The sequence below is a fragment of the Micromonospora sp. PTRAS2 genome, from assembly GCF_054052245.1.
The window spans coordinates 1-55,628 of record NZ_JBSWBU010000013.1 but is presented as its reverse complement, the minus strand read 5'-3'; the positions used below and the strand labels follow the sequence as shown (position 1 = coordinate 55,628).

58 protein-coding genes, 3 tRNA genes and 2 pseudogenes (1 of these 63 running past the window's edge) are annotated in these 55,628 nt (G+C 70.6%); 46 read left to right on the top strand and 17 right to left on the bottom strand.

All coding sequences use genetic code 11. From position 1 onward, the window contains the following. The 7 genes from ACVMYR_RS28240 to ACVMYR_RS28210 all read left to right on the top strand — a co-directional run. On the top strand, positions 1-877 hold the 3' portion of the coding sequence (locus ACVMYR_RS28240; protein WP_457123210.1) for a DEAD/DEAH box helicase family protein. 983 nt of this gene lie to the left of the window's left edge; 877 of the gene's 1,860 nt are visible here — the last part of the coding sequence; the start codon falls outside the window, past its left edge; it ends in the stop codon at positions 875-877. 2 nt (positions 878-879) lie between these two features. After that, positions 880-1,461 (top strand): hypothetical protein, encoded by a 582-nt coding sequence (locus ACVMYR_RS28235; protein ID WP_457123209.1) that lies wholly within the window; start codon positions 880-882, stop codon positions 1,459-1,461. Positions 1,462-1,645: 184 nt separating this feature from the next. Further along, complete coding sequence (locus ACVMYR_RS28230) at positions 1,646-2,050, top strand: hypothetical protein (protein ID WP_457123208.1); 405 nt, start codon at positions 1,646-1,648, stop codon at positions 2,048-2,050. Positions 2,051-2,084: 34 nt separating this feature from the next. Further along, complete coding sequence (locus ACVMYR_RS28225; RefSeq protein WP_457123207.1) at positions 2,085-2,627, top strand: DnaB-like helicase N-terminal domain-containing protein; 543 nt, start codon at positions 2,085-2,087, stop codon at positions 2,625-2,627. Next, positions 2,624-3,238 carry a hypothetical protein gene (locus tag ACVMYR_RS28220; protein ID WP_457123206.1) on the top strand — a complete coding sequence of 205 codons (615 nt, stop codon included), beginning with the start codon at positions 2,624-2,626 and terminating at the stop codon, positions 3,236-3,238. The genes ACVMYR_RS28225 and ACVMYR_RS28220 overlap by 4 nt, the downstream gene beginning before the upstream one ends. Before the next feature lie 37 nt (positions 3,239-3,275). Continuing rightward, entirely contained in the window at positions 3,276-3,764 is a 489-nt protein-coding gene (locus ACVMYR_RS28215) for a hypothetical protein (RefSeq protein WP_457123205.1), read from the top strand. Positions 3,765-3,792: 28 nt separating this feature from the next. Then, positions 3,793-4,269: an endonuclease domain-containing protein gene (locus tag ACVMYR_RS28210; protein ID WP_457123204.1), complete on the top strand. Its 477-nt coding sequence runs from the start codon at positions 3,793-3,795 to the stop codon at positions 4,267-4,269. 51 nt (positions 4,270-4,320) lie between these two features. Here ACVMYR_RS28210 and ACVMYR_RS28205 read toward each other — a convergent pair whose 3' ends face one another. Both ACVMYR_RS28205 and ACVMYR_RS28200 read right to left on the bottom strand, forming a co-directional pair. Next, complete coding sequence (locus ACVMYR_RS28205; RefSeq protein ID WP_393288687.1) at positions 4,321-4,860, bottom strand: hypothetical protein; 540 nt, start codon at positions 4,858-4,860, stop codon at positions 4,321-4,323. A gap of 252 nt (positions 4,861-5,112) precedes the next feature. Further along, a pseudogene (locus ACVMYR_RS28200) lies at positions 5,113-5,715 on the bottom strand (transposase family protein); the annotation flags it as partial. 76 nt (positions 5,716-5,791) lie between these two features. Here ACVMYR_RS28200 and ACVMYR_RS28195 point away from each other — a divergent pair. Continuing rightward, a protein-coding gene (locus ACVMYR_RS28195; RefSeq protein WP_457123203.1) for an IS3 family transposase occupies positions 5,792-7,236 on the top strand; the annotation gives its coding sequence in 2 pieces (ribosomal slippage) (positions 5,792-6,161 and positions 6,161-7,236; 1,446 coding nt in all). A gap of 26 nt (positions 7,237-7,262) precedes the next feature. Here the strand turns inward: ACVMYR_RS28195 and ACVMYR_RS28190 are convergent. After that, positions 7,263-7,454, bottom strand: a pseudogene (locus tag ACVMYR_RS28190) (IS5/IS1182 family transposase); the annotation flags it as partial. A gap of 372 nt (positions 7,455-7,826) precedes the next feature. Here ACVMYR_RS28190 and ACVMYR_RS28185 point away from each other — a divergent pair. The 4 genes from ACVMYR_RS28185 to ACVMYR_RS28170 all read left to right on the top strand — a co-directional run bounded on the left by ACVMYR_RS28185 (position 7,827) and on the right by ACVMYR_RS28170 (position 8,852). Continuing rightward, positions 7,827-7,908 (top strand) — tRNA-Tyr (locus ACVMYR_RS28185). 56 nt (positions 7,909-7,964) lie between these two features. Continuing rightward, positions 7,965-8,037, top strand: a tRNA-Arg gene (locus ACVMYR_RS28180). A 5-nt stretch (positions 8,038-8,042) separates the two neighbouring features. Then, positions 8,043-8,116: transfer RNA gene (locus ACVMYR_RS28175), tRNA-Cys, on the top strand. 181 nt (positions 8,117-8,297) lie between these two features. Next, positions 8,298-8,852, top strand: coding sequence for an AAA family ATPase (locus ACVMYR_RS28170; protein WP_457123202.1), 555 nt, complete (start codon positions 8,298-8,300; stop codon positions 8,850-8,852). 537 nt (positions 8,853-9,389) lie between these two features. Here the strand turns inward: ACVMYR_RS28170 and ACVMYR_RS28165 are convergent. Next, positions 9,390-10,097 carry an SDR family NAD(P)-dependent oxidoreductase gene (locus tag ACVMYR_RS28165; protein WP_457123201.1) on the bottom strand — a complete coding sequence of 236 codons (708 nt, stop codon included), beginning with the start codon at positions 10,095-10,097 and terminating at the stop codon, positions 9,390-9,392. Continuing rightward, positions 10,094-11,437 carry a transcriptional regulator gene (locus tag ACVMYR_RS28160; protein ID WP_457123200.1) on the bottom strand — a complete coding sequence of 448 codons (1,344 nt, stop codon included), beginning with the start codon at positions 11,435-11,437 and terminating at the stop codon, positions 10,094-10,096. The genes ACVMYR_RS28165 and ACVMYR_RS28160 overlap by 4 nt, the downstream gene beginning before the upstream one ends. A gap of 214 nt (positions 11,438-11,651) precedes the next feature. Here ACVMYR_RS28160 and ACVMYR_RS28155 point away from each other — a divergent pair, with 214 nt between their 5' ends. From ACVMYR_RS28155 to ACVMYR_RS28095, 13 genes are all read left to right on the top strand, one after another. Next, a complete protein-coding gene (locus tag ACVMYR_RS28155) occupies positions 11,652-14,021 on the top strand; it encodes a nitrate- and nitrite sensing domain-containing protein (RefSeq protein WP_457123199.1) in 2,370 nt (789 codons plus the stop codon). Continuing rightward, positions 14,021-14,437, top strand: a complete 417-nt coding sequence (locus tag ACVMYR_RS28150) for a roadblock/LC7 domain-containing protein (protein ID WP_074472918.1) — start codon at positions 14,021-14,023, stop codon at positions 14,435-14,437. The genes ACVMYR_RS28155 and ACVMYR_RS28150 overlap by 1 nt, the downstream gene beginning before the upstream one ends. Then, positions 14,434-15,051 carry a GTP-binding protein gene (locus tag ACVMYR_RS28145; RefSeq protein WP_457123198.1) on the top strand — a complete coding sequence of 206 codons (618 nt, stop codon included), beginning with the start codon at positions 14,434-14,436 and terminating at the stop codon, positions 15,049-15,051. Before ACVMYR_RS28150 ends, ACVMYR_RS28145 begins: the two co-directional genes overlap by 4 nt. Before the next feature lie 46 nt (positions 15,052-15,097). Beyond that, entirely contained in the window at positions 15,098-16,312 is a 1,215-nt protein-coding gene (locus ACVMYR_RS28140) for an ABC transporter substrate-binding protein (RefSeq protein WP_457123197.1), read from the top strand. A 35-nt stretch (positions 16,313-16,347) separates the two neighbouring features. Beyond that, positions 16,348-17,208 carry a branched-chain amino acid ABC transporter permease gene (locus ACVMYR_RS28135; protein ID WP_457123196.1) on the top strand — a complete coding sequence of 287 codons (861 nt, stop codon included), beginning with the start codon at positions 16,348-16,350 and terminating at the stop codon, positions 17,206-17,208. Beyond that, the gene (locus tag ACVMYR_RS28130; protein WP_457123195.1) at positions 17,205-18,257 is read left to right on the top strand and encodes a branched-chain amino acid ABC transporter permease; all 1,053 of its coding nucleotides are present in this window, start codon (positions 17,205-17,207) and stop codon (positions 18,255-18,257) included. Before ACVMYR_RS28135 ends, ACVMYR_RS28130 begins: the two co-directional genes overlap by 4 nt. Beyond that, positions 18,254-19,057, top strand: coding sequence for an ABC transporter ATP-binding protein (locus ACVMYR_RS28125; RefSeq protein WP_457123194.1), 804 nt, complete (start codon positions 18,254-18,256; stop codon positions 19,055-19,057). The genes ACVMYR_RS28130 and ACVMYR_RS28125 overlap by 4 nt, the downstream gene beginning before the upstream one ends. Then, complete coding sequence (locus ACVMYR_RS28120) at positions 19,041-19,850, top strand: ABC transporter ATP-binding protein (RefSeq protein ID WP_457123193.1); 810 nt, start codon at positions 19,041-19,043, stop codon at positions 19,848-19,850. Before ACVMYR_RS28125 ends, ACVMYR_RS28120 begins: the two co-directional genes overlap by 17 nt. A gap of 119 nt (positions 19,851-19,969) precedes the next feature. Further along, positions 19,970-20,845, top strand: coding sequence for a hypothetical protein (locus tag ACVMYR_RS28115; protein WP_457123192.1), 876 nt, complete (start codon positions 19,970-19,972; stop codon positions 20,843-20,845). Beyond that, positions 20,842-21,630: a class I SAM-dependent methyltransferase gene (locus ACVMYR_RS28110; RefSeq protein ID WP_457123191.1), complete on the top strand. Its 789-nt coding sequence runs from the start codon at positions 20,842-20,844 to the stop codon at positions 21,628-21,630. The genes ACVMYR_RS28115 and ACVMYR_RS28110 overlap by 4 nt, the downstream gene beginning before the upstream one ends. Before the next feature lie 454 nt (positions 21,631-22,084). Continuing rightward, positions 22,085-23,185, top strand: coding sequence for an FAD-binding oxidoreductase (locus tag ACVMYR_RS28105; protein ID WP_457123255.1), 1,101 nt, complete (start codon positions 22,085-22,087; stop codon positions 23,183-23,185). A gap of 300 nt (positions 23,186-23,485) precedes the next feature. Then, positions 23,486-25,888, top strand: coding sequence for a Helicase associated domain protein (locus ACVMYR_RS28100; protein WP_457123190.1), 2,403 nt, complete (start codon positions 23,486-23,488; stop codon positions 25,886-25,888). Beyond that, positions 25,885-27,039, top strand: coding sequence for a hypothetical protein (locus tag ACVMYR_RS28095; RefSeq protein ID WP_457123189.1), 1,155 nt, complete (start codon positions 25,885-25,887; stop codon positions 27,037-27,039). Before ACVMYR_RS28100 ends, ACVMYR_RS28095 begins: the two co-directional genes overlap by 4 nt. Before the next feature lie 173 nt (positions 27,040-27,212). Here ACVMYR_RS28095 and ACVMYR_RS28090 read toward each other — a convergent pair whose 3' ends face one another. From ACVMYR_RS28090 to ACVMYR_RS28060, 7 genes are all read right to left on the bottom strand, one after another. Continuing rightward, positions 27,213-28,505, bottom strand: a complete 1,293-nt coding sequence (locus tag ACVMYR_RS28090; protein WP_457123188.1) for a hypothetical protein — start codon at positions 28,503-28,505, stop codon at positions 27,213-27,215. Then, positions 28,502-29,206 (bottom strand): diguanylate cyclase domain-containing protein, encoded by a 705-nt coding sequence (locus ACVMYR_RS28085; RefSeq protein ID WP_457123187.1) that lies wholly within the window; start codon positions 29,204-29,206, stop codon positions 28,502-28,504. Before ACVMYR_RS28085 ends, ACVMYR_RS28090 begins: the two co-directional genes overlap by 4 nt. 263 nt (positions 29,207-29,469) lie before the next feature. Beyond that, positions 29,470-29,814, bottom strand: coding sequence for a hypothetical protein (locus ACVMYR_RS28080; protein WP_457123186.1), 345 nt, complete (start codon positions 29,812-29,814; stop codon positions 29,470-29,472). A gap of 313 nt (positions 29,815-30,127) precedes the next feature. After that, entirely contained in the window at positions 30,128-30,547 is a 420-nt protein-coding gene (locus tag ACVMYR_RS28075; RefSeq protein ID WP_457123185.1) for a hypothetical protein, read from the bottom strand. Further along, positions 30,544-31,158 (bottom strand): hypothetical protein, encoded by a 615-nt coding sequence (locus tag ACVMYR_RS28070; RefSeq protein ID WP_457123184.1) that lies wholly within the window; start codon positions 31,156-31,158, stop codon positions 30,544-30,546. Before ACVMYR_RS28070 ends, ACVMYR_RS28075 begins: the two co-directional genes overlap by 4 nt. Beyond that, positions 31,155-31,352, bottom strand: a complete 198-nt coding sequence (locus tag ACVMYR_RS28065; RefSeq protein WP_457123183.1) for a hypothetical protein — start codon at positions 31,350-31,352, stop codon at positions 31,155-31,157. Before ACVMYR_RS28065 ends, ACVMYR_RS28070 begins: the two co-directional genes overlap by 4 nt. A gap of 160 nt (positions 31,353-31,512) precedes the next feature. After that, entirely contained in the window at positions 31,513-31,989 is a 477-nt protein-coding gene (locus ACVMYR_RS28060; protein WP_457123182.1) for a hypothetical protein, read from the bottom strand. A gap of 350 nt (positions 31,990-32,339) precedes the next feature. Here ACVMYR_RS28060 and ACVMYR_RS28055 point away from each other — a divergent pair, with 350 nt between their 5' ends. Next, positions 32,340-32,792: a hypothetical protein gene (locus tag ACVMYR_RS28055; protein ID WP_457123181.1), complete on the top strand. Its 453-nt coding sequence runs from the start codon at positions 32,340-32,342 to the stop codon at positions 32,790-32,792. Between the two features lie 60 nt (positions 32,793-32,852). Next, entirely contained in the window at positions 32,853-33,203 is a 351-nt protein-coding gene (locus ACVMYR_RS28050) for a hypothetical protein (RefSeq protein WP_457123180.1), read from the top strand. Positions 33,204-33,337: 134 nt separating this feature from the next. On the opposite strand, the gene ACVMYR_RS28045 is transcribed toward ACVMYR_RS28050, so the two are convergent. Both ACVMYR_RS28045 and ACVMYR_RS28040 read right to left on the bottom strand, forming a co-directional pair. Beyond that, entirely contained in the window at positions 33,338-34,168 is an 831-nt protein-coding gene (locus ACVMYR_RS28045) for a TRM11 family SAM-dependent methyltransferase (RefSeq protein WP_457123179.1), read from the bottom strand. Positions 34,169-34,172: 4 nt separating this feature from the next. Further along, positions 34,173-34,748: a hypothetical protein gene (locus ACVMYR_RS28040; RefSeq protein WP_457123178.1), complete on the bottom strand. Its 576-nt coding sequence runs from the start codon at positions 34,746-34,748 to the stop codon at positions 34,173-34,175. Between the two features lie 283 nt (positions 34,749-35,031). Here ACVMYR_RS28040 and ACVMYR_RS28035 point away from each other — a divergent pair, with 283 nt between their 5' ends. The 5 genes from ACVMYR_RS28035 to ACVMYR_RS28015 all read left to right on the top strand — a co-directional run bounded on the left by ACVMYR_RS28035 (position 35,032) and on the right by ACVMYR_RS28015 (position 37,964). Continuing rightward, the gene (locus ACVMYR_RS28035; protein ID WP_457123177.1) at positions 35,032-35,808 is read left to right on the top strand and encodes a hypothetical protein; all 777 of its coding nucleotides are present in this window, start codon (positions 35,032-35,034) and stop codon (positions 35,806-35,808) included. 116 nt (positions 35,809-35,924) lie between these two features. Beyond that, complete coding sequence (locus tag ACVMYR_RS28030; protein ID WP_457123176.1) at positions 35,925-36,452, top strand: DUF6244 family protein; 528 nt, start codon at positions 35,925-35,927, stop codon at positions 36,450-36,452. 230 nt (positions 36,453-36,682) lie between these two features. After that, positions 36,683-37,039, top strand: a complete 357-nt coding sequence (locus tag ACVMYR_RS28025; RefSeq protein WP_457123254.1) for a CdiA C-terminal domain-containing protein — start codon at positions 36,683-36,685, stop codon at positions 37,037-37,039. Between the two features lie 17 nt (positions 37,040-37,056). After that, positions 37,057-37,512 (top strand): SitI3 family protein, encoded by a 456-nt coding sequence (locus ACVMYR_RS28020; protein WP_457123175.1) that lies wholly within the window; start codon positions 37,057-37,059, stop codon positions 37,510-37,512. A 125-nt stretch (positions 37,513-37,637) separates the two neighbouring features. After that, complete coding sequence (locus tag ACVMYR_RS28015) at positions 37,638-37,964, top strand: hypothetical protein (RefSeq protein WP_457123174.1); 327 nt, start codon at positions 37,638-37,640, stop codon at positions 37,962-37,964. On the opposite strand, the gene ACVMYR_RS28010 is transcribed toward ACVMYR_RS28015, so the two are convergent. Continuing rightward, entirely contained in the window at positions 37,961-38,929 is a 969-nt protein-coding gene (locus ACVMYR_RS28010) for a hypothetical protein (protein ID WP_457123173.1), read from the bottom strand. The two genes, ACVMYR_RS28015 and ACVMYR_RS28010, sit on opposite strands and share 4 nt — an antisense overlap. A gap of 134 nt (positions 38,930-39,063) precedes the next feature. After that, positions 39,064-40,236 (bottom strand): AlbA family DNA-binding domain-containing protein, encoded by a 1,173-nt coding sequence (locus ACVMYR_RS28005; protein ID WP_457123172.1) that lies wholly within the window; start codon positions 40,234-40,236, stop codon positions 39,064-39,066. Positions 40,237-40,702: 466 nt separating this feature from the next. On the opposite strand from ACVMYR_RS28005, the gene ACVMYR_RS28000 reads away from it, so the two are divergent. From ACVMYR_RS28000 to ACVMYR_RS27935, 14 genes are all read left to right on the top strand, one after another. After that, positions 40,703-40,993 carry a pilin gene (locus ACVMYR_RS28000; RefSeq protein ID WP_077939476.1) on the top strand — a complete coding sequence of 97 codons (291 nt, stop codon included), beginning with the start codon at positions 40,703-40,705 and terminating at the stop codon, positions 40,991-40,993. A 14-nt stretch (positions 40,994-41,007) separates the two neighbouring features. Next, on the top strand, positions 41,008-41,919 hold the full coding sequence (locus ACVMYR_RS27995; RefSeq protein ID WP_457123253.1) for a conjugal transfer protein TrbL family protein: 912 nt from the start codon (positions 41,008-41,010) through the stop codon (positions 41,917-41,919). Next, positions 41,916-42,809 carry a PrgI family protein gene (locus ACVMYR_RS27990; protein WP_457123171.1) on the top strand — a complete coding sequence of 298 codons (894 nt, stop codon included), beginning with the start codon at positions 41,916-41,918 and terminating at the stop codon, positions 42,807-42,809. Before ACVMYR_RS27995 ends, ACVMYR_RS27990 begins: the two co-directional genes overlap by 4 nt. 47 nt (positions 42,810-42,856) lie before the next feature. Next, positions 42,857-44,560 (top strand): VirB4 family type IV secretion system protein, encoded by a 1,704-nt coding sequence (locus ACVMYR_RS27985; protein ID WP_457123252.1) that lies wholly within the window; start codon positions 42,857-42,859, stop codon positions 44,558-44,560. Continuing rightward, positions 44,557-47,022, top strand: a complete 2,466-nt coding sequence (locus ACVMYR_RS27980; protein WP_457123170.1) for a type IV secretory system conjugative DNA transfer family protein — start codon at positions 44,557-44,559, stop codon at positions 47,020-47,022. The genes ACVMYR_RS27985 and ACVMYR_RS27980 overlap by 4 nt, the downstream gene beginning before the upstream one ends. A gap of 206 nt (positions 47,023-47,228) precedes the next feature. Beyond that, positions 47,229-48,074, top strand: a complete 846-nt coding sequence (locus ACVMYR_RS27975; RefSeq protein WP_457123169.1) for a replication-relaxation family protein — start codon at positions 47,229-47,231, stop codon at positions 48,072-48,074. A 320-nt stretch (positions 48,075-48,394) separates the two neighbouring features. Then, a complete protein-coding gene (locus tag ACVMYR_RS27970) occupies positions 48,395-49,084 on the top strand; it encodes a hypothetical protein (RefSeq protein WP_457123168.1) in 690 nt (229 codons plus the stop codon). Between the two features lie 99 nt (positions 49,085-49,183). Continuing rightward, positions 49,184-49,918, top strand: coding sequence for a hypothetical protein (locus tag ACVMYR_RS27965; protein ID WP_457123167.1), 735 nt, complete (start codon positions 49,184-49,186; stop codon positions 49,916-49,918). A gap of 13 nt (positions 49,919-49,931) precedes the next feature. Beyond that, positions 49,932-50,522 carry a hypothetical protein gene (locus tag ACVMYR_RS27960; protein ID WP_457123166.1) on the top strand — a complete coding sequence of 197 codons (591 nt, stop codon included), beginning with the start codon at positions 49,932-49,934 and terminating at the stop codon, positions 50,520-50,522. Positions 50,523-50,697: 175 nt separating this feature from the next. After that, positions 50,698-51,981, top strand: a complete 1,284-nt coding sequence (locus tag ACVMYR_RS27955; RefSeq protein WP_457123165.1) for a MarR family transcriptional regulator — start codon at positions 50,698-50,700, stop codon at positions 51,979-51,981. A gap of 79 nt (positions 51,982-52,060) precedes the next feature. Then, complete coding sequence (locus ACVMYR_RS27950; RefSeq protein WP_457123164.1) at positions 52,061-53,050, top strand: DUF932 domain-containing protein; 990 nt, start codon at positions 52,061-52,063, stop codon at positions 53,048-53,050. 122 nt (positions 53,051-53,172) lie between these two features. Then, the gene (locus ACVMYR_RS27945) at positions 53,173-53,574 is read left to right on the top strand and encodes a hypothetical protein (protein ID WP_457123163.1); all 402 of its coding nucleotides are present in this window, start codon (positions 53,173-53,175) and stop codon (positions 53,572-53,574) included. Between the two features lie 377 nt (positions 53,575-53,951). Continuing rightward, a complete protein-coding gene (locus ACVMYR_RS27940) occupies positions 53,952-54,083 on the top strand; it encodes a hypothetical protein (RefSeq protein WP_282326906.1) in 132 nt (43 codons plus the stop codon). Between the two features lie 232 nt (positions 54,084-54,315). After that, positions 54,316-54,948: a hypothetical protein gene (locus tag ACVMYR_RS27935; protein WP_457123162.1), complete on the top strand. Its 633-nt coding sequence runs from the start codon at positions 54,316-54,318 to the stop codon at positions 54,946-54,948. A gap of 447 nt (positions 54,949-55,395) precedes the next feature. Here the strand turns inward: ACVMYR_RS27935 and ACVMYR_RS27930 are convergent. Then, on the bottom strand, positions 55,396-55,628 hold a 233-nt coding region (locus ACVMYR_RS27930), incomplete at its 5' end, for a tetratricopeptide repeat protein (RefSeq protein WP_457123161.1).

Genomic DNA, 55,628 nt, shown 5'->3' with positions numbered 1-55,628 from the left:
TCAGGAGATTCCCGACGCCGCCGGTCTGATCGTGGCGGACCGCAAGTGGCACGCACGCGCCTACGCGAAGCTCCTGGAGGACATCACCGGCCGCAAGCCGGTGGTTGTGGTCTCCGACGACCCGGAGGCAAAGGCCGAGATCGACCGCTTCCGAACGAGCCGCGACACGTGGATCATCGCGGTGCGCATGGTGTCCGAAGGCGTCGACATCCCCCGCCTGGCCGTCGGCGTCTACGCCGCGAAGATCCGCACCCCACTGTTCTTCCGGCAGGTCGTGGGGCGGTTCGTTCGCGTGCGGCCGGACGAGGAGTTCAACGCGCGTCTGTTCATCCCGGCCATCACCGTGCTGATGAACCACGCCCGAGAAATCGAGCAGGAGTTGCGCCACCAGCTCGAAGCCGACCGGGCCAAGGAGGCGAAGGCCCGAGCTGAAGCCGGCGAGGGTGCCGGGCAGGGCATGCTCGACTTTCGGGAGCCGCTGTCAGCGTCGGAGGCCATCTTCGACCGCGCGATCCTCGGCGGGCAGGAGGCCGAAGCGGCTAAGGTCGAAGCCGCTCAGGCGGAGTGCCGGAGGCTCGGCATCCCCCCTCAGTACGCAATGAACCTCGTGCCGTTGCTCGACCGGATGCAGGAGGCGGCGTCGGCGGGAGTTGCCGCAGCCGCCGGGAACCCCCGGATCGAGGAACCGCGGCACCGGCGCGAGCGTGTGTTGCGGGGCGAGATCGACAGCCTCGTCGGCAAGGTGTCGTACCGCACGGGCAAGGACAAGCGCGAGGTCAACACGGAGTTGCTTCGCCGTGGATACCCGGCTCGGAAGCACGCCAGCGTCGAGCAGTTGGAGGAGATCCGCAACGAGTTGGCTCGGTGGCTGGGATAGGGATGGCCAACGTTCTAAAGCGCAACGCAAACGTCGTCGAAGCGTTGGGGTCGGCGCTTCGGCAGGGCGAGCACGCGATCGGGACGGTGCCCGCTCTGGTGAAACGGGTGCTGGAGGAAGAGTCGTGGCGCGAGTTCGTCACGCAGCGGGGTGAGCATGTCCAGCACGAACGGTTCACGGACTTCGTGGTGGCGCCGCCGTTGGCGGGCATCGGGGCGACGGTGGAGTTGCTGCGTCGAGTAGTCGCCGACGACGTGGAGGCAGTCGATCTGCTGGACCGCGCGCTACAAGCAGACGGCAGGCCGGGGCAGCGAACAGACCTGGTTGATAATAGAAACGAGGTTGCATCGGTTCCTAGAGGCACCAGCAAGGACTATGCTCTGCGACGGCTACGCAAGGACGCGCCCGATCTGCACGCCGAGGTACTGGCGGGGAACCTGTCCGCCCATGCCGCGATGGTCAAGGCCGGCTTTACGCCGCCCAGGTTCACGGTGCAAGCCAAGTCAGCCGAGCAGGTGGTCGACGCCCTGCGACGGCACCTAACGCCAGAGCTCCTAGCCGAGGTCGTCGCCAAGCTCAGGTGACAATGCCATCCCGAACCTGACGGATCTCGTCGCTGGAGTGAACAACCGCACCTGTCCTGGTGCACAGGCAGCTCGAACCAGATGGCAATCAACGGCTCGGACGCCAGTATCGAAGCGGAGTCTGAACAGCCCCGCCTCCGCTGGCCCATACGACGGGTGTCATCCCTCGGCGAGAGGAGCCGCCATGTCCACCCCCCACATCTACCGCCCCCTGCAACCCGACCGGCTGCGCCTGCGGGTCCCCTACGAGGGAGGCTCCAACCGGCGCTGGATCCACGCCACCCTCGGTGCCCGCATCCAACCCATCTACGACAAGCCGACCGGCCGGTGGCTGATCGCCCGCCCCCACTTCACGACCCTCGTCGACCACCTGCTCGACCGGTTCGGGCAGGTCGACGCGACCGTGGAGTTCTCGATGACCCGCCGCTGCGACGTCCGTTGCCAGGAAGCAACCGGGGACGACTGCGACTGCTCGTGCCTCGGCGAGCACCACGGTGGTGGGCTGTGGGGCGGTGGGTGGATTCAGGTCGGCGAGACCACGTTGATTCGACCGGAGGTGCAGGTACGGCACATGCGGATCACCAGGTAGGAAGAACCCGAGGCAGAACCAACCGGAGGAGCCGATGACCGATCCCATCCCCAGCGACGTGCTGGACGAAGAACGGGCCCTGATCGCCCAGCTCATGCTCGGCACGGAATACGCGCGCCGCATCGTCGAGTTCCTGCCCTCCCGCGACATGCAGGACCTGCGGCACCAGCTCATCTACGACACGATCTCCGCCATGTGCCGTCACGACGAACCGATGGACGTCGCGTCGGTGGAGAAGGCCCTCACCTACAAGGGTGAGATCGCTGCGACCGGCGGCAGGGACTACCTCCGCAGCATCGTCAACGGCGCCCAGCCGTGCCCGCCCGGCCGTCTGCTGGCGCTGGCCGGCGTCATCGCGGGCCGGGCCGTCGACCCGAGCATCCCCCCGCTCGGCTCTGGCCCCGTCGACCGTCCGGAGAGCCCGCTCCCCGCCGTGTACCTGACGGTCGGCGACAACGGGATCGGCTGGGCTGGACTGGACCGGCAGCGCGCCGACGAGCACGCCTCGAACGCCGGCGAGGTGTTGGTGGCCCTGCCCGTGGTCGCCGACTATCGCGTCCGCGAGGCCAGCCGATGACCGGCACCGACGCCACCCCCGCCCGCCGGCAGCCCTCGGAGGTCCTCAGCCAGCGGTCCCCCGTCGACGCTGCCTGGACGCGCCAGGTCGAACCGCAGCGGCAGCAGCTCCTCAACCGGTTCGACGACGCCAGCAGCCGGGTCGCCGCCGCAGACGAGGAATGCGACGGCCTCGACGCCGCAGCCGAACAGGACCTCGCCGAGCTGGAAGCGAAGATCCCCGACGTCGGCGAGGAACCCACCGAGGTGGAGTGGCTGACCCGGCGAGCTGCGCAAGCCGACCAACAGGTCGCGTTCGCCCGCCACGACGTCGCCCTCCGCGAGGGAACCGTGCGGCGGGAGCACTCACGCCGGGAGGCCGTCGAGGTTCAGGCCCGGATCGGGCAGATCGACGACCTGCTGGAGGGCGGCGCGTACGCGGCCGGCGCCGAAGCGCAGATGGCCATCCTCATGCTCGATGTGCAGCAGTCCGGGCTCGACCTGGCGCATGAGATCGCCTCCCTGGACTTCGCCCGGCAGCGGCTGGCCCTCGCGGAGCATGTGCAGCGGGACGTCCACGCGGCGCTGCGGGCGGCGCGGCGCACCGAGGGCCAGGCCCGGAAGCCACGATGATCGGACTGACCGCGACGCCCACGACGAGGAGACCCGCATGACACCTGGCTACCTGGCCGGCATGCTCACCGACCTGATCCCCCGCACTGCCCACGCGGGCGTTGCGAAGGTCGAGCCGTGGCATGGGCTGAAGGGCGACGCCCACGTGCGGGGTCTGCTGGTGCACTTCAGCGACGGGTCCGCGTTCGGGTTGCAGGTCGTCATGGCCGCGTCGGCGGGCGGGAAGATGACCGGACCCGCCGACTACGATCCGGCGGCCGGCCCAGGCGGCGACGTCACCGCGGTGGGCGCGGACTCCTCCCCCACCCAGGCGTCCGGGTTCGCGGACTACCTGACCGCGCTGGTGGGTGCTGCCGGGCATCCGGAGGTGGCGAAGGTGACGCCGATGCGGTCGGCGACGCAGCAGACCGTGACCGTCGAGCTGGCCGGCGGGAACCGGCTCGTGATCCTGTTCCCCCGGGCGGTCGGCCCGGGCGGGCGTTCCCTGCCGGACTGGAACGTCACCCAGTGGGGGGCGATGGCGTGACCGGCGGCAGCAGCTGGGCGTGCCCTGGATGATTCGGCTGGCCGGCGTGGGCGGGTCGCCCGTCGTGTGTTGCCTTGCCCTGCCGAAGCTGGCGCTCGGCCGGTATCGGCTGTCGGCGGACGAGTACCGGCGGTTCCGCGCCGCTCAGGACGGCGTGTGCGGCATCTGCGGGCGGGGGAACTGGCGCGGCAGCGAGGCGGTGCCGCTGTTCATCGACCATGACCATCTGTGCTGCCCGGACCATCGGCGGGCCTGCGGCCGGTGCGGGCGGGGCCTGCTGTGTTCTGGCTGCAACGGCTGGTTGGGTGAGCTGGAGCTGTGGGATCGGCTTCCCGGGCTGGACGACGGCGGCCGGTGGGAGCGGGCGGCGATGGCCTACCTGGCGCGGGCCGGATGCCGGCTCGACGCCGAGCGGCGGGCAGCGCTGGCGGTACGGCACCGGCAGCGCACCGCGAAATGGAAGAGGCCGTGCCGATGCCGGTTGTGCGCTTCTCCCGACCGGTAGGCACAGAGACGCCCCGGCCGAGGTGCTGACCGAGGCGTCCGCGTGTTGGGGTCACAGGTCGGCGACGGCCTGTTCGATCTTCTTCGCCGCCGACGGCTTCACCTTCCCGGTGACCCGCACCAGCACCGCGCCGCCGCCGGCCCGGTAGTGGTACTCGGTGCCGAGGATCGGCATGGACTTCAACGAGTCCTGGATGAACGTCGACCGCCGGTCGGCGTCTCCCTTGGTCGGGAACACCTCGATCACCAGGCCGCGGTCGATGCCGTACCGCTTCGCCTCCGGGTCACCGCCGGGCAGGTCCGCCGACGCGCGGGACGTGTACCCGCCGGGCCGACCGAGGAGGTTGTTCGGGTCGCTGTCCTCGTCCTGGACGGAGCCCTTGGTGACGCCGACGTCGGCGGCGGTCAGCTTGTCGAGGACGCCCTTCGCGTCCATGGGGGCGGCCGGCGTGGGGGCGGCGGCCGGGGCGGAGGAAGAGCCGGCGGGCGCCGGGGCGGGGGTGCTGGGGGTGTCGTCGCCGCCGCAGCCGGCGATGCTGAGGGCGACGGCGGCGAGCAGGGCGGTGACGCTGGTGCGGGTACGGGTGCGCATCCGAACGATGATGCAGGCCGCCATCGGCCGGTGCAGCACCCTGCGGCGGCCTGGCGGTGTCGCATGGGCGACAGCCGTCAGCGGGCAGCGCCGGGTAGCGAACTGCCGCAGGCCCGGCTGCCCGCCGCGCACCTCGGCGGCGAGCAGGTCGGCCGTCAGCTGCTGCGCCCACGGCCGGAGAGTACGCCGAGTGCGGCTCGGTTGAGGGTCTAGAAATTGACCACCGCGATCCGTCCAAGGAAAGAGCCCTTTTCATCCTGCGTAGCGGTTGGCTTCGACGTGGTGCAGAACGAGGATGGCCTGCACGATCGTGGTCGCTCGTCGTGGGCAGCAGCGCAGCTTGTTCAGGATCTTCCAGGTCTTGAGGGTGGCGATCGCGCGTTCGCCGCGGGCGCGGATTGTCGCGTGGGCGCGGTTGACGGTCTTCTGTCGGCGTGACAGCTTCGGCCGGAAGCGGCGTCGCTTGAACGGCGTGCGCACGCTGCCGCCAGCGCCCTGGTAGCCCTTGTCGGCGAAGGTCATCACGTTCGCGCTGCTCAGCGCGTCGATTATGCCGTGGGTTCGGGCTGCGGTCAGGTCGTGGACCGAGCCGGGCAGTGCTGGCGAGGCCCAGACGAGGCGGCCGGCGGCATCGGCGATGACCTGCACGTTCACGCCGTGGCGCTTGTGTTTCCCGGAGTAGTACGGCTTCTGGTCGGCGACCCGGTCGATCGGAATCAGGGTGCCGTCCAGGATCGCGTACGCCAGTCGGCGGATCCGGTGCATGGCGGTGGCCAGGTCATCGGCGGCCGTCGCGAGCAGGGCTATCGCTTCCTGGACATACCGCCAGGCGGTACTCACGCCGACGGCGAATCCCCTGGGTGTCAGGGTTGGGTGAGACCAGCGGTTCAGAGCAAGTAGCCCTCCCGGGGCGAGGATGGATCTTCTCTCGATGACGATTTCCAGTTCACGTTTGCTCGTGGGGCACGATGGGGCCATGACGATGGAAGGACCCCGATCAGACCGGCCGCGGCGGCGGTCGTTCGCTCCAGGGGAGAAGTTGCGGCTGCTCGCCGAGTATGAGCAGGCCGTCGCCGAGGGCGACGGGAATGGGTATCTGCGTCGTAACGGCTTGTACTCGTCGTTGATGAGTGAGTGGCGCCGCGCTCGTGACGCGGGTCTGCTGGAGGGCAAGAAGCCCGGGCAGAGTGTCGGGCGTCCGAGTGGGGAGCAGGCCGAGATCACGCGGCTGCGTCGGGAGTTGGAGTTGGCGAACCGTAAGATCGCTCGGACCGAGGCGGCGTTGGACATCATGGGAAAAGCACACGCGCTCTTGGCCGAGATCTCCGAGAGCGCGAACACCGACACCAGGCCGACCAAGCCCTGACCGATGCCCACACGGCGCTGCTGGCCGCGGCGACGTCGAGCCGTGCGGCGGCCCGGCTGACCGGGATCGCCCGTAGTACCGTCCACCGACGCGCCCGTGCCCCGCAGGCGGGTGTTCCCACGCCTCGGCCGGTGCCGGCGAACCGGCTGTCCGACGCCGAACGCGCCCGGATCCTGGCCGTGCTCGACAGCGACCGGTTCGTCGACACCACCGTCACCGAGGCGTTCGCGACGCTGCTCGACGAGGGCGTCTACCTGGCCTCGATCTCCACCCTCTACCGCATCCTGCGCGCCGACAACCAGGTCGTCGACCGGCGCCGACAGGCCCGACACCCCACCCGGGCCCGCCCGGAACTGACCGCCACCGGCCCGGGGCAGGTATTCACCTGGGACATCACCAAACTGCCCGGCCCGGCCAAGGGCGTCTACTACGACGCCTACGTCATGATCGACATTTGGTCCCGGTACGTCGTCGGGCACCACGTCGCCGCCCGCGAGAGCGCCGAGATCGCCCACGACTTCATCTCCGACATCATCGCCACCCACGGTGTCCCGCAGGTCGTGCACGCCGACCGCGGCACCTCGATGACCTCCAAACGCGTCGCGACCCTGTTGGCCGACCTCCGCGTCACCCGATCGCACTCTCGCCCACGCGTGAGCAATGACAACCCGTTCTCCGAATCCGCGTTCAAGACCGTGAAGTACCACCCCACGTTCCCCGAACGCTTCGGGTCCCTGGCAGACGCCCGCGCGTTCTGCGACACGTTCTTCCAGTGGTACAACCACGAACACCACCACGCCGGCATCGGTCTGCACACCCCCGCCGACGTCCACTACGGCCACGCCACGACCCAGCAGAAGCAACGCGCCCACGCCCTCGACGCCGCCTGGACCGCACACCCCGAACGCTTCTCCCCCCGACCCAGACCCAAGGCGCTGCACCTGCCCGGCACCGTCTGGATCAACCCCACCGAACCCGCTACCGATCAACCGATGCCACAAGCGGCGTAACACCCACTGGTCCCATCAGCCTTGACAAGTTCCGATCCGGCAGCGAGGCGGGTGTAGGTGTCACCGTTGCGCAGGTGAGCCAGGGCGAGCAGTGCCTACCGCCCCGCGTCGAGGCGCCGCCACCTGGATCGGCGCTGGTGGCGGTGGCTTCGGATGCGATCGGCCAGGTGGTTCAAGGTCCGGCTGGACAACGAGATCGTGGACGGGTAAGACAGCACAGGCGAGGCTCCCGGTCGGGGCATCGGGTTTTGGTCGATTTGCTGTCTTACCTGGAGCCTCGCCCTCATCGACCCCCAGGCTACGAACGCCATCCCTGACCTACGGGATCAGGTTGGAAAAAGCTCAAAGGTTTCCGCTGTCGGGATTCCATCGCGCATGGGTGGACATCTTGAAGGAACTGGAAGAGTGTCAGCTTCTTTGCGGAGCCTGCCACAAGGAAAAGTCTCTCGCGGAGAACGGAGCGATTTTTCGGAAAGGTTGTGGGTCTGTCGCCCAGTACACCCGGGGCTGCCGGTGCGCTGGCTGCGTCACGGAGATGAGAGAGGCCCGACGGCGCTGGAACGCGAAGTACAGAGGACGACCGTAGTCACGCACGCTGTGGGCGACTGGACGCCCGCCGGTCTGTAAAGCAGGTGCCTTGCGGCATACCTGGTTCGAGCCCAGGAGCGTGCACGCTGCACCCGGGTGCGTGCACGCTCAGGGAGTTCGAATCTCTCCGCTCCCACGTTGCCCTCGTAGCGCAGTGGATAGCGCACCAGGTTCCGAACCTGGGGGTCGCTGGTTCGAATCCAGCCGGGGGCACGCAGGATCGAGTGCCCGAGTGGTTAGGGAGCGGTCTGCAGCACCGCGTACGCCGGTTCGAATCCGGCCTCGGTCTCCAACGTCTGCCATTTGCTGTGCAGTTGCCAGCCCAGTCCACGTATGGTCGGCCGGCTGTTGGTGGCCAGTTCAGATTCCCCGCTGGCGGCCACTTAGCGGGGAGGTATCTGGCCGTAGATGACTACTCAGCGCTGATCCCTCCCGGTGCTGCGCCGCGCACCCGGCCGAGCTATAACGACGTGATGGGAACAACGCCGACCCTTGTCCTCATCAGCGGACCGTCGGGGGCTGGCAAGACGACACTCGCCCACCTGCTCGCCCGGCGAATCGGTTGCCCGGCGATCTGCCGGGACGAGATCAAGGAGGGCATGGTCCACGCGGCCGGCGACTTCATCGCCGCACCGGCCGACGAGCTGTCCCTGAGGACCCTGCCCACGTTCTTCAAGGTGCTTCAACTGCTGTTGACCGCAGGCGTCACCACGGTCGCCGAGGCGGCCTTCCAAGACCGCCTGTGGCGCCCCGGCCTGCAGCCATTGATCGGGATCGCCGACATCCGGGTTGTGCATTGCCAGGTCGACGCGCAGACGGCCTTTGACCGTGTCCAGCGACGGCAGGACGAGAACGCGACTCGGCGTGCCCATGCCGACGCCTACCTCGGCGACCATCAAACCCATGCCGTCGGCCACGACGGCTTCCAGCCCATCCGGCTCGACGTGCCCGCGATCGAGGTGGACACCAGCGACGGCTATCGCCCTGGACTCGACGAGATCGTTGCCTTTGCGAACGCAGGGCGATGAGGTACCTGTCGTTACCTTGCGTAGCTTTGGTACTGGCCGTCCACGGGGAAATTCAGCTGGCCGCCGACAGCCGGCGAGGCAAGCCAGAAGGGGTGCGGGGGCGTGGTCGTTTCGTTCGGGGTGGACATCACCATCGACGGGGTTGAGATCGAAGACGTCGGCTTGACGTGGGGATGTCCCCGCTGCGCAGGCGGCGTGGTGAACGGCGGGACCACCATCGGCCGGCGGGCATCGTCCAGCCATAAGTCGCCCCCACAACGCGCCCTCATCGTCTGCGGTGACCAGCGTGAACCCGGGCCGCATCGCCTCGCCGGGCAGGCCGTCAGCAAACCGCCGAACCTGCTCTGGCCCCTCCCTGTACGGAGGCTCCGCATACACCACCGCGTACAAGTCGACTATCTCTAGGAGCCAGGAAGCGGTGGGCAAACCAGCGAGCGCAGAGTATGTGAGTGCCATCAAACCTCGCCGATGAGACCGTCGCAGTCGCCTCCGCCAGGTTGTTGATCACAACCCGATACGAAGACGCGAATCGGGTTCTCACCAGGGCAGCATATCGTGCCCGTGGAATAGACATCCTGTGGGTCCGTCCTCAGGCAGTGTTGCAAGCCAGGCGAGAGAATCGGCAGCTTCCTGCGGCGAATGATTCGCTTTTCCATACGCTAGTCGCGTCTCGACCTTCCCAGGGCTGGCCGCGTTCACGAGAATTCCCTCGGGATGAAGTTCGGCGGCGAGGATACAGGTCAGAGCGTTGACTCCGGCCTTCGACACGCGATATGCCACGCTGCCTGGCCCCATGTGAGCAAACGTCCCCATGTGACTAGTGATGTTGACAATCCGGCCGTAGCCATTCTTCTTCATCTCTGGTACTGCTGCTGTGCAGCAGCGCCACGTCCCCATGATGTTCGCTTCCAGAGTTGCCCGGACCTTCTCCATATCGGCGGCAGCGGCGAGCTGCCCTCGATCGATTGCGATGGCGGCGTTGTTGACGAGCACGTCCAAGCGGCCATGGAGGTAGCCGACATCAGCCATCAGACGGGCCACGCTCGCGGCGTCCGTGATGTCAAGCTGGTGCCCGGAGGCTGGTAGGCCTTCACGAGCTAGGTCACCCGCCACGCGGTCGGCCGCTTCTTCGGAGCGTGCTGTCACGATCACGTGGATGCTCTGCTGCGCGAGACGGCGGGCGAGCGCCAATCCGAGGCCACGGTTCGATCCCGTCACCACGGCCACTCGCTGTTCATCGGTCATGAGACGAGGCTCCGTACCTGCTCATCGAGCTGCTGGACGGCCGGGTGCTGATGCCTTGTCAAAAGACCGTGGATGTCGATGAGTCGCCGCTGGTTGCGTACGGAGCGGGCGGCAGCGATGTCCGGTACTGCCTGGCCGACAAGAGCACAGGCATGTTCGATATCACCGAGGTTCAGCATGGCATCGGCACGCCAGACAAGGTAAGTGGCCCGGTCGCGGCTCCGCTCGTCTGGCTGGAGAGCGAGTGTCCGTGCCAACCACTGGTCAGCGGCCTGGTGGCGTTGCAGTAGCAAGTAACAGGCAGCAGTCTGAGCACAATACTCGGCTTGATCGAAGTACGCTGCCCATGCGGGCGTCGGCTCGTCGTCTGCGAGTGACATCTCGGTCTCGGCCTGACTGAGCAGGCGCTCGCACGCTGTGGCATCGCCAAGGACAGCGTGCGCGCGTGCCTCTCGTGTCGAGAGCATTGCGCGGACACGTGCCGGCGCGCCACTGGCACCAGCGCGGGCGGCGCTGGCCAGCTCAAGCGCTTCCACGGGGCGGCCGGTGTCGACGCGTTGCAGACTCATACACTTCAAGATGTTGGCACCGGCAGCCCGATCCTCCGCCGCGTGCGCTGACCTTAGAGCGGTAAACCAGTACCGTTCGGCAGCTGCGTGAAAGCCAGCGTCGAAGCTGGCCCATCCCGCGATCCGGCCCAGCTCAGCAGCGATCGTAAAGAGCCGTTGTCCGGTGGGCGTCGAGTATGAACCACCGGCGAGGAGGTCGGTTACTAGACGTAGCTCGGCGTCGACAAGGCCTCGGATGCTGCCTCCGCCCAAGCTTGCATCCATCCTGCGCAGCGTTGGTAGTCGCTGCTCAAGACAGTCGACCAGTTCACGGTCAATCCGGCCTCCTTGAAGCGCGGCTGACAGTCGGGGTGCTTCGATGCCGAGCCACTGCTCTGCGACGGTGGTGGCGAGCCCCGCCCCCATGGTCAGGAACCCACGACGGTCTAGCACGGCTGAGCCTGCTGTCTCGTCGAGAAGCGCAAGCGCACCTGTGGCCGTCCAGGGGGTTGAGACGCTGACCGAAGGGCCTGCCGGAAGCCAGTGAGGCCAGCCTCGCTGTCGCACCGTCTCTTCTGGGATCCCAAGTTCCGCTGCCAGAGCCATCTGCGTCGGGTCATCGGGTACCACGCCCCATCGTTCCCAGCGCCATGCCTTTTCACGACGAGCAGCCGTATTCAGGCGCCGAGCTATCACGTTGACTAAGTCCTGGTGAGTCCAGTTTCGCTGCTGTCGAACGTAGCTCAGCGGGTGAACCAGAAGCTGGCTCGCGGATGTCGCTGCTCGCGCCATCGCACCTCCCTCGCGTCGCGACCACTCTATCCCTCGATGCCCTGCGAAGTGACCTGTGACCTTCACAAATGGGCGGACGACAGGAGGAGACAACACCAAGACAACAGCGTAGCGGTCGACCGGTGAGGCCAGACCACGGTTATCTATCGCACAGCGGCTCTTGTTTCTAGAACGTGCGGAAGGTTCTGCTGTGCCTGTTGCTCGGAGGTTGGCGTTGTTGCTGGCCATCCCTTTGTCCGCGACGGTGTTGTTCGCGGGGTGGGGTGTGGTGTCGGCGGGCTTGCAGGGGCGTGGCGCCGACCGTTTGCAGTCCTTGGTGGCGGTGTCCGCCGCGGTGGGTGAGCTGGTTGATGAGCTCGGCCGCGAGCGAGTGACGGCGGCGGAGTTGGTATCGAGCGCGCGTGGCAGTGCCAACCCGCTGTTGGAGCAGGTTGCTCGCACGGATCGGGTGGTTGGGGAGTACCGGCAGCGCCGTGGCCGCCTCGGTGCCAGCGATCGTGACGCTGAGCGGCTGTTGGCACCGATCGATGGCCAGTTGATGCGGTTGCCCGGGTTGCGGGAGCAGGTGCGGGACCGGTCGGTTTCGCGTACGGCGGTGCTGGTGCGTTATCGGGTGGCGATCTCGCTGGGATTGGCGGTGCGCGAGACCGTTGGTCAGGTCGGTGGTGCCGATGGGCAGGTCGCGGACCGGCTGCGGGTGGCGGCGGCGTTGTCGCGGGCGTCGGAGTACGCGGGTATTCAGCAGACGGCGGTGCTCGCGGCTGGTGGTGGTGTGTTGACGCCGGCGTTGCAGCAGGAGTTGGCGGGGGCGCGTGCGGGTTACGAAGAGGCGTTGCTGACGGTGACGCAGCGGTCGTCGGGGCGGTGGCGGTCGTGGTTGGACCAGGCGCTGTCCGGTCCGGAGGTTCTCGCGGCGCAGCGTGTCGATGACGCGGTCACCCGGAACAGGGTGGGGTCCCGCCTGCGTGTTGACGTCGACGAGTGGGCGCGGGTCAGCGCGCAGCGTCGTGAGCGTCTGCACGTGGTGCAGACGCGGGTCGACGCTGACATCGCCGCTGAGGTGTCGCGGCGGCGCGCCGAGCAGTGGGCCACCACAGGCGTGTTGTCCGGCGCGGCCCTGGCGTTGGTGGCTGTGGCGGGTGTGCTGGCGCTGCGGCAGGGCCGGGCGTTGACGTCGCGGCTGCGGCGGGTCCGGGACGCGGTGACGGGCATGGCCGCCGTGGATCTGCCGGACCTGGTGCGGCGGGTGTCAGTGGCCGATCCGGCGGATCCAGCGGCGATGCCGCCCGCTCCGGCGGCACTCGCGGCAGCGGGTGGGAGCCGTGACGAGGTTGATGAGGTCACTGCCGCGTTCGACACCCTCGCGGCAGCGGTGTATCGGATCGCCATCGACTTGTCGCGGCAGCGGCGGGTCGCCGCAGGCGCGGTGGAGGCGGTCGGACGCCGGTGTCAGGGGATGGCGCACCGGTTGCTGCGGGAGCTGGACCTGGCCGAGCGCGACGAGGCGGACTCCCGGACGCTGGCGACGTTCTTCCGGCTCGACAATCTCGCCGCCCAGTTGCAGCACGCCACGCAGAGCCTGCTGGTGTTGTCGGGTCGTTCTCTGGGGGCGGTGCATCCGGAGCCGGTGGCGTTGGTGACGGTGGCGCAGGCGGCGTTGAGCCGGATCCAGGAGTACCGGCGGGTCGTGTCGGGTGCCATCGATGAGCGGGTGGCGGTGCCGCCAGCGTTGATCGACGACCTCGTGCACCTGCTGGCGTCGCTGTTGGACAACGCGACCCGTTACAGCCCCGACGAGGTGGTGGTCACGGGGCATCTGCTCGGTGACCGAGTCATCGTCCAGGTCACCGACACCGGCTCGGGGATCGAACGGGAGCTGCTGCGGCGGCTCAACAGCGAGCTGGCCGACCCGGCGCCCATGATCGAGGTGGAGCACATTCGTCGGCAGGGCGTGGCCACGGTGGCGCTGCTGGCGGCGGCACATGGCCTGCGGGTGCGGCTGCTGCCACGGCAGACGGGTGGCACGGTCGCGGAAGTCGAGATTCCGGCCAGCAAGCTCCTGGTCGCGACCACGCCGCCACCGGCGTTGCCCACGGGCCCGGTGGCGGGCCGGCGGGCACCCGGCACCAACCCTACGGCCCCTCATGTCCCCGCCGCGCAGGCCCTGCGGACCCCCGGCCAGCCGGCGGCGTCGACGAGGCGTGTCGAGTCACCCGTGCCGCATCCCGTGGACGTGACGACCCAGATACTGCCGGTCGTCCCGCCGCCACGTGCGGCGCGCGGTGTGGACCAGGTGACTCCCGTCTTCGACGAGGTGGCTCGGCGCTCGCCCTGGTTCGAGGAAGGCGCGACCGTGCACCTGCCCGCGGCGGCGCGCCTGCCCGCACCGCGTCCCCGGCACGACGAGCCGGCGACCACCCCCAACGGATTGCCGCGGCGCCAGCCGATGACCGCCTTCGTACCCCCTTCACGGCCTGGCCCGGCAGTGCTTCCCGATCCGTCTTCCCGCGGCCTGGCGGCTACGGCTGCCGCCTATCAGCGTGGCCTCAGCCACCGCCGTTTCCCCTCGAAAGGTCACCCCTGATGAATGCAACCAGCCCTAACCTCAGCTACCTGTTGACCAACAACCTCGCCGAGCGGGTGGCGGGGATCAGCCAGGCCGTCGCGGTGTCCGCCGACGGGTTGCTCCTGGCGTGGACCGACGGGCTCAACCACGACGCCGCCGAGCGGGTCGCGGCCGTAGCGGCGGGCTTGAGCAGCCTGCTCAACGGTGCCGCACTCGACCTGAACGCGGGCCCCGTGCAGGGCAACATCACCGAACTCGGGGCGGGCTTTCTGATCCTGATGGCGGTCGGCAGCGGCGCGTCGCTGCTCGCGCTGACCACCCGCGACGCCGATCTCGCCTTCGTCACGACCGAGTTGGGGCGTTTCGCCGAGCAGGTGGGCGACCAACTGACCCCCGCGTTCGCCGGGGCCCTCACCGTGGCGGGCCGGAGATGACCGTCCCGGCCCCCGCCACCAGCCCTCGGCCGACGCGTGACGCGTACCCGGGTGTGAAGCTGATGTTGACCGGCCCGTTCGGGGTCGGGAAGACGACGCTGGTCGGGGCGGTGTCGGACATCGCCCCGGTCACGACCGAGGTGCGGATGTCGACCCCTGGCGTCGACGGCACCTCCCGCAGCCCGGCGAAGACAACCACGACGGTGGCGATGGACTTCGGTCGTCTCGACGTCGACGGGGTGACCCTCTACGTCTTCGGCACGCCCGGACAGGACCGGTTCTGGTTCATGTGGGACGCGATCAGCCGCGGCGTCGCCGGCGCGGTGGTCCTGGTCGACGTGCGCCGGTTGCAGGATTCGTTCCGGCACCTGGACTACGTCGAACACGCCGGGATGCCGTTCGTGGTCGCGGTCAACCACTTCCCCGACGCCCGCGCCGTTGCGGTGTCGGACGTGCGGGAGGCCCTGACCCTCGGTACGGACGTGCCGATCGTGGATGTCGACGCCCGGGACCGCGACAGCGTCCGGCACCTTCTCATCGCTCTCGTCCAGCACGCCCTCACCCACGCCACCGCCGCCCCCGCCCCCGCTGCGGCCTGGGCCGTTCGGCGCTGAACGGCTTGCGCGTGCACCTGTCACCTAACGCGAAGGAGCCCCTTCCATGACCCATCCGCCTCGACGTGCCCAGCGTGGACTCGCTGCGGCAGCCGTCGCCGGCCTGCTGCTCACCACCACCGCCTGCACCACCACCAGCGCAGACACGACCGCGGTACGGATCGGACTGCTGGTGTCGCTGTCGGGTACCTACACCGCAGTCGGTGAGGACATGCAGCGCGGCTTCCGCCTCTACCTCGACACCCACGGCGGCAAGCTCGGCGGCCGAACGATCGACCTGGTCGTCGCCGACGAGGGCGACGGCCCGGCCACCGCCGTCCCCGCCGCCCGCAAGCTCCTGGAACGCGACCGGGTCGTCGCGCTGACCGGACTTGTCGGTGGGGCGACGGTCGACAAGGTCCAGACCCTGACCACCGAACGGAAGATCCCCCTGGTCGGCGGGAACGCCCGGCCGGCGTTCGCGGCGGTCGGCGGGAAGCCTCGGGACCTGACCTACACGTGGCACACCTCCTACAACAGCGACGAGCCCGGCATCGCCATCGCCGAGTACGTCAAGACGCAGGTGGCCGATGGGACGGTGTACGCGATCGGCCCCGACTACCAGGGCGGCTGGGACGAGCTGCGCGGCTTCACCGACACGTTCACCCGCCTCGGCGGGAAACTCGCCAACCCGGACGGCAAGGCCCTGTTCACGCCGTTCCCCGGCACGGGGAACTTCCTGCCGTACCTGAACAAGGCCGCCGAGTCGAACCCGGCGGCGGTGTACACGTTCTACGCCGGCGCCGCGTCAGTCGCGTTCGTGACGCAGTACCGCAAGTCCGACCTCGCCGACGTGCCTCTCTACGCGGCCGGGTTCCTCACCGAGGGCTCCGTCCTGCCGGCGCAGGGCACGGCGGCCACAGGAATCCGCAACGTCCTCAACTACAGTCCCACCCTCGCCAACACCGCGAACCAGGACTTCGTGGCCGCATGGTCCGCCGCCGGGCACCCCGGCCAGCCGACCACCTACGCGATGGCCTCCTACGATGCCGCCGCAGTCCTCGACCGGGCCCTGTCCACCGTCGACGGGCCGGTCACCGGGGAGAAGCTCAACGCCGCCATCGGCACGGTCGGCAGGGTCGTCTCACCGCGTGGGGACTGGCAGTTCCACCCCACGCTGCACCGGCCGGTGCAGCGCTGGTACCTGCGCGAGGTCCGGCCCGACGGGCCCGTGCTGTCCAACGTGCTGGTGCAGGACCTCACCACCCTGCCCGCCAACTGACCCCCCGCACCGCCTCACCCGCAGAAGGAGGTGCTGTGGACACCTACCTGATCCCCGCCGTCGACGCGATCACCTACGGGCTGCTGCTCGCGATCGCCGCCGCCGGCCTCACCCTGGCCCTCGGCGCTGGCGGAGTGCTGAACCTCGCCCACGGCACCCTTCTCGCCGCCGGCGGGTACGTCGCCGCCGCGACCAGCTCCGGCACCTGGACCAGCCTCGCCCTCGCCGTCGTCGCGGCAACCACGGTCGGAGCCGCAGGCGGAACCATCCTCGCGGCGGGCACCGCCGCGCTGGCCGGCCGGGGCCACCTCCACCAGGCACTGCTGACCTTCGGTGTCGCGCTGATCGGCGCCGACCTGCTGACCACCATCTTCGGACCCGACACGCGTCGCCCGCAGGTACCGGCCCCGTTGGACGCCACCCTGACGGTGGCGGGGCACCGGTACCCGGCCGACCGGCTCGCGGTCCTCGTCGTCGCCGTGATGGTCGCCGCCGTCGGATACGCGGTGCTGCACCGCACCCGCGCCGGACGACTCGTCCGCGCCACCGTCGACGACCGGGCAATGGTCGCCGGCATCGGCGTCAACCCCCGCACCGTGGACGCTACGGTCCTGATCGCCTCCGGGGCTCTCGCCGGCCTCGCGGGTGCACTCGTCACCCCGATCCTCGGCGTGGGACCGGGCACCGCCGACACCACCCTGCTGCTGTCCCTGGTCATCGTGGTCTGCGGCGGTCTCGGATCGGTGCCCGGCGCGGTCGCCGCCGCGATCGGTGCAGGCCTGGTCCAGACCATCGGGGTGATCACCGCACCGGCGTGGGCACCGTACCTGCTCGTCGCCGCGATGGCCCTCTCGCTGCTCACCCGCCGCACCCCACAACCCGGGGCACGCCGATGAGCGTCGACACCTTCACCAACCTGGCCACCGGCCGCATCCTGCGGCTACAACAGCGCGCACGGCCATGGGCCGGGCCCTCGCTGGCGGCTGTCGCGGTAGCCGCAGTGGCGGCCACGCCGGACGGCTACCTACACGCCACCGTGGCGCGGATGCTCCCTCTGGCCCTGCTCGCGGTCAGCGTCGCCGCCATCACCGGCCACGCCGGCCTGCCGACCCTCGGCCAGGTCGCCCCCTACGCCGCCGGCGCCTACACCACCGCCCACCTCGCCCTGGCCGGTGTCACCCTCGCCGCGGCGCACCTGCTCGTCGCCGCCGTCGCCGGAGCCGCCACCGCGGGACTGCTCGGGGCGCTGCTGGTCCGCTACCGCGGCACCGTGGTGCTGATGCTCAGCCTCGCGGCGGCGGAGCTGACCGCGATCACCGCTGGCCAGTGGCGCACCGTCACCGGCGGCACCGACGGCCTCGCCGGCATCCCCGCCGCCCACCTGCTCCCCGGCACACCGGCGCTGACCGCCGACCGGCCGCTGCTGCTCTACACCGCCACCATCACGATCACCGCAACCACCGCCGCGACATACCTCCTCCACCGCTGGCAGACCCTCCTCACCGCCGTACGCGACAACGAAAGCCGCGCCGCCGCCAGCGGCCACCCGACCACCGGCTACCTGTGGATCACACACACCGGCGCGGGGGCCCTGGCCGGCATCGCCGGTGCCCTGCTCATCCACACCCACCGGTGGATCACGCCCGCCGACGTCGGATTCGGCACCGCGGCCCTGGCCCTGCTCGCCGTGGTCATCGGCGGCCCCCGCTGCCTGCCCGCCGCCGCCACCGCAGCCGTGCTCGTCCTCACCGTCCGCGACGTCGCCGCCGCGCCGTGGCCCGGCCACGCCCCACTCCTACTCGGCGGCCTGTTCGTCGCCGCCGTCTACCTGCTGCCCGGCGGCCTGGCCGCCCTCCCCACACACCTCCCCACCGCCGCTGCCAGGCGGGCCCGACCGGCCACCTGCCGCACCACCCCGCCACCGGCCGACAGGAGCCCCGCATGAGCACCGGCCAGCCCGTCGACGCCAACGACTGCGTCCCGTCACGGCGCGCACACGCCGACATCGACCGCGCCCACGGCACCGGCCTGACCGCCACCGGCCTGCGCCACAGCTACGGCAAACTCACCGTGCTCGACCTCGACGCATTCGCCATCGCGCCCGGTGACCGACACGCCGTCATCGGCCCCAACGGTGCCGGCAAGTCCACCCTGCTGAACCTCCTCGCCGGCACCATCGGACCCACCACCGGCCAGATCACCCTCCACGCCCAGACCATCACCCGCCGCCGCGCACCGTGGCGTGCCCGCGCCGGCATCGGCCGCACCTTCCAACACCCCACCGTGTACCCCGGCCTGACCGTGCTGGACTGCGTACGCATCGGCGGCTGGCACCACCGCCACAACCCCCACCACACCCCACACGAGCTGCTGAACCTCGTCGGCCTCGCCGGCTACGCCGACGAACCGGCCGGCCACCTCGCACACGGGCACCGCCGGATGCTCGACCTCGCCGTCGCCCTCGCCGGCCAACCACGGATCCTGCTCCTCGACGAACCCGCCGCCGGCCTCACCGACACCGAAACCACCCAACTGCTCGACATCCTGACCAGCCTGCCCGGCTGGCTGGCCATGCTGATCGTCGAGCACGACATGACCGTCGTAACCGCCCTGGCCGACTGGACCACCGTGCTGCACCACGGCCGCCGCATCACCGACGGCCCCACCGCCGAGGTCCGCGCCGACCCCACGGTCGCTGCCCTCTACCTCGGCACCCCGGAGACGACCGATGCTGCGCATCAATGACCTGACCGTCGGCCACCACCCCGACACCCCCGTCCTCCGCCGCGCGAGCATGGTCCTGCCACCACACGGCGTACACGCTGTCATCGGCCCGAACGGCGCCGGTAAGACCACCCTGCTGCACACCATCGCCGGGCACCTGCGGCCCGCCGCCGGGCACATCGTGCTCGACGGCCACGACATCACCGGCATCCATCCGACCCGCGCAGCACGCACCGGAATCGCCCTCGCCCCGCAGGGCCGCCGACTGTGGCCCTCCCTGACCGTCCACGAGCACCTCACCATCACCCGCCCCACCACTCGGAAGCAGGACCGAGGCCAGTCATGGAACCTCGACCAGCTCCTGGACCTGTTCCCCGAACTCGCCGCCCGGCTCCGCCACCGCGCCCACCAGCTCTCCGGCGGCGAACAACAGATGCTCACCATCGCCCGAGCCCTACGCCTGGCCCCCCGGCTGCTGCTGTGCGACGAACCCACCGAAGGACTCGCCCCCACCGCAGCCACCCGCATCCGTACCGCGCTGGCCGGCCTTCCCCGATACGGCGTCACCGTCCTGATCACTTTGCCCCAGGCCCGCGTCGCCACCGCCCTCGCGCACACCGTCCACGTCCTGACCAGCGGACGGATCAGCCCAGCCCTGGACCCGGACACCGACGACGCCGACACGCTGATCCGCCGCCACCTCGGCCTCACCACCGCACAGCCGCCCTCCGGGCCCCGTTCGCCGATCGCAGTTGCCGCCGGCCACCAGCCGCCCACTCACAGCCGGTGCCCTTCCTCCAGGGATGACTCATGAGACGCCGGGCTGCTCACAGGACGGCCGCCGCCGTCACCGTCCTTCTCCTGACGGCAGCGACCGGCGGCGTACCCACGGGCAGGTTTCCCGCCGCCCCCACGTCGGTCGCGGCCTGCGTCGTGCCTCCGGCGACGCCCACCGCGAGCGGCGACCTTGCCGCCGTCGCCGACCGGCACGAGCCGACCCGCCTGCGGCACCCCACCACGGCACGCCCGGTCCTGCGGGATCTCGCGGCGCAGATGACCACGGCGCCCTGCGACCACATCCAAGGCCGGTTCAACCACGTCTGGTTCCGGCAGTGGGGATTCAGCGGTCGGGTCCAGGAGATCCTGCGGTGGTTCGACCAGGAGGGAGCTGGAGCGGCACTGGCCACCCGCTATCCACCGGAGCGGACAGCGGTGAACCGGCAGTGGTGGCGACCGGGACAGCACCTCTACGACACCTTCGGCTGGCCCCTCCCGCGCACCAACCCCTACCGGGACGCTGACCTGCTCCGCCACGCCCTGAACATCACGTCCCAGTGCGCCGACAACGATCCGGCGGAAGCAGTGCTGGGCATGATCGACCTCGCCAGCTGGCACAGCCCCTACGAAACGGGACGCCACACCACGCTGACCATCCTGGCCGACCTCCCGCACCTCACCGCCTACCCGGCCGTCGCCGACCGAGCAGGCCGCGTCGGTGTCGGCGTCGCAGCCGTCGACGCCGACGGCTACCGGTACCTACTGATCCTGCACCCGGCCACCGGAGAAGCCCTCGCCTACGAGATCTCCCACCTCCGGGCAGGCACCTGGCAAGTGGTCACATACGCGCTGTTCCTCGCGCGCACCCGCACCGACAACCGCTGGTGGGAACCAGCCACCACCGACTACGAGCGGCAATGGTGGGACCCCACCCACCCTCCACCTGCAGAAATGGTTCCGCAGCGGCGACGCAGCTGGATCGAGTACCCGCCCCCACTCTGCGTCCCATCGTCAGAAGGAGAGACGCCGTGATCAGCACGGAGAGCAGCTACCAGTTCCGCAACAACCACAGCCAACTCGGCCCGCTGCAGGCGGTCCTCGACCCGATCACCCGACGAGAACTCGCCGCGGTCGGCGTGAAACCCGGACAACGGGCCCTGGACGTCGGCGCCGGAGCAGGCTCGATCGTCGCGCACCTGGCCGGTCTCGTCGGCCCACACGGCAAGGTCACCGCCGTCGACGCCGACACCCGTCTGCTGCACCCCACCGCAGTGATCGACGTCTACCAGCGGGACCTGCGCCGCGAGCCCATCCCCGGCGAACCCCGCAGCATCGACCTCGCCACCGCCCGGTGCGTGCTCGAACACCTACCCAACCGACGCGACGTCCTGCGCCAGATGATCGACCTGCTACGACCAGGCGGATGGCTGGTCCTCGGGGAGATCGTCCACACCCCCGCCCTGGTGCACCGCGCCTCGAACAACACCGACAGCACCCTCATCACCGACGTCATCGAGAACATCCTCGCCATCCTGGCCGGCCGCGCCGTCAATCTCTCATGGGGCGACGAGGAACCCAATGTCCTACTCGCCGCCGGCCTCAACCACGTCCACACCCGGTGGCACTCCGAGACATGGACCGGCGGAGGACCCGGCTGCGCCCTCTACGCCGACAACGCGATCCAACTGCGCGACCACCTCATCCACCACGGCTTCACCCCGCAACAGCTCGACCGATTCGGTGAACTCATGACCGACCCCTACACCGTGGTGCGCTCCTACCAGTTCGCCTCCACCCGCGCCCAGAAACCCCAGTGACCTGCCGGACCCGGACCTGTTGATGCGCCCCGATCGCTCAGGCCCAAGGTCACCCACACTGCTCAGTCACTGGACGTAGCTCACCCATGCCTCACTCCGTCGCCCACCCGACCCCGGCTCGCACACCGGCTCTGGGAGGGCGGCAGCGGCAGCCAACCCGAATGGCTGCCCGGCCAGCCCGCCCCCGCTGTTCCTCCAGCCCGAGCGGCGGGAACCGGCCAGCGGCCGGCGGCGGAGCATCCCCAGCCCGCCGCCGGCCGTACCCACACCACCCAGGAGACGCCTCATGCATACCCACCTGGCCAGCGCCCACGGGCAGCCGCCTCCCACAAACGCCGAGGGCGGCGCCGCTACGCGGCTGCAGCCAAACGGCCTCCACGCCTCCTGGACAACTCTCACCCCACGCATCCACCACGCCAGCAACTACTTCTCGTCGCTCCTGGCCGACCAACGGATGAGGCTGGTGCCCGAACGTGATGCACAAACGTTCCTGGCCACCGTCGGTCACCTGATCGCCGGAGGTGACAACCACGCCGGCCGCACCGCCCTGCTCGCCGCCCTCGCCCCCACCTACCGGCACCTGGGCCTGCAGCCCTACCACCACCAGACGCTCGTCGACGCCCTCACCGCCACGGTCGCCCGCTACGCGCCCACTACCTGGACGTCCACGATCGCCGAGCAGTGGCGCCGTCACGGCCACCACGTCCTCAATCTCATCCACCGCGCCGCCCACCGCCTCACCACCACACTCCCGTGGACCCCCGCGCAGATCATCGGCCGTGACGCGGCAACCGACACCACCACCGTGCTCACCCTGCGCCCCCGCCGCCGCCTGCACTACGAACCCGGCCAGGCCCTGCCCGTCACCACACTCCACCGACCTGGCACCTGGAGGTGGTACTCCCCGGCCAACGCACCCCGCCCCGACGGCACCATCGAGTTCCACGTCCGCGCCGTCCCCGACGGACCCGTCTCGCCCTGTCTCACCCACCATGCCGCCGTCGGGGAATACGTGTGGCTCGGCCCGCCCTACCACGCCGGACTCACCCTCGACCCCGACCACCACGGCGGCCTCCTCCTCGCCGCCGGCGGCACCGGCCTGGCACCCCTACGCGCCATCGTCGAACACCTCGCCAGCACCGGCGCCACCAACGGCCGGCAGCGGCGGGTCACCCTCATCGTCGGCGCCCGCACCCTCGAAGACCTCTACGACAGCATCACCCTCGACACCCTCCAGACCGCGTATCCGGAGTGGCTGACCATCAGACCCACCTTCACCGACGACCCCCTCGTCGACCCGGCCGCCCAGGGTGACGTGCTCACCGCCGTCCTCGACCACTACCGGCCCGGCCACCACGTCCACGTCGCCGGCCCACCCGCACTCATCGACCACGCCCGCCACCGACTCCCCCTCGCCGGTATCCCCGCCGACCATCTCCACCTCGCCGAAACCTTCACCCGCCCCACGTCACCCGCGGTAGGACCAACCGGCGGCACCAGGTTCGCCCGACGGCAGGACACCATCACGCGCCGCAAGGCGGCTCCGCTGCGGTGACACCGCGTCCACCTCCTCGCAGCCGCTTGGCCCCGAGGCATTCCGGCCACGCGTCCACGGCCCCTCGACGTGCTCGGGCTGCGCTTCCCCTGCGGGATGTCCCGCCCGACACCGGATGACCCGCCTCTCCAGGCGAACCAGCCGACGTCGACAGCCGCCGCCCCACCCACCCTGACCCAGGAGCACACCCTTGCTTTCCCACCCCCGGCGTCTCCACGACGCAGTCCTCCGGTCCGCATCGGCCTGTGCGCCGTCCGCCGCTCCCGGCCGGCTGTCGCGCGTCGACCGGCGTACCCGCTGATGACGCCGATGCCGACGCTGCGCGGCTATCAGCGGGAGGCCGTCGACGCGGTGGTCGCGGCGCTGGCGGACGGCGGCCGTGGTCAGGTACGGGCGGCCTGCGGCAGCGGGAAGTCGATCGTGGCTGTGCACGCGGGGGTCCGGCTGTGTCCCTCAGGGCTGGTGGTGGTGGCCGTGCCGTCGCTGACCCTGCTGGCCCAGACGTTGAACGTGTGGGTCCGGGCGGGTGCGGCCGCCCGGGTGCTGGCGGTGTGCGGCGACGGCGGTGTCGCCGACGAAGCGGTACGGGTGGTGGACCTGACCTGCCCGGTGACCACCGACGCGGCGCAGATCGCCGGATGGGCGAGACAGCACGATGCGGCGTCGGGGTTGAGTCTGGTGCTGGTCACGCACCGGTCGGCGGACACCGTGGGCAGGGGCCTGAACGCCGCCGGGGTGGCCGCCGACCTGCTGATCGTGGACGAGGCGCACCACACGGCCGGTTGGGCGGGCAAGCACGGTGCGCTGGTGCACCGTGACGAGCATCTGCCGGCGCGGCGGCGGCTGTACATGTCGGCCACGCCCCGGCTGCTGCCGGCCAGGCTCCGCACCAGCGGCGACGGTGACGACGTGCTGTCGATGGATGAGACGGCGGTGTTCGGGCCCGTCTGCTACACGTACTCGTTCGCGCAGGCCATCAGTGACGGCTGGCTGGACGACTACCGGGTCCTCGCCATCGGGGTCACGTCCGCGCAGGCGTTGGAAATGCTGCGCGATCTGGACCCGGCCGCGGTGGTCGATGCGCGGGCCGCGCCGTTGCGGACGGTCGTGGTGCAGACCGCCCTCGTCCGGGCCGCGGCGGAGTTCGGTCTCCGGCGGATATTGGTGTTCACGCCCCGGGTGCAGGCCAGCCGGGAGTTCGCCCGCACACTGCCGGCCGCCGTGGAGTCGCTGCCTGCCGACCAACGGCCGAAGGGCCGGCTGACGGTGGGACACGTCGACGGCACCCAGAGCATCACGCAGCGGCGCCTGCACCTGCGACGGCTGGCCGACCCGCCCGAGGACGGATGGACGGTGCTGTCCAACGCGCGGTGCCTGGGCGAGGGCGTGGACGTGCCCGCCGTGGACGCGATCGTGCTCACCGCACCGAAGGAGTCCCCCGTGGACGTCGTCCAGGTGGTGGGGCGGGCGGTGCGCCGCAATCCGGCCGGTTCCGGCATCGCCACCATCCTGCTTCCGGTGCTGCTTCCGGACGACCCCGCCGACATGACCTCCGACCTGACCGGGAACATGACCCGCTGGGCGACCCTGCTGCAGACGCTGCGGGCGTTGCGGGCCCACGACAGCGCCCTGGCGGCCGACCTCGACCTCCAACGCGCCCACACCGGCACCGGGGCCGCGGAGTTGCCGCCGCGGCTGCTGGTCCGCCTGCCCGACGGATACGCCTCCGAGCAGTTGCTGCGGCACCTGACGGTGCGGGTGCTGGAGGAAACCACCCCCGACTGGATGGTCGGCTACGGCGCCCTGCGCGACTTCCACGCCGACCACGGCCACACCAGGGTCCCGACCGGTCACCTCCGGCATGGTGTCCGCCTCGACCGGTGGGTCTTCCGGCAACGCGCCGACCACAAAGCCGGCCGCCTGGCCCAGGACCGCGTCGATCACCTGAACGCGCTCGGCTTCCACTGGGAACCCCGGGAAGGAATCTGGGCCCGAGGGCTCACCTACGCGCGACGGTTCCACGCCGAGCACGGACACCTGCACGTCCCCCACGGCCACGTCCTCGACGGGTTCGACCTCTACAACTGGCTGTGGCAGCAACGCGCGGCCCGCCGCGCCGGCACCCTGCCCACCGACCGGGTCGCCGACCTCGACGCCCTAGGCATCGACTGGAACATCCGAGCAGCCCACCACGACGGGTACGCCGCCGCCCGCCGGTTCCACGCCGACCACGGCCACCTCGACGTTCCCTTCGGCCACACCGTCAACGGCATCGACCTCTACCGCTGGCTCTCCGCCCGACGCGTCGACCACCAGAAGGGGGCCCTCAGCGCCGAGCGGGTCCGCGCCCTGGAAACACTGGGCATCCACTGGTCCATCCGCGAAGCCGCCTGGCAGCGCAACCTCGCAGCGGCCACCGCCTACTACCAGCGCGAGGGCCACCTGTACCCCCGCAAAGGCCACCGCGAAGGCGACATTGACCTGTCTAGGTGGCTCAGCAAGCAACGTGCCGCCCGTCGCGCCGGCACCCTGACCGACCCGCAAATCGCCGCCCTCGATGCCATCGGCATGCAGTGGAAGATCCCCTCCGGCCGGGCCCGCACCCGCCAGGTCACCGCCCGCCGCCGGACAAGCACCCCGCACCCGGCCCCAGCAAACCCCACGCCCGCCCACCACAGCACCCCACCCACGGAGCAACCATGATCCCCATCGCGTTGTTCAACTTCGAAGCCGGCGGCCTCCGCCACGGCCAACGCAACCTACGCCCCCTCGTGGACGCCTTCCACGACGTGCAGGCCCCGCCCGCACTGATCCTGCTCTGCGAGGCCAAGACCTGGCACGAGGACGGCCAGCGCCCCCTGCACCACGCCGCGGAACTGCTCGCCGACCGGTTCGACCGCCCCTACGTCGGCGTGCTCGGCCACGACCCACACAGCCCCATGCCACCCGCCATCCTCTACGACCCGACGCTGCTGACCCTGCGCTCCTGGCCCGCCCCCGCCGACCCGCACGTCTTCGCCGACAAGCGCAACATCGCCATCTTCGCGATCCGCGACACCGGCGAACCCGGCACCCCCGACAGCCGCACCACCTTCGCCGCAGCCGTCACCCACTGGGACCCCCACTGCGGCATCCGCCGCCGCCAACAGGCCGCCCTGCTCGACCGCTACGGCACCACCGACATGCCCGTCATCGTCGGAGGCGACCTCAACAGCACCGCCTCCGGCCCCCACCTCCCCCAACGCGACTGGGCAGCCGCCGGCCACCGCGCCCGCGCCCAGAAAGCACGCCGACACCCCGACGGCACCTGGACCGCCGACACCGACGCCGTCGACCACCTCATCGGACGCTGGAACCCCGAAACCCACCGCCGCACCGACGGATGCGGCTTCCACGCCCTCGCCGAACTCGCCCGGACCACCAACCCCCACATACCTCTGCTCCCCACCGTCAACCACGACATCGACGCCGGCGGCGGCCTGCTCATCGACTGGCTCCTCGCCAACGACACCATGCGCCCCCACGTCGACCCCGACAGCTACCGCGTCCACGTCCCGGCACAACAGCCCTACCCCTCCGACCACCGGCTCGTCACCGCCACCCTGGTCTTCGACACCCCACCACCGACACCCCGTCACCACCCCCACGACCGGCCCCCTCACCCAGCAGCAACCGGAAGCCGGCCCCCGCCCGTGCGGTCCCCACCGCTGAACCGACCTCCCCGCGGGTGGGCCGACGACGGAGTAGGCCCCCGGGGGCCGAGGCGAGTGACATGCAACATCGGCTACCCCAAGGCCCCTGACCACCCTGCCCTCCGGCGCGGAGGACTGACGTCGACCAGCCATCGAGGTTGAACGCCGGCCGGGCCACGCCGCCTGTCGGGCATCCTCCCGGCCGATGAACTCGCGCCCGGGCCGATCGAGAGGTCAGACCACATCGGTCGCGCACAAGCGGTGACCGGGCGCCCAGACGCAAAAAGGCCGCTGTGCGTGTGGTGGTGGAGCAAGCTCCACCACCACACGCACAGCTATTGGTCGGTACGCCGCGTCCGGTCATCGCCTCGGCTACCGAGGGCACGGACGGTGGTACTGAGTTTGATCGGCAGACCTTCGTCGCCCTTAAGGAAGGGTGCGATCTCGATGGTGCGGCGGAGGCTGCGACCGGGACCGTACGGCTGTTGGCGGTCGTGGCCGGAGACCCAGTAGCGGTAGTCGGGCTTGGCCCGCGTGGAGCCATCACCAGCTTTGCCTCGTTGAGGTGCGGCGGCGGTGCTGCGCGGTGCGATACGCACGATCTTGACCTCGGGGGCAGGACGCCGGTGACGCTGGTACGCCCTGGTGGTTGCCTTGGGCAGTTTCGCCGGCACTGCCTCGGCCAGTTGCTGTCTGATCAGCAGCCAGGTGGTGACGAGGGGGCCGAGCGGGTGTCGTCCGTCGAGCTTGGTCCCTCGGGTTACTTGTTCGGCGTGGATGGGTACGAGCCAGCCGATCTCGTGTCGTAGTGCGGGCATCAGGTCGTCGTCGAGGGCGGTGCCGCCGATGCTGCGGTAGCCGATGAGCTGCCAGCCGTCCGCGTGGGGTGTCCAGGACACGGCAGCGAGTTGCCGGGTGTCGCCGACGGGTTCGGACCAGGCGAGCAGCCCGGCCGGTGTGGCGGCAAGGTCGTCGGTGACGGCCGCCGGCGGCTGGTCGTTGCCGACCTCGTTGACCATGTCGGTAAAATCCTGGTTGATCCAGTACATGGGTGCGAGGTCGAGCTGGTCGGCCAGGGCCCGACGGTGGTCTGGGTCGTTCAGATGTGGGGGCAGGTGCGCGGGGCCGCGGAGGAGGCCGGTGAACCGGTCGCGGATCTTCGGCAGCATGTCGGCGGTGAGCCGGGCCGGCGGCCAGACGGTAGTGGTGAGCAGGGTCCTGCTTTCGCGGCCGAGGACGATGCCGCGGTGCAGTGCGCGGAGGACGGCGTACTCATGGTGGTGGGGCAGCCACTGCATGCGGGCGGCGCAATGGGCGGTGAGGCCCTCGGAATCGTCGGCCTCGATGAACTGGGCACACCGGTTGCAGACGTGCCACTGGTCGTTGTAGGTCTCGACGGCCGCGAGGACCGCGATCTGGATGAGGCTGGTGTGGTAGTTCCACACCGGCGGCGCGCCGGTGCAGGTGTGGCAGCGGTCGAACACGTCGTTCACCTGGTCGGCGTCGACGGGGACGACGGCGTGGCGGCCTTCGGTCACGGGATGCCGGTAGATGGTGCCGTGCCCATCGTGGTGCTCGGTGAGGGCCAACCGGCAGGTCGCGCAGGCGGTGAGGGTCGCGAGGTTCATTCGGCGCTCCCCCGCTGGTCGCGGCGCAGGTCACGCAGCCGCGGTCCACGACGGTGTACACGGTCGGGCATCGTCATGCCGTCGGCGTAGACGACGTACCGGCCGGGTCCCTGGCGCTTCGCGTGGTACATGGCAATGTCGGCGCGGTGCAGCGCGATGTCCTGCAACGGGTCGGTGCTGACCACGGTCGCGATGCCGACGCTGGCCGTGACGGTGACCGTGGCCAGGCCGCCGTCGACCTGAACGTTGACCGGCGCGGCGATGACGCTGACGATCCGGTCGGCGATGTCGCCGACCGGGTGGTGCCGCAGAGGCAGGATGGTGGTGAACTCGTCGCCGGCCAGCCGGGCGACGGTGCCGCCGTAGGTGTGGACGACCTGGGCGAGCCGGTCGGCGATCTCCACGAGCAGGTCGTCGCCCGCGTCGTGGCCATGGGTGTCGTTGACCTCCTTGAACCGGTCGAGGTCGATGAGCATGACGACGAGGCGCTGCGGTGGGGAGGTCGCGCCGACGGCGGTGTGGATGGTGCGCAAACCGGTGCGGTTGAGCAGGCCGGTGAGCGGGTCGTGGGTCAGTTGCCAGGCGGCGTCGGCCAGCTCGGCGCGCAGCCGGGTGATGGTGGGCCGGGCCGCGAGGTGACCGACGCCAGCCCCGAGGATCGCCGCCACGATGGTGGCGATCGCGAGGAGTGTGGTGAACACTGGGTTCCTCCATTCCGATGGAGAACCCGGGACGCGTGCGTTTCCTAGGCGATTTGCGTCCCGGGTCCTGAAACGACGACGGCCCGCCTGAGGGCGGGCCGCTTTCTGTGCTCGGTGTCCCGGCAACGGGCGCCGTGGGGCGGGCTCGGCGTTGCTGCCGGATGCGCTGCCGCCCGGTCGGGGAATGGCGATCACCGGGCACCGGAACTCTGTTTGGTCCGATGGCCGACGGCCTCCGCGCGAACTGGCCCGGCAGGCAGTTGCTACGGCAGATCGCGCAGGAGGTGGTGGACCAGCCAGGAGGAGGCGGTGGGCAGGACGATGACGTAGGTTGCGCCGACGCGCTCGGCGTGCACCCAGATCCTCGCGTCGGGCGGGTTCACCGAGGCCACGACGACGATGCCGCGGCAGGCGAGCCGGTTCCGGAACCGGGTGACCAGGTCGGAGCCGATGACGATCAGCGGGCGGCGGCTGGCGTAGCGGCGGCCCTGGGGAACGGAGTCGGCGTACTCGAACTCGTATCCGGCCTGCTGTTCGACGGTACGCAGCTCGGCGCGCAGCAGCCGGCTATCGGTGACGGCGATGACGGGAAACGGTTTGGGTGTCATGCGGAACCTCCGGGAAGGGTGACGTGCCCGCTCGGCGGGGCCGGCGGGCGATGAGGTTGGCCGTACGGGGTGGTCCCAGGGCACGGTCAGGTGGCCGGGCGGGCCTTGCGGCTGGCGGCCGGGGTGGGCGCAGGAGCGGCAGATGGGGCCGAGGTCGAGGTGGTAGCCGGCGTCGCATGCCTCGCAGACGATCAGCAGGCAGGAGCGGCATTCGCCGGAGGCGATGACCTGGAGGCTGGTTCCGCAGTAGCCGCACGGGCCGGTCAGGCAGGCATCGGTGTGCCGGCCCAGCGGGTGGTGGTGGCAGGGGTGCTCACGCACGGCGGTCCCGCCGTAGGTGCTGGCGGATGGTGCCGGCGGTGAACGGTTCCCCGGTGATGTTGTTCGGTGGGTCGATGCGCCTCCATCCGCCGAATTCGCAGGCCAGCCAGGTGGTGCGGTCGTTGGCGGTGATGGCGATGACGTCTCCGGTGGACATCGATCGCAGCCGCAGCAGCCGGTAGGTGCAGGCGATGAGGAAGTCGGCTTCTCCACTCAGCGTCTCGCGGCAGGTCTCCAGCTGGTCGAGGTCGACGTTGAACAGGCCGTAGATCCAGCTGGCGGTCCGCTCCGGTTTGACGGAGACGGGCAGGCGCCGCCAGTAGGAGATGACCTGGGTGAGGGCGTGACCCGGCTCGTACGGGAGGAACCGGCTCTCGGTGTTGTGGTAGACGGCGATGACGTGCAGGGTCATGACGAGCTCCGTTCGGGACCAGGGTTGGACGCGGAGCCGGGCTCGCTGTCCGGGGTGTGATCGGCGGGGCGCAGCGGCGGAGTTGGGCCAATCGGGCGGAGGCGCAGAATCTGCTCGGGCAGCACCATCGCGGCCGGTTGGCCGGTGAGCGGATTCGTAAAGGCCCGGTAGCCGGTGGTCCAGAGCAGGTGCCAGCGTTCGGCGGGTGCCGCCGGGCGGCTTCCGGTGGGATCGCCGTGGAAGGACGCGCCGACCTCGGTCAGCTGGGCGGCCAGCGAAGTGGTGCGGTAGTGGCTCATCCGGCCGGCCAGCATGGGGCAGCCACTGGCGGAGTAGGCGGCGCAGACGGGGTGCATGCCCGGCTCGGGGCTGACGAGCAGCCGCAGGTCGCTGTCGCGCACCGCGAAGACGATCCGCCCGGGGTCGAGTTCGTCGCCGCAGGTCTGGCAGAGCCGGTCCTGCAGCGCGCAGACGTGACGATGGTGGTCGACGGCACCGAACCGGTACCGGCCATCGGGAGTACGGGCGGTAATCCATGGGACGACCAGCCCTCCGACGACGGGCCGCCGGGCCAGGCGTACGGGGACAGCGGGAATCTCAGGCGCGGTCATGCGAGCACCACCGGGGCGGATACCGGGCCGGTGAGGGCGTAGCGCATCCGCCGCAGCGCGGGAAGGTCCCGGCAGCGGATGGCCTCGGCACGGCGGCCGAGGTTCGCGGCAAGAGTGTCGACGGGGCGGTCGTTGAGGTGGTGCGGCTGAATCCGGCGGCGAGGGCCGGAGAGCGTGGAGAGGTGGTGTGGCACGGGATTCCTCCATCTGCTGGTGGATGGAATCCGGGCACGCCTACCGGCCGTGCCCGGATGTTACGCGGGTGTGCGCGGTCGGCCGGGCATCAGCCGGATGGTGCGGGTCGAGATGGCTGCGTGTCCGGTGCCGGATCACGCGTGCCGGTGAAGGCCGGGGCTAGGCGACGGCGACGGAGCGCAGGATCAGGTGGGCGTCCTTGAGATGACCGGCGAGGATCTCGCCGTTCGTGCCAGCGGTGCTGAGGCTGTCGGTAAGGGCCTGCACGACGGTGTCCGGCACGGCGGCGAGTCCGCTGAAAGCACCGCCGTGGACGTTCTCGGCGATGCGCTGGATCGTCTGGGTCAGATGTGCCTGGACGAGGTTGAGGCCGCACAGCAGCCGGGCCAGTTCGGTCAGGTCATGGCATTCAGTGGCGTGGGTCATGGCCTCGCCGAGCTGCTCGACGGCCAGCAGAGCCACGCGCATCGCGGCGTCGCTCTCCGCCGGGCCAACGGGAGGCCCGTCGTGGTGCAGTCGTACGTGCTGGTTGGTCACGGTCTTGCCGTCGTCGCCGCTGGGGATCGCGTCGGGCAGCTCGGCGAACCAGTCGGGGGCAGTCAGGTACCAGCGGGGCATGAGCATGTCGTCCTCCATCGGGACAGCACGAAGGCGGCCACTGGGTGGTGACCGCCGGGCGGAACGGGAACATCGCCCTTGCCCTTGTGGCATGGGCAGAGGGTCGTGGACCGTGTGGGGCCGGATCGGACGCGGGCGACGGCGGCCGACCGGAGCCGGTGGGCGCGATGACGTCGCGAGAAGAGGCCAGATCAGGGGGCACGAGAAGAAGGAGAGCCTTCAGGTTAGCCTCGGCCAGAGTCCCACGGGCCCTGCTGTCAGGTCGGCACGGCTGGCAGAGGCTGTCAGCCCGCCGAAAGCCGCGATCTGTCAGATTGTTCCCCGTGCGGGACTCGACGTCCGGGCCACCGGCTACGGACAATTCAGCCGTGGAGATCGTGGACGCGGCGCAGGCAGGGGCGACCAGGCCACACCACGATCCGGTTGCTCGTGCCGTGTGGCTCGCTGCGGTGCACGCCAGCATGCGTGCTTCCGGCGGGACCGTTACCACCCGGGTCGAGGAGCCCGCCGCCGGCCGGAACTACTACCGGGTGGGTGTGGGGCTCCGCGATGGAGTAGCGGTGGGCCTGCTGTTCAACGCTGCGGCATTGTTGGTCGCTGCGGCCGAGCCGCAGGATCGCCACTCGGTGACGCTGACGTTCGTCAACGTGCCGGCCGGCTACCTGTTCTCCGAGGCGGGGTTGCGGGTCGCCACGGCCGCAGAGCTGATCCGGCCGCTCGGCGACAGTGACCTGCGATTCCTCGCCGAGGACGAACGCCGTGATGCCGCCTACCACCGGCCGGACAGGCTCGGTGACCTGCTGTTCAACTGGTTCGACTGAACGCATCGCCGGGGTTCGGTGCCGATTCAGCCGGTGGGGGGCCGTGCAACAGTCACGGGCATGACGTTTCCCCTGGAGGCGCTGTCGGTCACCGTCAAGGCCCGAGCAGAGACGTGGGCGAGGCTGGGGATGCGATGGCACACGCACCAGATCCAGCCGAACCACGGCAAGGCGGTCGTGGTCAGCGACTTCGAGTCCACGACATGGCTCGTTGGGATCATGATCTGGGCCACCGGCGAGGCGGAACTGACGACAGTCCGCCTCGCCGACGACAGAATGGTCAACAAGCACTACGACCTTGAGAGCCGCGACGATCTCGAACGACTACTCGCTGAGCTGTCCGCTCTGATCGCCGACGACCGCGTCCCCGAGGCCGCAGTCATCGTCCAGGCACCGGGGACACCGGCCTGACCGTGAACCTCATGTCCGATAGTCGCTCGGGCATTGGCGGTGCCCCGCCGCGAAGGCCGCCCCTGCCCGCTGACTCTCACGGACGCCCAGATCCCGGTCCTTCATCTGAGCCGATGAGCTGAACCTGCGGACGTTCAGCAGCGACGGAGGACCAGCACGTCCTCGTGGGCGATCAGGTGCACGGGGATGCCCTCGTCCCTGGCACGCCGGACGGCCAGGAGCCCGAACATGTTCGCCCGGTGCACGATCTGTCCGTCGCGGACGGCCGCGAGCATCGCCGCGCACCGCTGCACCGGCACGAGCCCCACCGACCGGGCGACCGCGAGCAGTTGTCCGGGCAGGTCGATGAGATCGTCGCGCTGGCGGCGTACGGGGCGGCAGGTGATCACCACGGTCCCTCCGGGACGTAGCAGCCGGTAGCTGGCGGCCAGAATCGCGGCGAACCCGTCGAACAGGCGGGACCATCCGCCGTAGGCGAGGTTGCCGCGTTCCCGGTCCCCGTACACGTGGTCCCGCTTGCGGACCCCGGCGCTCGTCGCGCGCACGAGGCCGTGCGTGCCGCGCCCGTACGGCGGTGAGGTGAGCACCAGCCCCACCCGGCCGACCACCGACGCCGGCACCAGGTCGAGTAGACCCGTGGCGTCACCGGTGAACACCTGCGCCGACCCGGTCGCAGCCTGCGACGCGGCCAGGGCGACGTTGGAGGCGGCCAGCACGGTGAACCGGGGCTCGATGTCGATCCCGATCCCCTGCCGGCCGAGGTGCATGGCCTCGACCAGAGTGGTCCCGGACCCGCACATCGGGTCGAACACCAGATCCCCCGGCGCGGTGTACGAGCTGATCGCGTGCGCGGCCAGGTGGGGCAGCATCTTTCCCGGATGGCTGGAGGTCTCCGGCACGTAGCGGCCCCGCCGTTGGTCCCGGGCTGGCTGCTGGCAGGTCAGCCACACCGACGTCACCGGCATGGGCTCATCCATCGACGCCTCTGGGCTGCGTCGCGCTGCGGGTCAGGATCAGCACGTCGGTGTGGATGTCTAGTTGCGCCGGCTGGCCACGCCGGGGCGGCCGGTCGGCCGCCACGATGTGCTGCAGGTACGCCAGCCCGGCCCGCTTCGCGGCGATGACCACGTCGACCGGAAGGATCACGTCCCCGTGCGGCAGCAGCACCGCCACGCAGCCGCCCGGTGGGAGGCTCGCGTGGCAGCGCAGGAAGAACTCCACCGCCGGGACGCCGCCGTCGGGGGGCCAGCCGGTGACGATCAGCGTCGCCGCTTCCCGGCCCCAGCCGAGCAGCCGGGTCGACTGCAGATGGCTGCGGCGGTGGGCGGCGATGACCGCGCGGGCCAACTGCGGGCCCACGGCCAGGTCGATGACCAGGTCGGACGGGTGGGTGAGGTTGTGGACCAGCCGTACGCCCATCGCGTTGGACATGGTCTCGCCCTGTGGTGGGGCCGGGACCGGCCAGACGGTGATCGGCACGGGCGCGTCGCCGGGCACCACGTCCCCCACGGGGACCGGTGCCTGGTGCGGGTTTCTGTCGGTCATAGGCGCGGTGGCCCCCGGACCGGCGGGACGTACTGACGATTCCCAGTGCGTGGCTGTCAGGTCGATCGAACCCACCCCCGACCTGACCGAACCGGTCAGGTCACACGCACCATCGCCCAGTGGCGGGCACGCGGACGGTCTTTACCGCCGCGAACCTGACCAGCACAGACACGGCCTGTCCCGGTCTGACAACTCCTTCTGGTGTCAGGTGGAGCTGTCCCAATCGGGGGTCTCGAAGCCTTCGCAGTCGGGCGAAGCGCTACCGCCGAGGAGAACCATCACGATGACAACGACCACCCGCACCAGAACGACCGTCACGGCCCTGAGCACCGCCGAGCAGGCATTCACTCTGCTGACCTGCGAACCCGCGCCGCTGGTGTTCGACGCACGCCCCGTGCCGGGCTTGCCGGACACGACGATGCCGCTGGACGAGCTACGCACCCTGCTCATGTTCAACCGCTACGACAGTGACACCACCGACGAAGTGTGGCGGCAACTCGCCCACCACACCCGCCGTTGGGGGCCGGCCTGGGTCGTCGGCGCGATCGGCGTGGCCCTGCCCGCGCTGACACACCTCGCGGCGAAGATCAGCCGAGGCCACGCCCGGCACGCCGACGACGTGGACTCCGAGGTGCTGGCCGGGTTCCTCCACGCCCTGCGCACGGCGGACCTCGCCCCGCCCCGGCTGTGGCTACGGCTGTGCTGGGCCGCGTGGCGCGCAGGCGCCGCCGTCGTCAAGGCCGACGACAGCGAGGAACTCCCGCTGGACCTGCCCACCGGCTCGCGGTCACCACGCATGCCCTACGGGCATCCGGACCTGCTGCTCGGCCGGGCAGCCGCCACCGGACTGATCACCGCCGAGGCCGCCGAGCTGATCAGCGCGACCCGGTTCGGCGACGCGCTGATCGAGCAACTGGCCGCCGAGCGGGGCGTGACCGCCTCGGTCCTGCGGATGCGCAGAAGGCGAGCCGAACGTGTCGTGGCTGCCGCCGTCACCCGAGGCGACCTCTCCGGTGCGATGCGCCCGCCCGCCCAGCGAGCCGCCGCTGCGGCGGCCTGACGGCATCACACGGCCGGCGTCCTCGACGTGTCCGGGCGGTTCGGGGTGCCCCTGGGCCGGGTCGTCCAGGTAGGTTGCGGGGTCCGGAGTCCGTTCTCGGTCGGGGTGGCTGACGCGTGTCGAGCATGGAACAGGTCATCGGGGAGCTACGGGCGCTGACGGCGGGCGTCGAGCGGGCCCAGGGTCTCACGGCGGCGGTCGACCGGCAGGCCCAGGAGATCACCCTACGGGCCGCCACCGCAGGGTTCGCCGGCGTCGCTGCCGGGATCGCCCGGGTACGGGCAACGGTCTCCACCGTCCAAGGCGGGCTGGGCAGCCTCGCCGCTGCTGTCGGAGAGGCGACCACGGCCGCCGCAGCGGTCCCCCGACAGGCCGCCGCGCAGGAGACCATCGCCGCGCTCACGCTGGTGCAGCAGCGCATCACCGCCGCCCGCGAGTCCGCCACCGCGACGATCAGCCACCTCGACGACACCCGAAACCTAGCCAGCGTCGTCCTGCAGGGCGGGCAACCGGGCCCGCTCCTGCAGGCCCTCGACGGCGTCAAACAGGTCCTCGTGCTACTCGTAAAGCGCGCCGGCACCGCCGCGCAGGCCGTCGAAGCGACCACCGGCCAGGCCCGGCAGCTCGGGGCCTCGGGAAACTGAGCGGGGCTGACCGGCACCCACCGGCCAGCCCCACCCCCGCCACCAGCACCGAATCCTCCCCCGCCGCATCCGGCCACACCCAGGAGCCGGGTGAGGTGTTCCTCCCGTGGAGCCGGCAACCCAGCGGCGTCCCCGGCGGCACGCCGACCGGCCCGCGTACCAGAATCGGGCCCAAGGTGGACGACAGCACCCGACGGGCCCTGGAACTGGAGAACGAATGCGCCGACAGCATGGCCACCAAGGGCTACCGGGTCCACCAGAACCCCACCCCAGCCGAGACCGGCGACGCCCGCGAACGCACCGGCGACCACGGCAACCCGGACAAGGACCCCGACTACCTCGTCGAAGGCCACGTCTTCGACTGCTACTCCCCCGCCGCCCGCACCTCCGTGCGCAACGTCTGGAGTCAGGTCCGGGAGAAGATCGACGACGAGCAGACCCAGCGGGTCGTGGTCAACCTCCAGGACTGGGAAGGCGACCTCAGCGCGCTACGACGCCAGTTCGACGACTGGCCCATCGACAGGCTGAAGGAACTGGCCGTGGTGCAACCCGACGGTACGATCCAACAGATCATCCGACGAAACTGAGCAGAGGCGGAGCGGACATGGGCGTCGAGTTCCGGCTGATCCTCGCCGGCGATCCACCCGTCGACGAGATCGCCGCCCTCACCGCCGCACACCCCGACGAGACGCCACGACCGACGACGAACCCGCGGCTGTTCACCGCCCGCCTCTACGACCAACGCGGCTACGCCATCACCGTCCGCGCCGGCACCCATGGCTACTACGAAGCCGAAACCGACGACGACGCCCGCTGGGAATGGGAACCCGACACGTACGTCAACATCACCTTCTCCCCCCACGCCGACGATCTAGTCGACAAAGCCATCCCCAACATGATCACCACGGTGTCCAGGGTCCTGGCCGGACGGGAGGGGGACGCCGCCCTCATCCAGGACGGCAACCACCTCCTCCTGACCCGCACCAACGGCGCCATCCACCTGCACCACCGCACCGACTGGTGGGACCACTACCACCTCACCCACCTCATCACCGACTGAACCCCCCGCTCCGCACTACCTGCGCGGCACCAGATCTACCTCGTCGATTTCAGGCTGGCCACCCCGCCCCGGTTCGACCTGTCCGCCGCCGAGCGTGACTTCGTCGCGCGCCACCTTCCACCACGATGCCGATGCGGCTGGTCAACTGGCTCGTCACCACGGCGTACGGGATGACGGTGCCGGCCAGCGGGCCGACCGCCCGCGACGCATACGTGCGCCGCTGCGCTACCAGCGACATTCCGTCAAGCGTGCCGTCGGCCGTGGCAGAAGTCCTCCCCCGGCACGCCACCGCACCCGCACGGATGACCGCATGCTGCTGGCGGCTGTTCGACGGCGACACCCACGCCGAGGACCCCGGGCTAATAGTTGATGACCTGGCCATCAAGATCACCGACAGTTTAAGGCCGCACCTGTCTCCGACAGACTCGGACACGAACCATGGTTGGTGTTAGACGACGCTGTGCTCAGCGGAGAGCCGCTTGAGCATCCCGGCCGTCGCGACGATGAGCATCTCGGCGTCGTCACGGGTGTACTCGAAGTCCTTCGTGACCTCGTCCTTGTGGCCCGCTCCGCTCATGGTGGAGAACAGGTCCTCGACCATGAAGGCCCACCGCTCCGTCAGGGTCCGCTGACGCGGGTTCTTCTTGATGGCTGCGGCGAACAGCTTCTGGGTTCCGTACGCGATGCGTACCTGCTCCACGGCCTTGCGCGCCTCGACGATCGCCGGTTCGATGTTGCTCTGCCGGAGCAGTTCACGCGCCTTCCGTAGCGCAGCCACCGCGCCGGTATAGTCGGCGTCCCTCGCCAGGGGCACCAGCAGCTCGACGAAGGCTCCGGCGTCTACCTTGACCATCTGCGCCGCCCACTCGCCGGCGTTGATGTCGAACCTCAGGTCCGCGGTCCGCAGCTTTTGCAACGGGCGCTGAAACTCGACCCTGGTTCCCGCCGGCGGTAGCAGGGTCGCCTGGTCTTCTCCATCCTTAAGCACCCAGCCCAGCTGCGCGGCGGGACGCTGCCGGGCTGCGGTGGCCGGCTCAGAGTCGCCCGCCCACTCCAGCGACAACACCGACAGCTTCAGGCTCACCCACAGGTCGCCGCCTGCGCGCAACTGCTCGACGGCGCGCAACTGCCCGTCGGTGGCGAAGCCCGAGATATGCACCTGGCCTGCCTGGACGAGCGGCGTGACCAGGTTGGCGGCGTTGAGGCCGCACAGCATTCGCTGGCTACGCCTGTTGTCCTCGACGTACATCTGGGCGCTCACCCGGTATGCAATACCCGGAACCAGATCCCGCGCCTTGCTGATCCTCAGCATCACCTCGACCTGCGCGCCTCCGGCACCCGGGTACAGGTTCAGGGCGCGCCGGGCCGGCTCCAGTTGAAGGGAGTCTCCGTTGCCGAGATCAATGACTGAGTTCATGACACACCCTTCTCTGGCGCTCTGGTCGTGGCGCAACAACGTGGGAAACCTAGGCGACACGGTGGATGGACGCGAGGACGTATCCAGCCCACGGCGGTCACCGGCTCACCGGCGGCCCCGCTCGCCTGGCAAGGCTAGGACGACGCAGCGTGTTGACGGAGCAGGTCACCGAGGCCCAAGGCGCGGAAAAGACGACCACACAGCCGATCCATGACGGGCGTAAGGTCACTTCGGAGTTCGAGGGTGGTGGCGCTCGTGATGCGCTGGTAGTGGTCGTCTGGGTATGGCACCGACGGATCCGAGAACCTGCTTTGCCTCGGCTCGCGCAGTGGGGTGACGCCGCGTGTGCCGTCCAAGTGAAGTGCGATGCCGACGATGCCGCCGAGACCGCTGCGCTCCGCGATCTCGGAGAAGATTGCGAGGGACAGGGCGGTGTAGGTGGCGAACTGCACGGGATAGATGATCTTCTGGTGCTCTGGGTCGTCTTGGCGCTGGTGATAGTACGCGTTGTAGTCGGCAACGTCGCGGGCCGCAAACGTGACCGTGCCAGACTCCGCCACCTCCAGGTACGCTTCGCAGCCGTAGGGCATGTGGTATTGGAACGCAAAGCCGCTGGGTGTGCCGACGCCGTTGCGGCTTCTGAACGGAATGCTCGGATCCGCGAAGACCAGGCTGGCGAGCGGAGTACTTTCCAGGGCGCGAAGCCGGGCTTGTGCGGCTTCGGTCACTGACGTGAGCCACTTGTTACCGGACATCAGTTCGTCCCGCAGCAACTCTGAGCGTAGGCTCCGCAAGGGCGCGATAGCCACTGTCAGAGCGGAGGGTCCCAACTCCAAAGTGGTGGCGGAGCGTTGCGCGCGTTCGAGGTCAGGAAGAACACTCTCCTCGGACACCTCCCGTAGCCGGTGAAGACGGAAGACCTCGGGGTCGGACAGCACTCGCACGACCCGGTCCGCGCGGCCGAGGTACCGCCCGTCGACCTGGTGCGGCGCGAAGGGGCTGGAAGGAACGTTCACGACTATAAGACCCGTCCGGGGATCGTTCGGGTTGACCAGGTCCGTGACGGTGATCGCGAGTGGGGGGTCTATCCGGGCGGAGCAAACGCTCTGGATGCGCTCGACCTGCCCGGCCAGGTCGACAGGGAACAGGCGGGTCGCCCGGCCAGTGTCCCGGTCTTCCTCGACACCGATCACGAGGGTTCCCCCGTCGATCCCCAGCGCTGCGATGTCCTTTGCTAGTTCCCTTTTGCCGCTGTCGGCTGTGCCGTAGTTATCACGCTTCAGCTCGAACTGATGGTGCTCGTGCACGTCACCGGACGCGACACTTGCCTCAGCCTGAGACCAGTCGCTCCAGAGCCATGAACGTATGGGTGCCGTCACAACCGCCCATCCTGGCACAGAGGTACGACATACCGTCTGGCCCCGTGGTACCGGGGCGGGCCCGTTCGACGGCGATCGACCGTACCGCGTTCAGTTCGGCCTCGGGTCGATCGTTGACGAGCATCACCGATGGCCGATCCTGTCAGAGGTTGACAGGAAGAGCAGGGGTTCGATCGGCCTGACAGTCGAGATCTGAGCGGTGCATGTCATCCACGGCATGCCCGCCCGGTGGGGACCGTTCCTTCCGGCGGGGCCCGTGGTCCGGCACGGCTGGCGCGGCGTACTGACACCGCGATTCCTTCACCACTGGTAAGGGAGGAGCGCCCCCACCGGACCACATCCCCCTCGCCCGGTCCCCACCGTGGCGGCCCGCGCAGTCTTGTGGAGGGTCGCGATGCACACCACTCTCGCTGTCCTGTCCGACCTCGCCGCCGCAGCCCAGCCGTTGGCGGCGAACAGCATCGGCCAGGTCATCTCCAACATCACCGACTGGATCATGGGAATCATCGCGCTCGTCGCGACGATGTTCCTGGTCATCGGTGGTCTGCGGTACATGGCGGCCGGGGGTGACCCGGCCCAGGTCGAGCAGGCCAAGGGCAACTTCAAGTCGGCCCTGATCGGCTACGCCCTGGCCGTGCTGTCCCCGGTGGTCCTGCAGGTGCTGCAGGGCATCCTCGGCGGCTGAGGCGGCCACCGGTGATGGTCAACGTGCTGATGGACGGTCTGGTCAGCTGGCTCGCCGAGACAGTCGTTGCTCTTCTCGGCGGCCTGCTGGCCTTTCTGACCTCGTCCATCTTCGTGTCGCCGGACGTCACGGTCCTGCCGCAGGTGCAGTCGATCGCCGAGCAGGGGTCGCTGGTCGTCAACGCCTGCTTCGTCCTCGCGATCGTCGCCGCCGGCGCCGCCACGATGGTCGGCGACTCGGTGAAGACCCGCTACAGCGTCAAACAACTGGCGCCCCGGCTCGTCGTCGGGTTCGTCCTGTCCGCATTCGCGGTGCCGCTGACCGGTGCGCTCACCGACGTCGCGAACGCCCTGACCGTGTCAATGGCCGGCGAGGCCGCGCCGACCACCGTGGCGGTAACCTTCGTCCAGGCCCGTATCGCCGCGGCGATGACCGACGAGGGCACCGCGCTCCTCACCGCCGTCATCGGGCTGCTCATCGTCGTGCTGATGCTCATGCTCGTCGGCGGTTGGATCGCGCGCGTCGGGGTGCTGGTCGTCCTGGCCGGGATCGGGCCGGTGGCCCTGGCCTGCTATGCCACCCCGTGGACGCAGGCCGCCGCCGAGCTGTGGTGGCGCAGTCTCCTGGGCTGCCTGGCCACACCCACCCTGCAAGCGGTGGTGTTCTCGGCGGGCATCGACCTGCTGATCAACCCGGAGTCGAACCTGCCGATCCTGCTCGGACTGCCCGGGTCGGACACGCTCAACCTGCTGCTCGTGGTCGTCGTGCTCTGGACCACGGTGAAGATCCCGACATTGATGCGCCGGTTCGTCGGCCAGCAGGGCGGCCGGGGCCCCAACGTTGTCGGGCTCGTCGTGCGCACGGTCGCCCTCCAGGGGTTGACCCGCGGTCTGGGCCGGCACCTACCGGTACGGAGGCCGAGATGAGCAACGCCGATGACACGACGCCCCGCGCGGTCGTCCCGGCAGACGTCAACGAGCCGGACCGTATCGCGTTCGGGCTGACGTTCCGGCAGCTCGGCATCGTCGGCGGTGTCGGTCTGGCCGCGTTCGGTGTCTATCGCAGGTTCGGGCATCTGCTGCCGCCGGTGGCGTGGATCGTCGCCGGGGTCGCCGTGTTCGCCGGGGCGGTCGTGGTGGCGCTCGGCCGCCGCGACGGCCTGCCCCTGGATGTGTGGCTGCGCCACGGGTTCCTGCTGTCGCGCAGCCCGCGCACCTTCGCTCCGGGCGCGACACAAGCCAGCGCGGTCGCGGTCGTGGTCGGCGAGCCGCGTGTCCCGGCTCCGCTGCGCCCTGCGGTCACCAGCGTCACCCCGGCCGGCGTCCTCAGCAGCGAGGGCGGCGACAAGGTCCTGATCGCCTGCGGCACCACGAACATCCACCTGCGCACCGGCGGCGAGCAGGCCGCATTGCTCGACGGGTTCGGCCGGTTCCTCAACTCGCTGACCGGGCCGGCGCAGCTCGTCGTGGCCACGCAGCGGCACGACCTGACCGCCTACGCACAGGCGACCCTGGACTATGCCCCGCGCCTGCCACATCCGGCGCTGCAGGCCGCCGCCGGCGACTACGCCGACTTCCTGGTCGACCTCGACAGCCGCCGCGATCCGCTGCGCCGGCAGGTCCTCGCCGTCGTCACCGGCGCGTACGCGGCCGATACCGCCGTGCGCGCCCTGTCCGGCGTGGGTGTCGAAGCGGTCGCGTTGGACGGGCCGGCCGTCGCCGCCGCCCTCGCGCAGGCGGCCGATCCGTTCTCCCCGCCGGTGTCCGGCCCCCGCGCGGTGCCCGGCACTTCGATCACCCTACGGAGCACACCGTGATCTTGAGAAAGCCCAGCAGAACAAAGAGCACTGCCCCCGGGTACGGCATGCCGTACCCGGCGGCCCTGTCGGTCACGCCCAGGCACGTGCAGGTCGGCGACGGGTACGCCGCCACGTACGTGGTGTGCGGCTACCCGGCCGAGGTCGGGCCGGCGTGGTTGGACCCGCTGCTGTCCTACCCCGGCCGGGTCGACGTCGCGGTGCACCTCGACCCCGTCGCCCCGCAGCTGGCCGCGCCGATGCTCAAGCGGCAGCGGGCCCGCTTCGAGTCGTCCCGGCGGCTCGACGCCGACCAGGGCCGGCTGGGTGACCCGATGGTGGAGGCGGCGGCGGCCGATGCCGCGGACCTCGCCGAACGGGTCGCCCGGGGGGCGGCGAAGCTGTTCGAGGTCGGCATCTACGTCACCGTCCACGCCCGCACCCTCGACGAGCTGGACGAGACCGTCGCGGGGGTGAGGTCGGCCGCCGCCAGCGTGCTGCTGGATTTGCAACCGGCGACGTTCCGCCACCAGCAGGGTTGGGTGTCTACCCTCCCCGTCGGGGTGGACGCGCTGCGGATGCGCCGCGTCCTCGACACCACTGCCCTGGCGGCGGCGTTCCCGCTCGCCTCGGCCGACCTCGCCGCCCCCGCGCCGGGTGCCGTCGTCGCGCCCGACGGGGTCCTCTACGGGGTCAACACGACCAGCAACGGCGTGCTGATCTGGAACCGGTGGGCGCAGGACAACCACAACTCGGTCGTCCTGGCCCGCTCGGGCGCGGGCAAGAGCTACTTCGTAAAGCTCGAAGTGCTGCGAAACCTGTACCAGGGCACGACCGTGGCGGTGATCGACCCCGAGGACGAGTACGCGCCCCTGGCCGAGCACGTCGGCGGCACCATCGTGCAGCTCGGCCAACCCGGCGTCCGCGTCAACCCGTTGGATCTGCCCGCCGATCACCGGCCCGACACCCTGACCCGCCGCGGCCTGTACCTGCACACCCTGGTCTCGGTGCTGCTCGGGGCGGCCCCGCCGCCGGCCGAACGCGCCGCCCTCGACCGGGCCATCACCGCCACCTACGCCCGGGCCGGCATCAACGGCGACCCCGCCACGTGGACCAGGCCCGCGCCGCTGCTGCGGGACCTCGCCGACGTGCTCGCCGCCGACGGCGACCCGGCCGCCGGGCACCTCGCCGCCCGGCTCGCCCCGTGGACCGTGGGGAACTTCGCCGGCCTGTTCGACGGGCCGACGTCGGTCCGCCCCGAGGGCCACCTCGTGGTGTGGTCGCTGCGGCACCTGCCCGACGAGCTGCGCACCGTGGGCACGCTGCTGGCCCTCGACTCGATCTGGTCGGGCATCGACACGCCCGCCCCGGGCGTGCACCTCCGGCGGCGGCTCGTCGTGGTCGACGAGGCCTGGTTGTTGATGCGCAACGGCGAGGGCAGCCGGTTCCTGTTCCGGATGGCGAAGGCCGCCCGGAAGCGGTCCGCCGGGCTGTGCGTCGTCACCCAGGACGCTGCGGACGTGCTGTCGACGGACCTGGGGCTCGCCGTGGTGTCCAACGCCGCTACCCAGGTGCTGATGCGGCAGAGCACGCAGTCCATCGACGCCGTCGCCGAGGCGTTCAACCTGACCGCCGGCGAGGCCCGGCTGCTGCTGTCGGCGCCCCGGGGCGAGGGCCTGCTCGTCGCCGGGCGCAGCCGGATCCCCTTCCGCAGCGTCGGATCGGCCGCGGAGCACACGATCGCCGTCACCGGTGTCGGGGAGGTCGAATGACGGCCGCACCGCCGACCTGGCCTGCCGAGATGTGGCAGTGGGTCGCCGCCCGGCCGTGGCTCGGTGTTCTCGTCGCCGCCGTGGTCGTCGCGGCCGTGTTCGGTCACGACCGGGTGCTCGCCTGGCGGCACCGGCGGTTCGCCGCCGGCGCGCGGTGGTTGACCATCGCCGCGCCGCCGGAGGTCACCGCCGGGGCCGCCGCCGCGTTCTGGACCACTCTCGTCGGTGTGCTGACCCCGTCGGTGTGGCGGCGGCGCGTGTTCGGCTACCCGCACGTCGGGTGGGAGTACACGTGGACCGGCCGCGCCCTGACCATCCGGGTGTGGGTGCCGGGCACGGTGCCGCCCGGCGCGGTCGAAGCCGCCGTCCGGGCGGCCTGGCCCGCCGCGACGATGGTCGCCAGCGACGCCGCCGCCCCGATCCCGGCGCAGGTGGGCGACGAGGTGGGCGGGGCGCACTGGCCGCAGCACCCCGACGGGTTGCCGCTGCGCAGCGAACACGACAGCGACCCGCTGCGGGCGCTGCTGGCCGCCGGGGCCGAGGTACGCCACCGCGAGCACGCGTGCGTGCAGGTCCTCGCCCGCCCGGCGTCGGCCCGCCGCATCCGCGCCGCCAGGCAAGCGGCGGCGGCCACGCCCGCCCATCCGCACGGTAGGCCCGACGTCACCGCCCGGACGGTGTCGGCTGGGACGCGGCTGGCCGTCGAGCCCTTGTTGTGGCTGCTCGACGCGTTCCTGCCCGGACCGTCGCGGCCACGCACCCCGCCGACGGTGGCCCGGGTGGTCGAGCGGAACCCGGTGACCACCGCCGACGCCCGCACCATGGTCGACAAGGCGGTGCGGGTGCCGCACTTCGAGATCGCCGTCCGGTTCGCCGTGGCCACCGACGCGGACCGGACCCCACCGGACACGGAACGGGCCACGCAGATCCGGGAGCGTCTCGTCGGTCTCGGGCACACGATCGCCTCGGCCGCCGCGGCGTATACCGGGCCGAACCGGCTGCGGCGCATGAAGATGCCGCGGCCGGTGGCGACGATCGGCGGCCGGCGGTTGCGGCGCGGGTTCCTGGCCACCGTGCCGGAACTCGCGGCCCTGGCAGCGCTGCCCCAGGACCTCGCGGTGCCGGGCCTGGACCGGGCGCGGGCCAGGGCCGTGCCGGCGCCCGTGCAGGTGCCCTCCGGCGGGCGGAGCGTGAAGGTGCTGGGGCGCTCGCAGATCGGCCACCACAGCGTCGGGTTGAGGGTGACCGACGCCCGGCAGCACGTGCACGTCGTCGGCAAGACCGGCGTCGGCAAGTCCACGCTGCTGCTGAACATGATCCTCGGCGACATCCGAGCCGGGCGGGGCACGGTGGTCATCGACCCACGCGGGGACCTGATCACCGACATCCTCGACCGGCTCCCCGCCCCGTACGCGAAGAAGATCGTCATCATCGACCCGGACCAGGAGAACCCGGGTTGCTTCAACCCCCTCGACGACCAGGGCGATCCGCACCTGGCGGTCGACAACCTGGTGGGCATCTTCGCGAAGATCTTCGCCGGCCAGTGGGGACCACGCATGGACGACACCATGCGGGTGGCGTGCCTGACGTTGATGCGGCACGCGAAACCGACGCTGAGCCTGGTGCCGTCGCTGTTGCAGGACCGGGAGTTCCGGGGCCGGTTCACCCACGGCCTCGACGACCCGGACGGCCTCGGCGGGTTCTGGCTCTGGTACGACGGCATCAACGACCAGTTCCGAGGCCAGGTCATCGCCCCCGTCCTCGCCCGGCTACGGGCCTTCCTGCTGCGCGACTTCGTCAAGAGCGTGATCGGCAACGCGCACAGCTCGTTCGACATGGGCGCGGTGCTCGACGGCGGGGTCCTGCTGTGCCGGCTACCCAAGGGGATCCTCGGTGAGGAGACCAGCCGCATCCTCGGCTCGCTGATCGTGGCCCGAGTGTGGCAGGCCGCCATCGCCCGGGCCAACATCGCCGAGGACCAGCGCCGGGACGCCAGCCTGTACGTCGACGAGTGCCAGAACTTCCTGACGCTGCCCGGCAGCGTCGGGGACATGCTCGCCGAGGCGCGCGGGTTCCGCCTCGGGCTCGTCCTGGCGCACCAGGACCTCGCCCAGTTGCCCCGGGACGTGGCGGCGGCGGTGTCGGCCAACGCCCGGTCGAAGTTGTTCTTCACCGTCGACCCCGCCGACGCGCGGGAGCTGTCCCGGCACACCAGACCCGAGCTGGACGAGCACGACCTCGCCCACCTCGACGTCTACACCGCCGCCGCCCGGCTGCTGGTCGGCAACCGGGAACTGCCGGCGTTCACCTTCACCACCAACCCGCCGGTGCCGGTGGTGGGTGAGGCGACCGCGATCCGGCAGGCATGCGCCGCCGCCCACCGCCGCACCGACGGTGAACCGCCGATGCAGCAGCTGGCCCGCACCGCGATGAAACGGCGGATGAACTCCCGCGACCGCTGACCGGCGGGCTGCTCGTGCGGGGGCTCGGCCGGGTACGGCACCGGGGGCTCGTTTGGGGGTGTCCGCGACACGAGGCCCCAGACGAGCCCTCCGCCGCCGTCCTGTCAGGTGCCCCACCTGCCGCAACCCGGCCCGCGACCGGCCCGCCAGCAAGATCGACTCATCCAGACTCCCTACGGGACTCTCTCTCCACGGGGTGACCCTCCATGCCGCCATCGCGTTCCCCTGGCCTACTGGCCCTCTACCCGCACATCACCGGCCGGGACCGACTGCTGCTCCAACTCCTCGACGACCACCAGGTCCTCACCACCGACCAGATCCACCGCATGCTGTTCCAGGCGCGCCGCACCTGCCAGATCCGACTCGGTGAACTCGCCAGCCTGGGTCTGCTGGACCGGTTCCGGTTCGCCCGCGCCGGAGGCGGCAGCCACCCGTGGCACTGGACCCTCGGCCACCACGGGCACCGGTTCCAGGCCGCCGCCCACCAGCGGCCCGAGCCCACCCTGCGGGCGACCCGCCAACGGGTGCACCGGCTGTCGGCCAACCCGCACCTGCCCCACCTGCTCACCGCCAACGAGTTCTTCGTCCGGCTCACCGCCCACACCCGCCGGCGCCCCGAGGCGCGGCTGCAGCGGTGGTGGTCCGAGACGCTGACCGCCAGGCAGTTCCGGACCATCACCGCCGACGGCCACGGCCTGTGGAGCGTCGCCGGCACCACGGTCGGCTTCTTCCTGGAAGCCGACACCGGCACCGAACCGCTGGGCCGGGTCGTGGCCAAACTCGACCGGTACGCGCACCTGACCCGCCGCGGCGGCCCCCGCTACCCGGTGCTGTTCTGGCTCGGCAGCGCACACCGCGAAGAGCACCTCCACCGGCTCCTGACCGGCGACGTGCCGTGCGCGACCGCCACCCACACCGCCGACCCGGCCGAGGCGGTCTGGCTCCCCGCCGGCGCCACCGCCCGGGTCCCCCTCACCGAGTTGCCCAGCGACCACGGCCAGCCGGTCGCGGACAACCCGAACTTCGACGACGACGGCGACCTCGTTCCCTGACAGCCCCTGGCAGGCCGGCGACGGATCCTGTCAGCGCAGCTCACGGGCATGGCCACGGATCCTGACCGCGCTGGCGCTGTCAGGTCACGGCGCTACGGTGCAGCTTCTTCTCTCTGCTCGCACCGCCGCCCGTCTGTCCCCTCTCCGGATCTGCCCGCGCCAGCGGGATCACCTCCCAGCCCACCCCCTGCGGTCGGCTCGTGATCCACGCCCCGCGCCTTCACCGGCAGCTTCCCCGGCCAGACGCCGCGCCCCGGTGGCACCACCCGACACACCCCGTCATGCCCAGCCCTGTCCTGCCGCGAAGGGAGCACCCCGCCATGCCCGCACCCATGTCCTGGCCCGCTCAGGTCGTCACTGTCTGCTTCGCCGCCGGCGACGACGCCGACTGGTTCGCCGCCGCCGAGAAGGTCCACGCCCGCCTGCACGCCCACGGCACCCCGGCCCGCCGCTACCACGTCCGCCACCGCCGGCTCATCGGCTGGCTGACCCGGTTCTTCGGCTACTACCTGCTCGACGCCGCCCGCCATTTCGGCGCGGTCACCCTGGCCGCCGGTGGCCGCAAGAGCCGCCTCGACCTGACCGGCACCGCCGCAAAGGCCACCCACCACGCCGGCCTGCGCTGGCGGGCCTGGAACACCCACATCAGCGCCACCACCAAGCCCGCCCGGCCCTGGGAGGACTTCCTCGCCCAGCACCTCGCCGACCCGACGAAGATCACCCTGAACGAGGCCCGCCGCCGCTTCGAACAGCAGCCCCGCGTGCTGGCGATGCTCGCCAGCGCCTTCGACCCCTACGAGCTGTCCGTCTACCAGGCCGGCGAAGCCACCTACGTCGGCCTGCACTGGCGCATCGCCCTCGTCGGCGACGCCCTCATCACCACCGACGGTCGGGTCCTCTCCCCCGCCAGCGACTCCGTCGCCGACCGGTTCCGCTTCCTCAACGAGGCATGCGGCTACCTGCGCAACCTGCGGCCGGACGCGCGGGTGTGCGCCGTCGCCATCGCCTGACACCTAACCACCCGAACACACCGAGGACCGGTCGCCACCCTCGCGGCGACCGGTCCTCGGCCGTGCCCGCAACCCCGCCCACCAGCAGAGGAGAACCCGGTGTTCCTGACCGATCCCGCGCTGCGGCGCATCGCCGCCGACACCAACGACGTCCTGCCCGAACGCCTGTGGCGCCACGACACCGCCACCCACGACCCGCTCGGCGACCTCGCCCGGATCCTGCACACCACCGCCCGCGAGTTCACCGACAGCACCACCGCCCTCGACCAGGCCCTCGCCCGGCTGGGCGTGCTCGCCGACACGACCCGACGGGGACTGGCCGCCCGCGCCGACCTGCACGCCGCCGGCTACCACCAGGCGCTCACCAACGCCCTCACCGCCCGCGAACGGCACATCGCCCTCGGAGCCATGCTCCTCACCGTCTACCGCGCCTGGCGCCACCACCGGCCCGTGCCCGGCGACAGCGACGAGCGACACCTGCTCCTGTACGCCGGCGACCCGACGCGCGGCGTGGCCACCCTGCGCCGACGCGAACCGCACACCTGGCTGGTGATACCCGACGCCGAGGCCGCCACCGCCTTCGACATCCCCTACCCCGACCGCATCGTCGGCGAGGTCACCGAAACCGAGCCCGGCTGGAAACCCACCGCTTACACCGCCGCACCGCACCACCCGACGCCGGCCGGCATGACGTACCCGCTGCCGGTCTGCGACGACCTCGCCTCGGCCTGCCGGTCGCTGCTGCGCTGGTGGCACCTGCGCCACTCCGACACCTGGCGCAGCCGCACCCCCGACCAGCTCACCCCCGCCGAACTCGCCCACCTCACCAGCTGAACCGGGGACCCTCATGCCGCACCTCGACCTGATCGGCCGCTGGATCGCCGCGGCCACCGGCCGCACCCTCGACCAGCACGCCGCCGACCCCCTCCCCGCCGCCGCGCACCTGCCCGAGGCCGCCAGCACACTGCGGCACCTGCGCACCGAGCTGCTGCTCACGGTGGACCAGCTACGGACCCTGCTCATCAACGCCGACGACCTCACCGGGCCCGTCGGCGCCGTCACCGGCACGCTGGAGACGATCGCCGACCTGGCCCGCGAGTACCACCAGGCCCGCGACCGGGTCGACACCCTCATCGGCGACACCGCACGCGCCGCCTACGCGCGGGCGCACCCGGGCCGGATGGTGCAACGGCGCTACGTCAACCCCGGCGACACCGTCCTGGTCGTCCTGCCGCACACCGACGCCTGCCGCAGACAACACCTCGCCGGCCAGCGCGCCCACATCAAGGTCGGCACGGCCGACGCCGGGCTCCGCCCGCCCGGCAGCGCCAACCCACTACGGCTGTCCCACGCCGACGCCGGCATCTACCGCGACCCGACCGAGGACCGCCTCTACATCCTCCAGGCCACCACGGACGCAGCCACCGCCGGCCGCTGACGTCCGCGCGGCATCACGCCGCCCACGTCCACCGGGCCGCACTCCCAGCACAGCACACAGCACGGCAGCGCGTTTCCACGCCTGCCGCGCCCGCTGCTGCCCGCAACCCGGCGCACCACCGCCCGGCACCACCCGGTGCCCGGCAAACCCATGTTCCCTGAGGAGGGAAACCCTGATGGAACACCAGTCCCTGACACCTGCCACGCAGGCCGTCCTCGACGCGCTGACCACTCTCGGCCAGGGCAACGTCCAGGAACTCGCCGACACCTCCGGCAAGGCCCGCTCGACCACCGACCGGGCGATCAAGGCCCTGGCCGAGGCCGGACTGATCGTCGCGGTGGACACCGACGCCGACGCGGCCGAGGGCACGCCCACGCGGTGGACCCTGGCAACCCCGGCCGAGGCCACCAACACCGACCCGCAGGACACCGACCAGGACGACGAACACACCGCCGGCACGGACGCCCCCGAGCACGCCGACCCCAGCCCGGACGCCGAACCCGGAGAGCCGGACAGCGAGCCGGCCGGGACGCCCGACGGGCCGGTCGACAACGGTGGGGACGGCGACATCGGCCAGGACGGCGGGACCGGCCAGGACGAGGGCGGCGACGCCGACGGCACGGAGCCGGAAACCGACACGGACGAGCCGACCGACCTCGACGACCAGCCCGACGCCGGCGACGGGGGTTCCGCGGACGACGGGGAGGACGAGGCACCGGCGGCGGCTGTCGTGCAGCCGGCGCGTCCGGGGGACCGCAAGGTCATGGCCATCAAGGGCGTCCTGGCCGACCACGGCGACGACGGCGCGACCCTCGACGTGATCGTGGCCGAGAGCGGCATCGGACACTCCACCGCGACCCGCCTGCTGACGGCGATGGAGCAGGCCGACGCCGCCCGCCGCCTGCCCGGCCTGCCGCAGCGGTGGATCCCGGGCCCGACCAAGGCCAGCGAGGTCGACCCGAACCCGGAGCCGCCCCGCTGCCCGCTGTGCCACCAGGTCATCCGTGGCCTGGCCACCGCACCGGACGCCACGGCGACGGTGCAGTCGCTGATCCGGCCGGACGGCACGCTGCACATCGTCGCCCCGGACGGGGAAACCCACGTCGTCGACCTGCCCACCCGCACGCCCCCGCGCACGGCGGGCGTCGCCCGCAGTGCCGGCCGGCGCGGCGACGGGACCGTCAACACCGACGGCAGCCAGCCCTTCGGCCGAGGCGAGCTGGAGAAGCTCACCCTCGACGTCCTGGCCGCCCACCCCGGCCACGCGATGACCCCGCAGGACATCGCCACCGCAATCAGCGCCCAGCTCCACCGCGCGGTCAGCTCCGGGGCCGTACGCAACAACTGCACCAAAGCCGCCGCGGCCGGCCGGATCCTCCTGGTCTCCGACGCCCCGCTGACCTTCGCCCACCCCGCGCCGGCCGGCAACGGCCCCGACGGCCAGGCCGACCCGTCCTAACCCGCACACCACATCCCTCACCCGCTGCGGGGGCCGAGCCGCGCGCCCGGCCCCCGCAGCACATCGAAAGGAGAACCCCGTGCCACACGAACTCGAAACCCTCGCCGACGGAACCACCGCCTTCGCCAGCGCCCGCCTGTCGGCCTGGCACCAGCTCGGCACCGTCACCCAGGACACCATGCGCGCCGAAGAGATCATGGCCGCCGCCCGCCTCGGCGACTGGGGCGTCCGCACCATCCGCACCGTCGGCATCGACATCGTCGACGGCGTCGAAGTGCAGATCCCCGCCGACGACAAGCGGATGACCGTACGCCGCAACCCCGTCACCGGCGACACCGAGTACCTGGGCATCGTCGGCACCGACTACACCGTGGTCCAGAACGAGCAATGCGCCGAGATGCTCGACCGCCTCGTCGACCAGGTCGGCGGCGCCCACTTCGAAACCGCCGGCAGCCTCCGCCGAGGCAAGAGCGTGTTCGTCACCATGAAACTGCCCGACGCGATAGAGATCGCCGGGGTGGACCGCCTCGACCTCTACCTCATCGGCACCACCTCCCACGACGGCACCGCCGCGCTGCGCGTGGACGCCAGCCCCATCCGGGTGGTCTGCGCCAACACCCAACGCGCCGCCTTCGCCAACTCCGTCGGGCACTACACGTTCCGGCACACCTCCAACGTCAACTCCCAGATCAGCCAGGCCCGCGAGGCACTGGGCCTGATGTGGAAATACATGGAGACCTTCGAGAAGGCCGCCGAGCGGATGCTCAACACCGAGCTGACCATGCGCGAGTTCGAACAAATCGTCGGCCAGGTGTGGCCGGTCAAGGACAACGCGTCCGAGCAGACCCGCAACAACGCCAAGCAGCGCCTCGGCACCCTCAAGTACCTCATCCGCGAGTCCGACACCCAGGCGACCATCACCGGCAGCCGGTGGGCCGGCTACCAGGCCATCACCGAGTACCTCGACCACTACCAGCCCGCCAAGAACGCCATCGCCCGCGCCAACCGGGTCCTCACCGGCAACGTCGGCGACCTGAAGGTCACCGCCTTCGACCTGCTCAAGGTCTGACCACTCCCCACCCACCCAGCCGGGACGGCGGGCCACCCGTGCCGCCGCCCGGTCCCCATCTCCGGAGGGACACCCATGACACCGCGCACGACGAGGCGCGACGAAGCCCTGGCGGACAGCCGATGAGCGGCCACATCCGCCACCCCCGAGACATCCGGCAGACGGTGTGCGGACTGCCCGCCGCCGACGTCCGCCGGTGGGAAACCGAGCACCCACCACGCATCGACCACACCTGCGAGGACTGTTACACCCTGCTGCCCGAGGCCGTCCGGCCCGACGACGCCAACCACCCACCGGGCGACCCCACCCTCATCGATACCCTGCGACGCATCGTCGCCGACCGGCAGCACGCCAAGATCGACGGAGTCCTCGTGGACCTCTGGTCGGCCAACGTCACCGTCCTCATCTGGGACCACCTCCGCGACGACAAGCGCCAACAGCTGCTAACCCTGCCGCCACACGAACTGATCCTGCGCTGCGTCGCCATCTACACCCGCCTCACCAGCAACGGCGGCGACACCTGACCGGGCGACCGACACGCGGACGCCCTCGACGACCGAGCCCTCCGCCCGGGCCCCGGCCGAACCTCCGCCGTCCGCCGCCGGCCTGAGCGACGGCCCGACATCCACCCACCCATCGCGTACGCCTCGGACGCCGCGCACCGCCGGCGACGTCCGAGGCGTACGCCTGTGCACCCTCGGAGGGCCCCATTACGCCACCGTGGCAGAGAAGCTGCAACTGTCGCTGCCTGCTCCACCACCACCTGCCGCGCACCACCTACAACGAGCCCGCCTGCGCCTGCACCATCACCTGCGCCACGCAACCCCTCGCCCTGCTCGCCGACCGCTGGGGCTGCGCGCTCTTCCTCGACCCCGCCGGCGATCTCTGGCACGTCCCCGCCATGACCCACGGCACCTGGGACTGGAGCAACGCCGCAGAAATCGACACCCGCTCCGACCTCCACGACGCCGGCCGGCTCGTCGAGCAGCTGCTCCGTCACGTCGCCCAGGTGCTCGCCGCACCTCTCTCCTGAACCCACCGCCACTCACCGTGGGCCGCTCCTCCGGGCGGTCCACCGTCCTTTCCGCGCTTGACGATCCGAAGAGACAGCGGTGAACCGCCCCCACTGAACGAAGTCGCCGACCTTCTTGGCGACGAACGTACGGGCTGCTACCGCTCGCCCACCGCCTGCAGCTCGCATCCGCTGTTGCCTCGCCGGCCGCACGGACCCGGCTTTCTTGCGTCTCCAACGAAGGGCCACCGCCATGACCAGGATCATCATCGGCGTCGTCACCGTCATCACCGTTGCCTGCCTCGGACTGCCCATGCTTCTGCTGTCGTCAGTCCTCGGCGACTCCGGCGGCTGTGGCGTCGCCACCGCACCCGCCGCACGCCCCAGCGGGCACCCATCCGGCAGCGGTAGCTGGGACACCGAACAATTGGAGATCGCCGCGACCATCATCGACGTCGGCATCGCCAAAGGCGTGCCTCATTGGGGTTGGGTCGTCGCCGTCGCCACCGCCATACAGGAGTCCGGCCTGCGCAACCTGCCCCACCTCGGCAACCGCAACGACCACGACTCCATTGGAGTGTTCCAGCAACGCCCGAGCCAGGGCTGGGGTACCGTCACCCAACTTTCCAAGCCCAGCTACCAGGCGGGAAGGTTCTTCGACAAGCTCCTGACCGTCCCCGGCTGGGAATCGATGCCACTCACCCGGGCCGCCCAGACGGTCCAAGTCTCGGCCTACCCCGACGCGTACGCAAAGTGGACCGACGACGCGACGAACCTGGTCAACCAGTTGACCAGCGCCCTTACCGACTGCCCACCGACGCGCTCAACATCCTCCCGGATGGGTTCGCCCATCCTGCCGACACCCCACCCGCCGTCGCCGCCGTAATTCTCCTGCCCGGCCCGGCTGGTGGTCAGTTCGCCGGGCTGGCCACCGGCCGGCGACCCCAACACCACCCACCACCGCCGCCTCAGCCGTTGGCGGGCGAGGTTCTGCTCCTGGGTCGACACCCGGCCGTAGCCGATGCGCACCCCGGACAGCGGGGCCGGGCGAGGAGGTCGCCCGGGGTAAGTGTGGGGGCGGTCATGCCATTGAGGGTGTCCGACAAACCCGTGATCGGCTTGTTGGAAACGCTCGGTTTCGAGACTGGTTTGTTAGACAGCTCTGACTGGTCGTTCTCCCGCTTTTTGATCTTGTTCGGGAGACGATCGTTTCTCGGACAGCCCCCGGGGCTCCCGTCCGCTAGATCAACTCCTCAGCGATACTTTGGGCAAAGACGGACCTTCTCTTGGATACATGCCGCTTGCCGTCGACGCCGGAGCCCAACCACGCCTCCTACTCGGAACTGGAACCCTCCATGGCAGCCCGCAAGTTGCCATAGACGACCCGGGTCTGTGGGTGGTCGTTGCCGAGCACCCGCCGGCAGTCGGTGAGGGCCTGCTCGAACAGCGAGATCGCCCGCCCCAAGTCCCCCGCCGCCTGGTAGGCGTAGGCGAGGTTGTTGACCGAGGCCAGCGTCTGGGGGTGATCGTTGCCGAGCACCCGCCGCCGATCGGCGAGGGCCTGCT

What these genes read in the sequence shown, in the direction of transcription:
- ACVMYR_RS27995 (WP_457123253.1), top strand. Translation starts at nt 41,008, where the DNA reads ATGGTCAACGTGCTGATGGACGGTCTGGTCAGCTGGCTCGCCGAGACA.
- ACVMYR_RS28145 (WP_457123198.1), top strand. Translation starts at nt 14,434, where the DNA reads ATGACCGTCCCGGCCCCCGCCACCAGCCCTCGGCCGACGCGTGACGCG.
- ACVMYR_RS28210 (WP_457123204.1), top strand. Translation starts at nt 3,793, where the DNA reads ATGATTCGGCTGGCCGGCGTGGGCGGGTCGCCCGTCGTGTGTTGCCTT.
- ACVMYR_RS27975 (WP_457123169.1), top strand. Translation starts at nt 47,229, where the DNA reads ATGCCGCCATCGCGTTCCCCTGGCCTACTGGCCCTCTACCCGCACATC.
- ACVMYR_RS28070 (WP_457123184.1), bottom strand. Translation starts at nt 31,158, where the DNA reads ATGACCGCGCCTGAGATTCCCGCTGTCCCCGTACGCCTGGCCCGGCGG.
- ACVMYR_RS28025 (WP_457123254.1), top strand. Translation starts at nt 36,683, where the DNA reads ATGGCCACCAAGGGCTACCGGGTCCACCAGAACCCCACCCCAGCCGAG.
- ACVMYR_RS28050 (WP_457123180.1), top strand. Translation starts at nt 32,853, where the DNA reads ATGACGTTTCCCCTGGAGGCGCTGTCGGTCACCGTCAAGGCCCGAGCA.
- ACVMYR_RS28165 (WP_457123201.1), bottom strand. Translation starts at nt 10,097, where the DNA reads ATGACCGATGAACAGCGAGTGGCCGTGGTGACGGGATCGAACCGTGGC.
- ACVMYR_RS28150 (WP_074472918.1), top strand. Translation starts at nt 14,021, where the DNA reads ATGAATGCAACCAGCCCTAACCTCAGCTACCTGTTGACCAACAACCTC.
- ACVMYR_RS27960 (WP_457123166.1), top strand. Translation starts at nt 49,932, where the DNA reads ATGCCGCACCTCGACCTGATCGGCCGCTGGATCGCCGCGGCCACCGGC.
- ACVMYR_RS28125 (WP_457123194.1), top strand. Translation starts at nt 18,254, where the DNA reads ATGAGCACCGGCCAGCCCGTCGACGCCAACGACTGCGTCCCGTCACGG.
- ACVMYR_RS27935 (WP_457123162.1), top strand. Translation starts at nt 54,316, where the DNA reads ATGACCAGGATCATCATCGGCGTCGTCACCGTCATCACCGTTGCCTGC.
- ACVMYR_RS27945 (WP_457123163.1), top strand. Translation starts at nt 53,173, where the DNA reads ATGAGCGGCCACATCCGCCACCCCCGAGACATCCGGCAGACGGTGTGC.
- ACVMYR_RS28120 (WP_457123193.1), top strand. Translation starts at nt 19,041, where the DNA reads ATGCTGCGCATCAATGACCTGACCGTCGGCCACCACCCCGACACCCCC.
- ACVMYR_RS28235 (WP_457123209.1), top strand. Translation starts at nt 880, where the DNA reads ATGGCCAACGTTCTAAAGCGCAACGCAAACGTCGTCGAAGCGTTGGGG.
- ACVMYR_RS28010 (WP_457123173.1), bottom strand. Translation starts at nt 38,929, where the DNA reads ATGAACTCAGTCATTGATCTCGGCAACGGAGACTCCCTTCAACTGGAG.
- ACVMYR_RS28160 (WP_457123200.1), bottom strand. Translation starts at nt 11,437, where the DNA reads ATGGCGCGAGCAGCGACATCCGCGAGCCAGCTTCTGGTTCACCCGCTG.
- ACVMYR_RS28230 (WP_457123208.1), top strand. Translation starts at nt 1,646, where the DNA reads ATGTCCACCCCCCACATCTACCGCCCCCTGCAACCCGACCGGCTGCGC.
- ACVMYR_RS28170 (WP_457123202.1), top strand. Translation starts at nt 8,298, where the DNA reads ATGGGAACAACGCCGACCCTTGTCCTCATCAGCGGACCGTCGGGGGCT.
- ACVMYR_RS28090 (WP_457123188.1), bottom strand. Translation starts at nt 28,505, where the DNA reads ATGAACCTCGCGACCCTCACCGCCTGCGCGACCTGCCGGTTGGCCCTC.
- ACVMYR_RS28105 (WP_457123255.1), top strand. Translation starts at nt 22,085, where the DNA reads ATGAGGCTGGTGCCCGAACGTGATGCACAAACGTTCCTGGCCACCGTC.
- ACVMYR_RS28045 (WP_457123179.1), bottom strand. Translation starts at nt 34,168, where the DNA reads ATGCCGGTGACGTCGGTGTGGCTGACCTGCCAGCAGCCAGCCCGGGAC.
- ACVMYR_RS27985 (WP_457123252.1), top strand. Translation starts at nt 42,857, where the DNA reads ATGCCGTACCCGGCGGCCCTGTCGGTCACGCCCAGGCACGTGCAGGTC.
- ACVMYR_RS28075 (WP_457123185.1), bottom strand. Translation starts at nt 30,547, where the DNA reads ATGACCCTGCACGTCATCGCCGTCTACCACAACACCGAGAGCCGGTTC.
- ACVMYR_RS28015 (WP_457123174.1), top strand. Translation starts at nt 37,638, where the DNA reads ATGCCGATGCGGCTGGTCAACTGGCTCGTCACCACGGCGTACGGGATG.
- ACVMYR_RS28130 (WP_457123195.1), top strand. Translation starts at nt 17,205, where the DNA reads ATGAGCGTCGACACCTTCACCAACCTGGCCACCGGCCGCATCCTGCGG.
- ACVMYR_RS27955 (WP_457123165.1), top strand. Translation starts at nt 50,698, where the DNA reads ATGGAACACCAGTCCCTGACACCTGCCACGCAGGCCGTCCTCGACGCG.
- ACVMYR_RS28220 (WP_457123206.1), top strand. Translation starts at nt 2,624, where the DNA reads ATGACCGGCACCGACGCCACCCCCGCCCGCCGGCAGCCCTCGGAGGTC.
- ACVMYR_RS28080 (WP_457123186.1), bottom strand. Translation starts at nt 29,814, where the DNA reads ATGACACCCAAACCGTTTCCCGTCATCGCCGTCACCGATAGCCGGCTG.
- ACVMYR_RS28095 (WP_457123189.1), top strand. Translation starts at nt 25,885, where the DNA reads ATGATCCCCATCGCGTTGTTCAACTTCGAAGCCGGCGGCCTCCGCCAC.
- ACVMYR_RS28020 (WP_457123175.1), top strand. Translation starts at nt 37,057, where the DNA reads ATGGGCGTCGAGTTCCGGCTGATCCTCGCCGGCGATCCACCCGTCGAC.
- ACVMYR_RS28035 (WP_457123177.1), top strand. Translation starts at nt 35,032, where the DNA reads ATGACAACGACCACCCGCACCAGAACGACCGTCACGGCCCTGAGCACC.
- ACVMYR_RS28060 (WP_457123182.1), bottom strand. Translation starts at nt 31,989, where the DNA reads ATGGAGGACGACATGCTCATGCCCCGCTGGTACCTGACTGCCCCCGAC.
- ACVMYR_RS27990 (WP_457123171.1), top strand. Translation starts at nt 41,916, where the DNA reads ATGAGCAACGCCGATGACACGACGCCCCGCGCGGTCGTCCCGGCAGAC.
- ACVMYR_RS28225 (WP_457123207.1), top strand. Translation starts at nt 2,085, where the DNA reads ATGACCGATCCCATCCCCAGCGACGTGCTGGACGAAGAACGGGCCCTG.
- ACVMYR_RS27970 (WP_457123168.1), top strand. Translation starts at nt 48,395, where the DNA reads ATGCCCGCACCCATGTCCTGGCCCGCTCAGGTCGTCACTGTCTGCTTC.
- ACVMYR_RS28000 (WP_077939476.1), top strand. Translation starts at nt 40,703, where the DNA reads ATGCACACCACTCTCGCTGTCCTGTCCGACCTCGCCGCCGCAGCCCAG.
- ACVMYR_RS28140 (WP_457123197.1), top strand. Translation starts at nt 15,098, where the DNA reads ATGACCCATCCGCCTCGACGTGCCCAGCGTGGACTCGCTGCGGCAGCC.
- ACVMYR_RS28205 (WP_393288687.1), bottom strand. Translation starts at nt 4,860, where the DNA reads ATGCGCACCCGTACCCGCACCAGCGTCACCGCCCTGCTCGCCGCCGTC.
- ACVMYR_RS27980 (WP_457123170.1), top strand. Translation starts at nt 44,557, where the DNA reads ATGACGGCCGCACCGCCGACCTGGCCTGCCGAGATGTGGCAGTGGGTC.
- ACVMYR_RS28100 (WP_457123190.1), top strand. Translation starts at nt 23,486, where the DNA reads ATGACGCCGATGCCGACGCTGCGCGGCTATCAGCGGGAGGCCGTCGAC.
- ACVMYR_RS28215 (WP_457123205.1), top strand. Translation starts at nt 3,276, where the DNA reads ATGACACCTGGCTACCTGGCCGGCATGCTCACCGACCTGATCCCCCGC.
- ACVMYR_RS28040 (WP_457123178.1), bottom strand. Translation starts at nt 34,748, where the DNA reads ATGACCGACAGAAACCCGCACCAGGCACCGGTCCCCGTGGGGGACGTG.
- ACVMYR_RS27940 (WP_282326906.1), top strand. Translation starts at nt 53,952, where the DNA reads ATGACCCACGGCACCTGGGACTGGAGCAACGCCGCAGAAATCGACACC.